The sequence below is a fragment of the Zhongshania borealis genome (genome assembly GCF_039539625.1).
Taxonomy (GTDB): domain Bacteria; phylum Pseudomonadota; class Gammaproteobacteria; order Pseudomonadales; family Spongiibacteraceae; genus Spongiibacter; species Spongiibacter borealis.
On sequence record NZ_BAABDM010000010.1, the window covers coordinates 57,672 to 115,342 of the forward strand.

Annotated in this window: 45 protein-coding genes (1 of these 45 only partly in view); 37 read left to right on the plus strand and 8 right to left on the minus strand. The window is 50.6% G+C overall.

Features of this window, described 5'->3' with window-relative positions; all coding sequences use genetic code 11:
• The first annotated feature begins 84 nt into the window (after positions 1–84).
• The 6 genes from ABD836_RS17190 to ABD836_RS17215 all read left to right on the plus strand — a co-directional run bounded on the left by ABD836_RS17190 (position 85) and on the right by ABD836_RS17215 (position 8,878).
• Positions 85–1,185 carry a DUF2066 domain-containing protein gene (locus tag ABD836_RS17190; RefSeq protein WP_344938362.1) on the plus strand — a complete coding sequence of 367 codons (1,101 nt, stop codon included), beginning with the start codon at positions 85–87 and terminating at the stop codon, positions 1,183–1,185.
• Positions 1,182–2,273, plus strand: a complete 1,092-nt coding sequence (locus ABD836_RS17195; protein WP_344938364.1) for an AI-2E family transporter — start codon at positions 1,182–1,184, stop codon at positions 2,271–2,273. The genes ABD836_RS17190 and ABD836_RS17195 overlap by 4 nt, the downstream gene beginning before the upstream one ends.
• Positions 2,273–2,968 carry a DnaA regulatory inactivator Hda gene (hda, locus tag ABD836_RS17200; protein ID WP_344938366.1) on the plus strand — a complete coding sequence of 232 codons (696 nt, stop codon included), beginning with the start codon at positions 2,273–2,275 and terminating at the stop codon, positions 2,966–2,968. The genes ABD836_RS17195 and hda overlap by 1 nt, the downstream gene beginning before the upstream one ends.
• Before the next feature lie 241 nt (positions 2,969–3,209).
• Entirely contained in the window at positions 3,210–4,325 is a 1,116-nt protein-coding gene (locus ABD836_RS17205; protein ID WP_344938368.1) for an OmpA family protein, read from the plus strand.
• A 414-nt stretch (positions 4,326–4,739) separates the two neighbouring features.
• Positions 4,740–6,923: a molybdopterin oxidoreductase family protein gene (locus ABD836_RS17210; protein WP_344938370.1), complete on the plus strand. Its 2,184-nt coding sequence runs from the start codon at positions 4,740–4,742 to the stop codon at positions 6,921–6,923.
• Positions 6,924–7,027: 104 nt separating this feature from the next.
• Positions 7,028–8,878, plus strand: coding sequence for a DmsC/YnfH family molybdoenzyme membrane anchor subunit (locus ABD836_RS17215; RefSeq protein ID WP_344938372.1), 1,851 nt, complete (start codon positions 7,028–7,030; stop codon positions 8,876–8,878).
• Positions 8,879–8,933: 55 nt separating this feature from the next.
• On the opposite strand, the gene ABD836_RS17220 is transcribed toward ABD836_RS17215, so the two are convergent.
• Positions 8,934–9,614 (minus strand): DNA-3-methyladenine glycosylase I, encoded by a 681-nt coding sequence (locus ABD836_RS17220; protein ID WP_344938374.1) that lies wholly within the window; start codon positions 9,612–9,614, stop codon positions 8,934–8,936.
• A 251-nt stretch (positions 9,615–9,865) separates the two neighbouring features.
• Here ABD836_RS17220 and ABD836_RS17225 point away from each other — a divergent pair, with 251 nt between their 5' ends.
• Both ABD836_RS17225 and ABD836_RS17230 read left to right on the plus strand, forming a co-directional pair.
• On the plus strand, positions 9,866–11,578 hold the full coding sequence (locus tag ABD836_RS17225) for an FAD-binding protein (RefSeq protein ID WP_344938376.1): 1,713 nt from the start codon (positions 9,866–9,868) through the stop codon (positions 11,576–11,578).
• A 165-nt stretch (positions 11,579–11,743) separates the two neighbouring features.
• Positions 11,744–14,221: an esterase-like activity of phytase family protein gene (locus ABD836_RS17230; protein ID WP_344938378.1), complete on the plus strand. Its 2,478-nt coding sequence runs from the start codon at positions 11,744–11,746 to the stop codon at positions 14,219–14,221.
• Between the two features lie 133 nt (positions 14,222–14,354).
• On the opposite strand, the gene ABD836_RS17235 is transcribed toward ABD836_RS17230, so the two are convergent.
• From ABD836_RS17235 to ABD836_RS17250, 4 genes are all read right to left on the minus strand, one after another.
• Positions 14,355–14,762: a response regulator gene (locus tag ABD836_RS17235; RefSeq protein WP_344938380.1), complete on the minus strand. Its 408-nt coding sequence runs from the start codon at positions 14,760–14,762 to the stop codon at positions 14,355–14,357.
• On the minus strand, positions 14,759–16,564 hold the full coding sequence (locus ABD836_RS17240; RefSeq protein ID WP_344938382.1) for a CHASE domain-containing protein: 1,806 nt from the start codon (positions 16,562–16,564) through the stop codon (positions 14,759–14,761). Before ABD836_RS17240 ends, ABD836_RS17235 begins: the two co-directional genes overlap by 4 nt.
• Before the next feature lie 257 nt (positions 16,565–16,821).
• Entirely contained in the window at positions 16,822–18,309 is a 1,488-nt protein-coding gene (locus ABD836_RS17245) for an FAD-dependent oxidoreductase (RefSeq protein WP_344938384.1), read from the minus strand.
• Between the two features lie 159 nt (positions 18,310–18,468).
• Positions 18,469–20,985, minus strand: coding sequence for a TonB-dependent receptor (locus ABD836_RS17250; protein ID WP_344938386.1), 2,517 nt, complete (start codon positions 20,983–20,985; stop codon positions 18,469–18,471).
• Between the two features lie 345 nt (positions 20,986–21,330).
• Between ABD836_RS17250 and fabV the strand changes: the two genes are divergently transcribed.
• A complete protein-coding gene (fabV, locus tag ABD836_RS17255; RefSeq protein WP_344938388.1) occupies positions 21,331–22,521 on the plus strand; it encodes an enoyl-ACP reductase FabV in 1,191 nt (396 codons plus the stop codon).
• A 115-nt stretch (positions 22,522–22,636) separates the two neighbouring features.
• Positions 22,637–23,998, plus strand: coding sequence for an MATE family efflux transporter (locus tag ABD836_RS17260; RefSeq protein ID WP_344938390.1), 1,362 nt, complete (start codon positions 22,637–22,639; stop codon positions 23,996–23,998).
• Here ABD836_RS17260 and ABD836_RS17265 read toward each other — a convergent pair.
• Positions 23,934–25,289 carry a sterol desaturase family protein gene (locus ABD836_RS17265; protein ID WP_344938392.1) on the minus strand — a complete coding sequence of 452 codons (1,356 nt, stop codon included), beginning with the start codon at positions 25,287–25,289 and terminating at the stop codon, positions 23,934–23,936. The genes ABD836_RS17260 and ABD836_RS17265 overlap by 65 nt on opposite strands.
• 239 nt (positions 25,290–25,528) lie before the next feature.
• Between ABD836_RS17265 and ABD836_RS17270 the strand changes: the two genes are divergently transcribed.
• Both ABD836_RS17270 and ald read left to right on the plus strand, forming a co-directional pair.
• Positions 25,529–26,365, plus strand: coding sequence for an MBL fold metallo-hydrolase (locus ABD836_RS17270; protein WP_344938394.1), 837 nt, complete (start codon positions 25,529–25,531; stop codon positions 26,363–26,365).
• 42 nt (positions 26,366–26,407) lie between these two features.
• Positions 26,408–27,523, plus strand: coding sequence for an alanine dehydrogenase (gene ald, locus ABD836_RS17275; RefSeq protein ID WP_344938396.1), 1,116 nt, complete (start codon positions 26,408–26,410; stop codon positions 27,521–27,523).
• Between the two features lie 14 nt (positions 27,524–27,537).
• Here ald and ABD836_RS17280 read toward each other — a convergent pair whose 3' ends face one another.
• Positions 27,538–29,937 (minus strand): AsmA family protein, encoded by a 2,400-nt coding sequence (locus ABD836_RS17280; RefSeq protein ID WP_344938399.1) that lies wholly within the window; start codon positions 29,935–29,937, stop codon positions 27,538–27,540.
• Positions 29,938–30,167: 230 nt separating this feature from the next.
• On the opposite strand from ABD836_RS17280, the gene ABD836_RS17285 reads away from it, so the two are divergent.
• The 8 genes from ABD836_RS17285 to ABD836_RS17320 all read left to right on the plus strand — a co-directional run bounded on the left by ABD836_RS17285 (position 30,168) and on the right by ABD836_RS17320 (position 38,504).
• Entirely contained in the window at positions 30,168–31,025 is an 858-nt protein-coding gene (locus ABD836_RS17285) for a bifunctional transcriptional activator/DNA repair enzyme AdaA (protein ID WP_344938401.1), read from the plus strand.
• Positions 31,026–31,188: 163 nt separating this feature from the next.
• Entirely contained in the window at positions 31,189–31,953 is a 765-nt protein-coding gene (locus tag ABD836_RS17290) for a dienelactone hydrolase family protein (RefSeq protein WP_344938403.1), read from the plus strand.
• 185 nt (positions 31,954–32,138) lie between these two features.
• Positions 32,139–32,585, plus strand: a complete 447-nt coding sequence (locus ABD836_RS17295) for a hypothetical protein (RefSeq protein WP_344938405.1) — start codon at positions 32,139–32,141, stop codon at positions 32,583–32,585.
• Positions 32,586–32,742: 157 nt separating this feature from the next.
• Positions 32,743–34,362: a FadD3 family acyl-CoA ligase gene (locus ABD836_RS17300; RefSeq protein ID WP_344938407.1), complete on the plus strand. Its 1,620-nt coding sequence runs from the start codon at positions 32,743–32,745 to the stop codon at positions 34,360–34,362.
• Between the two features lie 11 nt (positions 34,363–34,373).
• Positions 34,374–34,877, plus strand: a complete 504-nt coding sequence (locus tag ABD836_RS17305) for an Lrp/AsnC family transcriptional regulator (protein ID WP_344938409.1) — start codon at positions 34,374–34,376, stop codon at positions 34,875–34,877.
• Between the two features lie 10 nt (positions 34,878–34,887).
• A complete protein-coding gene (locus ABD836_RS17310) occupies positions 34,888–35,358 on the plus strand; it encodes an Lrp/AsnC family transcriptional regulator (RefSeq protein WP_344938411.1) in 471 nt (156 codons plus the stop codon).
• Positions 35,359–35,406: 48 nt separating this feature from the next.
• The gene (locus ABD836_RS17315; protein ID WP_344938413.1) at positions 35,407–36,975 is read left to right on the plus strand and encodes an LVIVD repeat-containing protein; all 1,569 of its coding nucleotides are present in this window, start codon (positions 35,407–35,409) and stop codon (positions 36,973–36,975) included.
• Between the two features lie 20 nt (positions 36,976–36,995).
• Positions 36,996–38,504, plus strand: coding sequence for a hypothetical protein (locus tag ABD836_RS17320; RefSeq protein ID WP_344938415.1), 1,509 nt, complete (start codon positions 36,996–36,998; stop codon positions 38,502–38,504).
• Between the two features lie 32 nt (positions 38,505–38,536).
• Here the strand turns inward: ABD836_RS17320 and ABD836_RS17325 are convergent, their stop codons facing one another.
• Positions 38,537–39,727, minus strand: coding sequence for a hypothetical protein (locus ABD836_RS17325; RefSeq protein ID WP_344938417.1), 1,191 nt, complete (start codon positions 39,725–39,727; stop codon positions 38,537–38,539).
• A gap of 241 nt (positions 39,728–39,968) precedes the next feature.
• On the opposite strand from ABD836_RS17325, the gene ABD836_RS17330 reads away from it, so the two are divergent.
• The 17 genes from ABD836_RS17330 to ABD836_RS17410 form a co-directional block, all read left to right on the plus strand.
• Positions 39,969–40,484, plus strand: a complete 516-nt coding sequence (locus tag ABD836_RS17330) for an RDD family protein (protein WP_344938419.1) — start codon at positions 39,969–39,971, stop codon at positions 40,482–40,484.
• Complete coding sequence (locus ABD836_RS17335; protein ID WP_344938421.1) at positions 40,484–41,248, plus strand: hypothetical protein; 765 nt, start codon at positions 40,484–40,486, stop codon at positions 41,246–41,248. The genes ABD836_RS17330 and ABD836_RS17335 overlap by 1 nt, the downstream gene beginning before the upstream one ends.
• Before the next feature lie 140 nt (positions 41,249–41,388).
• Positions 41,389–43,473, plus strand: coding sequence for an LruC domain-containing protein (locus tag ABD836_RS17340; protein ID WP_344938423.1), 2,085 nt, complete (start codon positions 41,389–41,391; stop codon positions 43,471–43,473).
• Between the two features lie 46 nt (positions 43,474–43,519).
• Entirely contained in the window at positions 43,520–44,023 is a 504-nt protein-coding gene (locus ABD836_RS17345; protein WP_344938425.1) for a hypothetical protein, read from the plus strand.
• 389 nt (positions 44,024–44,412) lie between these two features.
• Positions 44,413–45,288: a CoA transferase subunit A gene (locus ABD836_RS17350; RefSeq protein ID WP_344938427.1), complete on the plus strand. Its 876-nt coding sequence runs from the start codon at positions 44,413–44,415 to the stop codon at positions 45,286–45,288.
• A gap of 23 nt (positions 45,289–45,311) precedes the next feature.
• A complete protein-coding gene (locus ABD836_RS17355; RefSeq protein WP_344938429.1) occupies positions 45,312–46,115 on the plus strand; it encodes a CoA-transferase subunit beta in 804 nt (267 codons plus the stop codon).
• A gap of 92 nt (positions 46,116–46,207) precedes the next feature.
• A complete protein-coding gene (locus ABD836_RS17360; RefSeq protein ID WP_344938431.1) occupies positions 46,208–47,284 on the plus strand; it encodes an NAD(P)H-dependent flavin oxidoreductase in 1,077 nt (358 codons plus the stop codon).
• A complete protein-coding gene (locus ABD836_RS17365) occupies positions 47,284–48,036 on the plus strand; it encodes an enoyl-CoA hydratase family protein (protein ID WP_344938434.1) in 753 nt (250 codons plus the stop codon). Before ABD836_RS17360 ends, ABD836_RS17365 begins: the two co-directional genes overlap by 1 nt.
• 64 nt (positions 48,037–48,100) lie before the next feature.
• Positions 48,101–49,273: an acyl-CoA dehydrogenase gene (locus ABD836_RS17370; RefSeq protein WP_344938435.1), complete on the plus strand. Its 1,173-nt coding sequence runs from the start codon at positions 48,101–48,103 to the stop codon at positions 49,271–49,273.
• 200 nt (positions 49,274–49,473) lie between these two features.
• A complete protein-coding gene (locus ABD836_RS17375; RefSeq protein ID WP_344938437.1) occupies positions 49,474–50,529 on the plus strand; it encodes an acyl-CoA dehydrogenase family protein in 1,056 nt (351 codons plus the stop codon).
• Positions 50,530–50,638: 109 nt separating this feature from the next.
• Positions 50,639–51,787: an acetyl-CoA C-acetyltransferase gene (locus tag ABD836_RS17380; protein WP_344938439.1), complete on the plus strand. Its 1,149-nt coding sequence runs from the start codon at positions 50,639–50,641 to the stop codon at positions 51,785–51,787.
• Between the two features lie 55 nt (positions 51,788–51,842).
• Entirely contained in the window at positions 51,843–52,727 is an 885-nt protein-coding gene (locus ABD836_RS17385) for an SDR family oxidoreductase (RefSeq protein ID WP_344938441.1), read from the plus strand.
• Between the two features lie 38 nt (positions 52,728–52,765).
• Positions 52,766–53,305 (plus strand): YfaZ family outer membrane protein, encoded by a 540-nt coding sequence (locus ABD836_RS17390; protein ID WP_344938443.1) that lies wholly within the window; start codon positions 52,766–52,768, stop codon positions 53,303–53,305.
• Positions 53,306–53,385: 80 nt separating this feature from the next.
• Positions 53,386–54,552, plus strand: a complete 1,167-nt coding sequence (locus tag ABD836_RS17395; RefSeq protein ID WP_344938445.1) for an acyl-CoA dehydrogenase family protein — start codon at positions 53,386–53,388, stop codon at positions 54,550–54,552.
• 104 nt (positions 54,553–54,656) lie between these two features.
• Positions 54,657–55,847 (plus strand): acyl-CoA dehydrogenase family protein, encoded by a 1,191-nt coding sequence (locus ABD836_RS17400; RefSeq protein ID WP_344938447.1) that lies wholly within the window; start codon positions 54,657–54,659, stop codon positions 55,845–55,847.
• A 91-nt stretch (positions 55,848–55,938) separates the two neighbouring features.
• Positions 55,939–56,727 (plus strand): SDR family oxidoreductase, encoded by a 789-nt coding sequence (locus tag ABD836_RS17405; RefSeq protein WP_344938449.1) that lies wholly within the window; start codon positions 55,939–55,941, stop codon positions 56,725–56,727.
• Positions 56,728–56,868: 141 nt separating this feature from the next.
• Positions 56,869–57,671, plus strand: partial view of an acetyl-CoA C-acyltransferase gene (locus ABD836_RS17410; RefSeq protein ID WP_344938451.1) — the 5' portion only. 400 nt of this gene lie beyond the right edge of the window; only the first 803 of its 1,203 coding nucleotides appear in the window; it begins with the start codon at positions 56,869–56,871; the stop codon falls past the right edge of the window.

Consider the following 57,671-nt stretch of genomic DNA (forward strand, 5'->3'; position numbering starts at 1 on the left):
TAGCAAAAACGCGACTTTTTGCCACTACTCACGACGATCTCGCGGCGGCTTGCTACAATAGCAGCTCGAGACAGGGAAAAGGGCATGAAACAAGTGAAGCAAATAATCAGGGTGTCGGTCGTATTTTTGCTATTGGCGACAGCTGGGGCCAGTGTGGCGGTGGCTGATACAGTGGCAAATTTATATGATGAACAGCTGGTGGTAGAGTCTCAATCGCCGCAAACCCTCAAAAAAGCCGCAGCTGAAGCGCTCGCCCGCGTGTTCGTGAGGGTCTCAGGCCGCGGTGATATTACGGGTAACCCTTCATTGAATGAGGTTCTGACTCGGCCTGAACCCCTAATTACGCAGTATCGCTACCAGCGCAGTAAGGATGAGAACGGCGAAGATATACTGCAGCTAAATCTTAGTTTCTCTCCTATGCAGGTGAACTCCGAACTGCAGTCTGCAGGTTTGCCAGTCTGGTCAGCTAACCGGCCAACGGTATTGGTGTGGTTGGTGGCAGATACCACCGATGGGCGCCAATTTGTTGGTACGGATAGCCAGGCTGAGCTGTATCGTGATTTAAAAGCGGCGGCTCAACGCCGTGGCTTGGCATTGCAGATGCCGCTATTTGATTTAGCGGATTCAACGAATTTGACGGTGGATCAGCTTTGGACGATGTCGGTGGCGGATGTGCGCCTAGCATCGCAGCGTTATTCGGCGCCATTTGTATTGATGGGCCGGGCTTCGCAGTTTTCGACTGGGCAGTGGGTGGCGAGCTGGCAGGTGTTGCAAGGCGAAGACAGGGTAGCGTTAGAAAGTGATGGTTTGGATGGTAAAGAGTTGCTGGCGGCCCCGATTAATGCGCTCGCAGACCTTCAAGCAGCAAAATATTCAGTGGTTGCGAGTGGAGCAAGTAGTAGTGCGAATAGTTTAATCCACGTTAGCGGGATTGCTAACTTTGCTGCCTACGCGGATATGGTTACTTATTTAGAGGGCTTGGCGGTGGTGCAGCACGCCAATACCATTTGGCTGTCAGATAATGAGTTGATTTTGGAGTTGGTTTTAAATGACGACATGGAAAAAGTTAAGCGTTTCCTTAGTCTTGATGGTCGTCTATTAGAGGAGGCGTATGCCGGAATGTCGGCTAGCGCTGCAACGCAGTCTGTACGCGGTTACTATCGCTGGTCAGGTAGAGCTTTGTGAATACCCTGCCTAAGCCTGTGTGGGTGATGATATCACTTGCGCTAATTGTGCTGGTGATCCACATGCTGGCGCCCATACTAATGCCATTTCTACTTGCTGCAGTACTTGCTTATATGGGCGATCCCCTTGCTGATCGGCTAGAAGCGCGGGGTATGGCGCGAACTTGGGCTGTGGTAACGGTATTCGCATGCCTAAGTCTCTGCGGCTTCCTTTTACTTGTTATTACTTTGCCGTTGTTGATTGAGCAGTTGCAGCTGTTGATGGAGCGTTTATACGACGGTCTGCGCTGGCTGCAATCCACAGCTTTGCCGAAACTGCGGGGTTATTTGGATTTGCCGGAACAAACGGAGCCTATGGATGCTGCTCGGAGCGCGATAAGTCAGCACTGGCAGAGTGCGGGGGGTATCCTTTTCTACCTTTGGGATAAAGTCAGTGGCTCTAGTCTCGTCCTCGTCGCGTGGCTGGCCAATATTACCTTGGTGCCGGTCGTGACGTTTTATTTGCTGCGCGATTGGGATGTTTTGATGGCAGCTATCCGTAATTTGTTGCCGCGTTCAATAGAGGCGCGCACGGTACTTATTGCTCAGCAGTGTGATGAAATTCTCGGTGCCTTTGCGCGGGGGCAACTATTGGTCATGTTAGCGTTGGCCGCCGTGTATACCGTGGGGCTTTGGGTCGTGGGTTTAGATCTGGCGTTGGTGCTGGGTATAGCGGCGGGTTTAGCGAGTATTGTGCCGTACCTCGGTGTTATTGTCGGTATTGCTGCGGCGGGTACGGCTGCGTTTTTTCAGTTTGATGGCTTGTGGCCACTTGCGGGCGTGGCGGCGGTATTTGGCGTAGGACAATTATTAGAGTCAATGCTATTAACGCCGATGTTGGTTGGTGAAAAGATAGGCTTGCATCCGGTGGTGGTTATTTTCGCCATCTTGGCGGGTGGTCAATTGTTTGGTTTTGTCGGCATATTGCTGGCACTGCCGTTTGCTGCGGTAATTAAAGTGATGATTAATCACTTGCACGACGAGTATAAATTAAGTGGTTTTTATGGTGCAGTGCCCGCCGCGCCGGAAGTGTCGGAGAGCGATGATTGATGGCTAGCCCGCAATTGCCGCTAGCGCTGAAGCTGGACAGCGACGCGACCTTCGATAATTTTTACATCACTGGCGACCACCAGCTGTTGGTTAATCAATTGCGCGAGCAGGCAATGGCGCAGGGTGAACAATGGATTTACCTTAGCGGCGGCGTCGGTCGCAGTCATCTTCTGCAAGCATGCTGTCATTTGGCTAGCGCGAGCGGCTTGTATGCTCGTTATATTCCGCTGGCCGATGTGGTGGATTACGAGCCAGAGGCATTGCTTGAAGGGTCTGAATTTTTGGATTTGCTGTGTTTAGATGATCTTGATGCCGTGGCTGGACAGGCAAGCTGGGAGCGCGCGCTGTTCAATTGCTACAATCAAATGCTCGCAACCGGCGCCAGAATGCTTGTGGCATCGGCTAAACCGCTAACTCAGCAGGGTATTGTGCTTGCCGACTTGCATTCACGCTTGCAAAGCTTCAGTGTGTATCTGCTTCGAGATTCGGATGAAACTGCCAGACTTGCGGCATTTCAGCTGCGCGCTAGGCTGCGAGGTATGACAATACCGGATGCGGTTGTTGAATATATTTATATGCGCTGTCAGCGAGACCTTGCGAGTTTGTTCGGTATATTGAATACTCTGGATCAGGTTAGCTTAGTCGAGCAGAGGAGGTTGACTATCCCGTTTGTAAAGAAAGTGATGGGATGGTAGATCTTTTTTTTTAAAACATTTGGTATTAGCGCCAAATGAGACTATTTTTACCGTGTGCATGGGAACTTGCTCGCGCGTAAGCGTTCGGAGTGCTGATTTTCAAAGTGCATTGCTCGTCGTGCTACGTGGTAAAATTACACAAAATCACACGTGCACCGGGCAATGCTCGTGTTATTCTGAGCAAATGGCGTGCTTTCACGGCATAGCAAAGGAATTTTCTAAAAAAATGAAGGGGAGTGTTATGCGTAAATTTCTATTGGGTGCAGCCATTGCAAGTTGCATGGTGCCATCAATGGCGTCTGCGGCTGAAGAAGGTACTTGGTATTTAAACCCTGCTATTGGTTATCAGGTATTTGACGGCTCGCGTGACTTGACTAGCACCGAAGTCGCATTATTTGGCGCAGAATACGTGCTAAGTAAAGACTGGGGTGTTGAATTGCGCGGCTTGTACAGTGTTGCGGCAAGTGACCGTAATATTCGCGCTCAAGATCAAAAAATTCTTGGTAGCAGCATTGATATGCTTCGCTACTTTAGCCTTGGTGGTCAGAATGCAAAATTCACTCCTTACCTCGCAGCAGGTATGGGCGTGATCGAAGCTGATTATGAAAGCGGCCGCTACGACAGCCAGACTCAGTTGAATGCTGGTGGTGGTGTACGTTATACCATTGACGAAAAATGGTCTGTTCGTGCTGATACGCGCTTAGTGTACGGTACTGACCACGAAACTCAGGACGGCAATGCGTCAATTGGTTTGAGCTATGCCTTTGGCGGTTCACCTGCTCCTGCCCCAGCACCCATGCCAGTATCTAACGACTCTGATGCAGATGGCGTAGTAGATGGCGTTGATCAGTGCTCTGGCACACCTGCTGGAGTTGCCGTAGATGCAAAAGGTTGTGCATTGGATAAAGACGGTGACGGTGTACCAAATTACCGTGACAAGTGTCCAAACACACCTGCAGGTCGTCAGGTTGATAAATTCGGTTGTAAGTTTGTTATTAAACACTCCGAAAGCATTAAACTGGAAATTAACTTCCCGAACAACTCAGACGCGATTCCTGTTGCCTATGCGGCAGAGCTGAAAAAGGTTGCTGCGTTTATGACTAAGTTTAGTGGTGTTAAAGCAGTTGTTGAAGGTCACGCCGATAGCAATGGTGCCGCCGCTTATAACAAGCAGTTGTCACAGCGTCGTGCAGACTCTGTTCGCAAAGCGCTGATTCGCGATTACAACATCGCAGAGAATCGCTTGAGTGCAGTTGGTTACGGTGAAGAGCGTCCGATTGCCGATAACAAAACGTCAGAAGGCCGTCGTGCTAACCGTCGTGTTGTAGCGGTAATCCAGGCTGAAGTTACTGAATAATCTTCGGTAAGTTCACTGTGAAAAGGGGCCTTCGGGCCCCTTTTTTTGTGAGGAATAATTGGTGTATCACTTATCTGGGTGAATCAGTAGCTCGTTGCCTCCCTTCACTACCCCTCCTTATAGGCAATATTTTTCGCGCCTGGGCTAGATCGTAAATCCCTATTTTTGGTTAATTTTGTATACTTTAGTTAGCATTTTTCAGTGCTATAGCTGCTGTACCTCTGGCGGCGTTAGTGGTTGAATCTGCCGCAAATCCCCTTCCTTGGTAAGTCTGAATTTAACTGGCATGGTTCTTGTAGAACCTAGTTAGATAAGGCCGAAAACAGCTTATAAATCACCATAATGGTGCACATGGCGGCGGCTTGTAATTGACCGTGCGCTCCACTTTGGTGCTGCGGTGAGAGGGAGGTGTAAATGATCTTTGGCCGTAAAAACCGGAAACCAATTACAATTGTTGACAAGAAAGTTGTCGATTGGAAGTACGCGGTATGTGGTTATTGCTCTACAGGGTGCTCAATTGAAGTCGGTTTAAATGCCCAAGGTAAACCTGTAACTAGTCGCGGTAAGGGCAATGCACCCGTAAACCAGGGAAAATTATGTATAAAAGGGATTTTTGAACATGAGTTGAGCGATAGCGCCGGACGCGGTGTGGAGCCACTCATTCGCAATAAGATATATGACACGTTTCAGCCCACTAGCTGGGATGCTGCGCTGGACAAAACTGCCGCCGAGTTCGTACGAATTCAGGAAAAATATGGTCGCGATAGTGTCGCGGTTGTATCTACTGGCCAATTATTGACCGAGGAGTTCTATACCCTAGGCAAATTGGTGCGGGGTGTAATTGGTACGAATAACTACGACGGCAATACGACACTGTGTATGGCCTCAGCCGTTTCTGGTTACAAGCGATCATTTGGTGCCGACGGCCCGCCAGGCTGCTATGACGATTTTGAAGATACCCACTGTTTAATGGCCTTTGGCTCAAATTTGCCTGAACAGCACCCTATTATTTATTGGCGTCTGAAAGAAGCGCTAGAAAAGCGTAAATTTCCGCTAATCGTGATTGATCCTCGCGTCACGATGTTTGCACAATTTGCAGATATCCACTTACCCATTACGCCGGGAACCGATTTAGTCTTATTGAATGCCTTTGCCCACGTGATTTTGGCGGAAGGGCTGCAAGATCAGGCTTATATTGAGGCGCACTGCAATGGTTTTGAGGAGCTGAAAGCAACCGTTGCTAAATACGATCCCGTTACCGCCTCGCGGATTTGTGGCATTGATGCCGACATGATTAAGAACGTGGCCAGAATTTACGCGAAGGCGCCGTCAGCGATGAGTATCTGGACCATGGGGATCAATCAAAGCACCCATGGTACTGACGGTGTCTGTGGCATCAATAATCTGAATTTAATTACCGGCAATATTGGTATTCCCGGTGGCACAAGTTTGTCGATTACTGGCCAGTGTAATGCCATGGGTACCCGGGAGTGGTCATCATGTTCTGGTTTGCCGGGCTATCGGGCATTGGAAAAACAGGAACATCGAGATGAAGTCGCTAAGTTCTGGGGCGTGGATGAGAGCTTTTTTCCCGCCAAGCGCGGACTTCAGCAAACGGACATCTTTCCCGCGATTGAGTCTGGCGAGATCAAAGCCTTGTGGATCGTCGCGACCAATCCACTAACATCAATGCCCAACCAGCCGCGTATTAAGAAAGCCTTGGAAAAACTTGAATTTATGGTGGTGCAAGACGGCTACAAAGATTGCGAAACCGTTAATTTTGCGCATGTGTATTTACCTGCGGCAGTTTGGGGCGAGAAAGAGGGTGTGCTTACCAATACTGAGCGTAGAGTTAATCTAGTGCGCAAATTCGTTGAGCCACCGGGTAATGCCAAGGCGGACTACTGGATATTTAATGAGCTGGCAAAGCGCTTTGAGCGTGGTCGGGCAATGACATTTCCGGAAAGTAGTTCTGATATCTTTGACGAAATGAAGCAGCTGTCTAAGGGGGCGACGCGCAATCTTGATATTTCCGGCATGAGTCACGACCTGATAGAGGCGCAGCGCGGTATACAGTGGCCGATGCGTGAAGGCGACGACACGGGTAATGCACGCTTGTATAGCGACGGCGTATTCCCGTCGCCAAATGGCAAGGCGAATTTGTTAGCCATGGATTATATCGAAGACAATGAAGTGCCCGATGACAGCTATCCATTCTGGCTGAACAGTGGGCGCGTTATTGAGCATTTTCACACTCGCACCAAGACCGGAAAAATCGGCAATTTGAATAAATTTAGTCCTACGCCATATATGGAAATGAACCCCGACTCAGCGCGGGAGCAGGGCGTTAAACATCAGAGCTACGTGCGTTTGGTGTCTAAGCGTGGCGACGCGGTGGTGATGGTGCAGCTCACTCAGCGTGTACCTCACAATATGGTTTTTATCCCGATGCACTACCACGACTGCGTGAATCGCCTGTCGCTTGGTCTCCTCGATCCTTATTCGCGTCAGCCAGCGTTTAAACAGTGCGCGGTGCGAATTGAGCAAATCGATCAGAAAGAAGCTGGGCGACTTAACGTTGAGCGCCGAGCGTATTAATTGGCGCGAAATCGATTCGCGCAGAACACCTTGAAGTTTAGTTGATGAGTTTTCAGAGCGGCCTAGCAATGCAGTTGTAGGGCGTTCTCCAAAGGGTCTTATATATGTGGAAAGTTAGAGACGATGAACCCAGTTATGCTTTTCTTAAGGAGCCGACAGCGCCAGAGGTAAATTACTACGAGGCGCCCATCGATCTTATTGCGCGCACTGGCGGTGCGTTGCCCGCGGGCCGGGAAATGTTTATTAACGAAGAGCCGGGGGTGGGGAATAACCCCAACCGAAATAAGCAACACGCTTTTCATTTTACTGCAGACAATTGTATCGGCTGTCATGCTTGTGAAGCCGCGTGCAGTGAGAAAAACGACAACCCTGCACATATTAGCTTTCGTTCAGTTGGCTATGTTGAGGGTGGCACCTATCCTGACTTTAAGCGCATGAACATCTCCATGGCCTGTAATCACTGTGACGACCCGGTGTGTTTGAAAGGCTGCCCGACCCGTGCTTACACCAAACATGTGGAATACGGAGCGGTACTGCAGGACCCTGAAACCTGTTTTGGTTGCGGTTATTGCACCTGGGTTTGTCCCTACAATGCACCTCAGCTCGACCCGATTAAAGGACAAGTATCCAAGTGCAATATGTGTGTTGACCGCTTGGAAGTGAATTTAAAGCCAGCTTGCGTTTCTGCTTGTTTGGGTAACGCGCTCAATTTTGGCGTAGTGGATGATCTACCCGATAATCGCGAACAGGGTAAGCTGAGTATTCCAGGGTTCCCTGATCCTGAAATAACTCACCCTAATATTCGTTTTCAACAGATTAAAAATATGCCTGACGAGGTTACCCGCCCTGATGGCATGGAGGTTAAATACCATAAGGGGGATGACGGTCAATATCGTCCCGTTGTTGACCAGAAGAAAGGCGTGGATAAAAAATGGAGCCTCGGCAAACTCAGTTCGCGTGAGAATCCTTTGGTTATCTTTACCCTTGTCAGTCAGACGTCGCTGGGTGCATTTCTATTGAGTTTCCTCGGCGCCCAATTTGGTATTGAGAGTGTTGTCGCTCTGCGGGAATCGGTGATGTACGTCCCCTTGATGGCCGTCACCGTCGCGTTGGCGGGGCTCGGTATGCTGATGTCGGCGACGCATCTTGGTAAGCCGTGGCGCTTTTACCGGGGCTTTAATAATTTGCGCCATTCGCCAGTGTGTCGCGAAGGTTTGGGCATGCTTTTGTATATGGTTTTTGCGGGCGTGCACCTGTTAGCGATGTTACCTGAAAATGCCGTGTTTATTTCAATGCTTGGCGAGTGGGGTAGCTTTAGGACAGTAGCCAGCGTAACTGGCTATTTGGCGCTAATTGCTGGTGCAGTTGGGCTTTATTATATGTATCGCTGCTACCGTATTCCGGCGCGGCCATTTTGGAATCACTGGCAGACGGGAAGCGCATTTTTAGGTACCGCACTGAGCATGGGCAGCGTGGTATTAGCACTTATTGGCGTGCCAACGTTGATGCTAATTGACGCGGGCGGCCTTGCGCTACTGAAGCTAAGCATGTGCGGCATTATCTTTGGTAGCGCTTTAGAAGCGGTTGGTTTGTGGTGGCATGCCGCGGCTATGAATAAGGGCAATAACGAAGGTAGTGTATCGCATTACATTCAAAGCACTTTATTTGGCAAGAGCTATGCCTTACGGAATGTACTGTTATTGGCGAATTTAATTCTGGCGTCTGCGCTTTTGAGTAGTGCTAATCTCGGCGCTCTGACGTTACTGGGTGGCGTAGTATTGTGTGGCTCGATATTGGCAACAGCAATTATCGGCCGCTGCCTGTTTTACGTTTTGGTTATACCCACTACCATGCCTGGCGCTTTCTTCTGGAAGAATAAGGATTTTGAGGAGCATGCCCGGGATATCGGTTTAGCCAATATGCCGCAAGTTGGGGTAGTTGCACACGCGCACTAAAACGTACGAGGTAGCGAAGCAGTGCTTCGCTACCTTCTGCTAGTTATAGGGTGTGTTAGCGAGGCCCAATGGAGAGGGCTAAAATCATGCTCAATTCGGCCATAGAGCGACCACTCTCCTGCTGCATTTCATTAAAAGCCGACTGAACTTTCTTTAAATCACGCTGAGCGGTAACTTGCGCTTTGTCGATTATGCCCGTGCTGAGCAGGGCGGTGCATACATCTCTGCTTAAAATAAAGGTGTCTTTACCACTAAACCGCAGAAAATACTGACCGGAATTACCACCAAGACGGCTACCGTGCTTCTTTAAATACGCCCATAAGCCGGTAATGTCGTCACTTGGCCAGCTGGCCAAAAAATTGCCAAAGCTTCCGTGCTCGCGCTGGATATCGAGTACAAATAGGGCATTGTCTTGAACTGATTTCACCTTGGTTAAATTGCGAACAATTCGTTTGTCGCTGGCCATGGCTTCGATTTCTTCGGGCGACCGCGATGCGACCCAAATCGGTAAGAAACCATTGAATACCGCTTCGAAGCCCGGCCATTTCAAACTGATAACTCGCCAGACAAAACCGGCTCGAAACACGCAGGCCGCCATTTCTGCCAAATACTGACGATCTGGGATGGTGGCTAATTCTTCTGCGGCGAGGCTGCTGGGAAGCCGATCTTCGACAGCGGCAAGCGAGCCGTGCTGTGCAATCGCGCGCTCCAGGTATGTGGTATACAACGTGGTCATTGTTTGAATTCCCTAATTCGCAGTCAATGGATGCCTAGTGTGCACTTCATTTAGCTAGCCTATGGGTGCAGAGTTATGATGAATGAGCGTACTGCAGACGGATGATAGAGATCACTGCGCATAGCCGTTTATGATAGCGTAATGATGGGCATTGTATCGACTTAGCGGCAATGGAATACCTCAATCAAGATGACAGGCGTTCAATCGATTATTGTTGCCATTTTGATTAAAAGCGACTTAGGACAAAAATAATGACAGAGAAAAGCTGGGATCACAGCGTTGACGTGTTAATTGTAGGCAGCGGCAATGGTGCGCTAGCAGCGGCCTTGAGTAGCTACGAGATGGGTGTCAAAGACCTGCTGATTGTTGAAAAATCGGCCGAGATCGGTGGCACCAGTGCAACCTCGGGTGGTGGGGTCTGGATTCCTGGTAATCGCTACGCAAAAGCGGCGGGCGCGCAGGATAGCTTTGAGGACGCAAAGGCTTATCTCTTAAATACCACACCCGAAGGTGCGGTTCCCGAAGAAATGGTCGACAGCTATCTGCGCAACGGCCCAAAAATGATCGATTTTTTGCATGAGTGCAGCGATGTTCGCTATGAAACCTTAGAGCATTACCCAGATTACTATACCAATGTTGCTGGCTCGCGTACTGGGCACCGGTCAATGGAGCCGGCGCGGTTTGACTCCTCACTGCTTGGCGACGACGTCAAACGGCTGCGGCCCTCGCATCATATGATGCGACTCTTTAATCGAATTTATTTCACCCAAGTTGAAGCAGCCCTACTGACCTTGCAGGGGCCGGGCTGGATCAAACTAACCCTGAAACTAATTGCTAGCTGGGCCTTTGATTTTGCGTGGCTGATCAAGGGCAACGGCTTGGGTCGCGATGTGTGCACGGGGGCGGCCGGTGTTGCGCGGCTGTGGTATTCAGTTAAAAAGCGCAATATTCCCTTGTGGGCCAGCTCGCCAATGGAGGAGCTGATCGAAGAAGATGGGCGAGTGGTTGGCGCTATTATTCAGCGCGATGGCAAAAAGCTGAGGGTGCAGGCTCGTAAAGGCGTGATTCTGGCTGCGGGTGGTTTTGAGCGCAATCAGCAGATGCGCGAAGAGTATTTGCCTGCCCCAACGAGTAGTGACTGGAGCGGCGGCGTAGAAGGTAATACCGGCGATGCCATTCAAGCAGGTTTAAAACTCGGTGCGGCGACACGACTAATGGACGGGGCATGGTGGTGTACAACGGTATCTGTACCTGGCGAGCCAGCTCCGCGCTTAAGTGTTATGGAAAAATCCTACCCTGGCTCCTGTATCGTCAATCTGCGTGGTGAACGTTTTGCCAACGAGTCGCAGAACTACATGGCGTTTCAGAAAGACCTTTACAAGCAACACAGTGAGGCTGCGCCTTGTTCGCCAATGTATCAGATATTCGACGCCCGTTTTCGCCGGGACTATATTGTCGGTCCTTTGATGACAGCCTCTTTGAAACCCGATTGGACCATACCCAAAGAATGGTTTGAGACAAAATTGGTGGGTAAGGCCAATACTGTTCGTGAGCTAGCCGAGCAGTTGGGCATTGATGCAGAGAACTTGGAGAAAACCGTCGGCAAGATGAACGCCTACGCGAAAACAGGTAAAGACCTCGATTTTCAACGCGGTGATTCGGCGTATGATCGTTACTATGGCGATCCGCGCTTTGAACCTAACCCCTGCTTAGGCGTAATCGATGAAGCACCGTTTTACGCTATGCGTCTAGAGGCTGGTGATTTCGGTACGCAGGGTGGATTGGCAACCAATCCCGATGCGCAAGTGCTTAAGAGCGATGGCAGTGCAATTGACGGTCTGTATGCGGTGGGAAATTGCAGCGCCGCGGTACTGCCAACCTATCCGGGCCCTGGGTCTACTTTGGGGCCGGCAATGACATTTGCGTATCAAGCCGCCAAACACATTAGCGGCTTCCAAGACTAATACCTGATCGCAGGGCCGACACTGATTTTTATCCTCGGTGCCGGCCCTGTAATACAATGTGGTGTCACATAATCCTCATATTACTGACATAAAACTGTCAGTGTTTTGTCGCAATTCCTCCGTAATCTTTAGCGATTATTATTTTCGCGGACTAACGGAGCAGATATGCAATTTTATAAGAGTAAACTTGCGCTAGGGATTGCCCTTGCAACGCCATTATTTTTAGTAGCCTGTGGCGGTGATGATGGCCGCAACGGCAGCGACGGACTGAATGGCGAAGCTGGCCAGGCCGGAAGTAATGGCAGCGATGGTTTGAATAGCCTGATTCGCCAAAGTAATTTATCGGTTGGAGATGCACAGTGTTTTAACGGCGGCGTTAAAGTAGAGTCAGGTCGTGATACCAATGGCGATGACATTCTCAATGACAACGAGGTTGTCGACAGCTCTGCTATTTGTACTCCCACGATTGTTAATGAAGCCAAAAACTTTAACCGCATTGCGGCATTTCCTGTCTGCTTGCAGGCAGATCCTAGCTGTGACGACGATCCCGATGAAGCCACCGCAGCCGAAATCGTTGCCGCCAGTCAGGACGGCATGACATTAATTTATACCGACAGCCCGCAAAATCAGCTCGGCTTTGTCGACATTACCGATCCCTCAAAACCAACTGCTTTGGGTCTGCTAGCCCTCAATGGCGAGCCGACCTCGGTGTCGATAAAAGGCGATTATGCGCTGGTGGGTGTTAACAGCAGTGCAGACTATATCAATGTGGCTGGTTCATTGGTCGTTGTTGATATCGCGAGCCGTTCAATCCTCCGCACTATCGATGTCGGCGGCCAGCCTGATTCAGTTGCGGTTAGCCCTGACGGTGCCTATGCCGCTGTGGTTATTGAAAATGAACGTGATGAAGACCTTGGCGAAGGTGTGCCGCCACAATTGCCTGCGGGTTCATTGGTCATCGTTAATTTGACGGGTGACCACAGTACTTGGACAACCAGTACCGTTACCATGACGGGCTTGGCCGATTTATACAGCAATGACCCAGAACCCGAGTTTGTTGATATCAATACTGACAATATTGCGGTGGTGTCGTTACAAGAAAATAATCACATTGTGCTCGTTAATCTTACTGATGGCAGCATCGTGAATCACTTCAGCGCTGGCAGTGTCGACTTGGTCGGTGTGGATGCCACTGAAGATGATGGGATAACTCAGGATGAATCACTGGCCGGTGTACTTCGTGAACCAGACGGCGTGAGTTGGTTATCTACTGAGTATTTCGTTACGGCTAACGAAGGTGATCTCGACGGCGGTAGCCGCGGTTTCAGTGTATTTAATACGGCTGGCGACGTTGTTTATGAAGCCGGTAGTAGCTTAGACCAGCTCACTGCGCGCTATGGCCACTACCCAGAATCTCGCTCAGAGAATAAAGGCAATGAGCCTGAGAATGCTGAGTTTGGTGTGTTTGGCAGCGAACGTTACCTGTTTGTGAACTCTGAGCGCTCCAGTGTGGTATTTGTTTACGATGTAGCTGATTTCACCAAACCGGTATTTAAGCAATTGCTGCCAGCGGCGGTTGGCCCTGAAGGCGCACTGGCGATACCATCGCGTAATTTACTTATAGTGGCGAGCGAAGAAGATGCTCGCGACGACGTAATGCGCTCAGCATTAAATATCTACCAGTACGGTTATGCTTCGGCAAATTATCCAACTATTGTTTCAAACGATCGTCTCGACGGCTCGCCGATTTCATGGAGCGCATTGTCTGGCCTGTCGGCAGATCCGTCTGACAGTAAGTTGATCTACGCGGTTGATGATAGTTACTACACGCAAAACCGTATTTTCACTATGGACGTGACCCAGCACCCCGCTGTTATCACCAAGGAAACTCGTATCACCGACAGCAATGACGTGCTCGCCGCACTACCAGCTGGCGCATTGCCTGCAACGGCGATAAACGCGGATAAAACTGTAAATATTGATCCTGAAGGTGTTGTTAAATTGGCCGATGGCAGCTTTTGGGTCGCCTCTGAAGGCTCCGGAAACGCAGTTGACGGTCCGGTCGCCAGTATGAACCTGCTGATCAAAGCCGCTAGCAACGGTGTCATTGAAGACGCGGTGACCTTGCCTGCAGCCGTGAATGATTTACAACGCAATAACGGCTTTGAGGGTGTTACTGAGTACGACGGGAAACTGTATGTTGCTTTCCAGCGTGCTTGGCAGGGTGAAGCTAATGTCCGTATTGGTATCTACGATTTGGCTGCTGAAACCTGGAGTTTCTTGTTCTACCCGCTTGATGCGCCGGAGTCACAAAATGGTGGCTGGGTTGGTTTGTCTGAAATTAGCTCTATCGGCGATGGCGAATTCCTGGTGATTGAGCGTGATAATCAAGGTGGCCCAGACGCAGTCATCAAACGTTTGTATAAATTTGATGCCATTGGTTTGGCCGACGGCGCCTTGGTCAGCAAAAAACTGGTGCGTGATGTAATGCCTGATATGTTGGCAACAGGTGGTTTGATTACCGAGAAAATAGAAGGCATCGCCATCATGAAAAACGGTGATGTGCTTATGGTGAATGACAACGACGGTGTTGACGACAGCAATGGTGAAACTCAGTTGTTGAACCTAGGTAAACTATTCTAAGCTCGAGTAAAATTATAGTGCTTAAAGCCCGCCTCAGTGCGGGCTTTTTTGTGTTCAAAATTTGCTAGTGATTGTGGTGTTAGCCATTGTGGCAATGGTAAACGCGATCGGTTTAGCCAAATATTCGCGATTGCTAAGAAAAATGCTTCGCCACAATATCCTGTAGTTTGGTCGCGGATAGCGGTTTGCTGCAATACGCCGCGACCGAGGGATGAGCCGCTGCGCGATCATGATCGCTTGGATTTACCGACGTAGACAAAATAATAATAACGGTTTGGCGCAGATCTTGGGGGACGATTTCTTCATAGCGCTTGAGAAAATCCCAGCCATCGATAATCGGCATATTGATATCTAAAAATATTAGCTCAGGGAGTTTTTGCTTTTTTTTGATTGTGTCTTCAATGTTGTTTAATGCTTTGCTAGCAAGGTTGTAGGCGGTTACTGTTCTACAGGTGTTGGCTTTCTCTATGATCATTTGGTGGTAATAATTGTCTGCGCCACTGTCGTCGATCAATACGATATTCTCAAGCTTAGTGCTCATAGTGCTATTACCTTGGGAATAGTAAAGCAGAAGGTACTGCCTTTGTTTAAACGTGAATCTACCCAAATTTTTCCGCCATGTAAATTGATCACCTTTTTACAATTAGCAAGCCCGATTCCGCTGCCGGGATACACGTCTTGACTGTGCAGACGTTTAAAAATCATAAAGATTTGATCAAGATATTCTGCTTCGATCCCAATCCCGTTATCGCTAACGGTAAAGCACCAGTCCTCGCCCTTATCAATGCAGGCGATATCAATTTGCAGCTCGCCATCAGCTTTCCTGAATTTAATAGCATTGCTGACTAAGTTCTGAAAGAGCATTCGGAGCTCTGTTTCAAAACCGTTGATAGTTGGCAGGGTGCCTATGCTAACCGTGGCGTTGGCATTATTGATGGCAGCATCTAAGTCGGCAATCACGTCGGCAAGTAGCTTGCCGCAATCGATTTGCGAGAGAGTCGGCGCACGGCCTATGCTGCTGTAAGACATTAGTCCAAAAACTAAGTCGCGCATACGTTCGGCTGCCTCACTAATAAATTTCACAGACAATGAAACGCGCTCATTTTGTTCACTTCCGGCTAATTCCTCGCTTAGGAGCTCGCTGAAATTGCTTAAGCTGCGCAGTGGCTCCTGCAGATCGTGGGACGCAGCAAACGCGAACTGAGCGAGTTCTTCGTTAGAGGCTTCGAGCCGAACTACGGACTTTTGTAGCTCGTGAGCTTTTTGCTGACAACTTTCCGACATGCGCTCGGCAAAGGACAGGGCTCGTCGGTTCGCTCTTGAAAGGAAGATGAACAGGCTGAGCAGCAAGGTGTCTATGATTATGCCTCCAATGAGGATGAGCATTGGCTGCGAATTTTGAGCTACTTTGTGAAATGCGGCTGTCGACCAGATCTTAATTTGCCATTGCCGACCGTAAACTTGCATATTGTGGTTAGTGGCGAAGAGAGGGCTGGTTGCGGTGCTTGCTGTATCAGAATCGTCTTCGTTGTAGAGATAGCCGCCACCGTCGCTAATACTTATACCAACATGCCGGCGGCTTTTCTCTAAAGTCCCGCGCATTAGCTTGTGAACAACAAACGGTGCGTAGACCATACCGGCAAAATTACTGCGTCGGTCTTCTAAGCTGTCGCTTTGGAGCGTTCGATAAAACGGCGCATAAAATAAAAATCCTGGGGTTTGTTCGGCATCCTGGACTAATACAATGGGGCCGGTAATTTGCGCCTGGCCGGTATCTCTTGCTTTCAAGGCGGCCGTTAAGCGATTTGTCTCGTGGGCAACATCGAGTCCTACCGCGGCTAAATTGTCTCTTGCGGGTTCAATATAGCTTATGGGCATTAAGTAGCCGTTGTTGTGCTGGGGATGCAAACCGTAGTTGGGACGTATTTGCCTTTGCTGTAGGAGGTAGGTGTCCAGATTATCAGCTTCGACATTGTGTATAACGCCAATGCCGTTAATGCCTTTGTATTTAGCGGGCAAATGTAGCGTCGTTGCAAACGCCTCCCACTGTTTGCTATTCATATCACCATTGTGGGAATTAATTGTCGCGACCCCAGACCAGAGTGCATCCTCGTATTTTTGCAGGCGTTCTGATAGGAGGGTTATGACTTGTTCTGCTTCGCGGTCAAAGCGATTTTCAATTTTCTCTTGTACTTGTAAGCGAGAGTACTGCCAAACACCTAAGGTTAGCACTAGTGATAAGCTAACGACGAGCCAGTGGAACCAATGCAATCCACCCGCCTTTTTGAGGGCGTGCTGCTCGGTCAGAATGGCGACTTGGTCAGTTGCTTGATCGTTGCTCATAAAATCAGCTAATTGGTATTGTTAGATAAAGAGGCTAACACTATCACTTGCGCTATGAGGTATACAATTCGCTGAACACACCGTAGCAGACGGTCTAGGTACGGCAAGTGTTTGGTCTATAAGCGGCAGTGATGCTTAGCGTGGACTGTACACAGTATAGGGAGCTTGTCGGGAGGCTGCTACTTAGTTTGTGGTAACGGAGTGGGAAGGTTTTGCGGCGGCACATATGGCTGCCGCCGCAATTTAGGGCGGGATTGTTAATTTTGTGCTGCACAAGCGCCCGCGCGCCGCCCGAAATAAGTGACGTCACCCACGGACATCCCACTAGCGTAGCCGGCCGCTGTTCGCGGTATGCCCGCAGTGGTTCGGCCTGCGGCGTAGAGGCCGCTAATTACCTCACCGTCAGGATTAAGGACTTCGCCGCTAGGCAGTGTGTCTAGGCCGCCTAGAGTGAAAAACGGGTAGAAGGGACCGCGGCCTAAGGTGCAATCCAGCGCTACGTAGGGTGGCGTTAGAGGCCGTAGCCACGCGGCTGCTTTGTGGAATAGTGGATCCTTGCCTTCGCTCGCGCCGCTATTATATTGATCGACGGTGTGTTGCAGGCTGCCAGCGGGCAGCTCTAACTCCAGCTCCAGCTCGGCCACGCTGTCGCCGGTCCCTGCGACTTGCGCGCCAAGATAGCTCATTTTCTCGTATTCGCCATAGCCCTCTACGTCGGTAATAAAGTAAATGCGCTTGGCGTTGCGCTGAGCCATTAAAGCGTTATAACCGACGCGACCATGGTAGCAATCTTCGTTGATAAAACGCTGGGCTTTGTCGTTGACTAATATGCCGTAGGTAAGCGAGGCCGGTGGATAATAGGGCAGGCTAACAAAGCATTCGTGCATATTGGTGGTGCCGGCGCCAACGCCTAGGCCCATTAGTATACCGCTGCCCGTGTCGCCGGGATTGCCGATGGGAACTAAGCCGCAGTCGAAGGAGGGCGCGTATTTACGCACCATCTCTTCATTCATACAGAAGCCACCTGCGCAAAGAATAACGCCTTTGCGGGCGCGAACAGTCTTCTCTTGCTGGTCGATACGCACTACTACGCCCTCGACTTCGCCGGCGTCGTTGCAGATTAACGTCAATGCGCGGCTATCGTAGTGCACTTCAATATTTCGCTCCTGAACGGCTTCGGTGAGAATTTTCATCAGCAAAGGGCCACCGTTGTCACCCTCAATTTCCAGGTTGTGGCCGCGGGGAACGGGGGTGGCGTGCTCGGTAAACGGGTAGGCTTTTTCATTGCCGGTGAACAGCAAGCAGTCGTCAGTTAAAGCCATTATGGCCCGCTCTTTTAATTCGCTTAATTTAAACGGTACGCCAAGGCCGGTGAGCCATTCATAGTGCATAAGGCTATTTTCGCAATAGTCGCGAATTTTAGTGTCGTCGGCTTGATTACCAAAGCAGGCCTTCAGGTAGTTCACCATGTTTTCGGTGTCGTCGTGATACCCGCAGGCTTGCTGGACTGGGGTGCCGCCATTGCCGCCCATATAAATCTCGGCGCTAGAAAGTGCGGTCGAGCCGCCGCTGGCGCTGGCTAGTTCAAAGATAGTGACCTTTGCACCGGCGTCGGCGGCTTCGATGGCGGCGCTTGCCCCAGCGCCGCCAAAGCCAATAATGGCAACGTCGGTGTCAATATCCCAGTGCTGAATGTCGCGGCTATTTCGAGGCTTGGTGGCTGTGGTTTTTGTCACTGTGGTCATGGGCTACCTATTCATTTTATTGTCTGTGGGAGCGGTGCAGATAGTGGCGAATTTGGCGGTGATAAGCGTAATTGTGATTCGCCGGACTTGAAGGGTAAATGATCTGTTTGCAGTACATAAAAAAGGCTGCCGAAGCAGCCTCTGTTTATTTCTCAGCAATTAATATTCATAGAAGACATCAATGCCAAAGGTGCGCGGATCACCCCAAATTACTGAGCGATCAGCTTGTGGGAGATTGTCGACTGCCGTTAACTCGTACTCGGTATCCAGTAGGTTTTTAGCCCACACCCCCGCGCCCAATCTACCGTCCGCAAAGGCGATGTCAGTTAGGCTGAAGCGTGCATTAACGAGTTCGTATTGGCGCAGGTGAGTGTTTTTCACATTTTCGGCGCGGGAGCCACCGTTGCGGTCGTCCATATAGTTCACACTGATATTTGCGCTACCGGTGCCCCAGTCGGCTTGGAACAAAGTGTAGTCAGCAGACAGAGTGAAGGAGTTCTCCGGTGCGGAGAAAAACACAAACTTATCCGCTACGTCTGCGCCAGTGATGTCGGTAGCCTTGGTTACTTCGGTGTGAAGGTAGGCATAGTTCGCCATCAAAAGTAATTCGCGGGTGGCCATAAACGTAATGTCGGTTTCAAAACCGTACATTTCGGCTTCACCAGCGTTGGTCACTTTTGTGTCTGCGACGGTCCCGGTCAGGATGAAGTTCAACTGCATGTCTTCGTACTGGCTGTAGAATACATCGGCGTTGACGCGCAGGCGGCGATCCATAAGTTCGCTTTTCAGGCCTAGTTCATAAGAGGTGACGTACTCAGCATCAAAGCCATCAGCGTAGCCAAAGCCGTAATCATTGCCGTCGGTCGCGGGGCCTTGATTGCCGTCTTTCTGAGGGTCTCGGGTGTTAAAACCGCCTGATTTATAGGCTTCAACGCGCTTAGCGTAGATATTGATGTCGTCGGTGATATCGTATTCCGCAACAATGCTGAAAGAGTCATTGCTGAAGTCTTGTGAGGCCGGGATACTGTCAAAATTGCGACAGTCGGAATTGAGTGGGTTGCCGCCACACTGGACGAAGGACACGTCAATTGCAGTTAAGGCAGTTTCGGCGATTGTCATGTCTTGCTGGAATTTGACAGTCTTCCGCTCGTCTTCAGAGTGGCGTGCACCAAAGGTGAGGTGAAGACGCTCATCCAGTATTTTGGGTGTCCATGTGAATTGGCCGAAGATTGCCGCCGCACTGTTGTCGATATCGTATTTTTGGCTGAGCAGGTTTACCGCGCGGAAAGTGGTTAGCGGGTCGGTAATACCGCCGAGCAGTGGGCCTAGGCCTGGAATTGCAGATAGTGATGGCAATCCAAGGTTGACTGGGCCGCTCAACTGATGATGCAGTGGTGTATTGTCTTCTTGCGCGGTTTCTTCAAAATAATAAGCGCCAAAAATATAGTTAACACTGCCGTCAAAGGCATCACCGCTTAATTGCAGTTCATGGGAGAACTGCTCTTGGGAAACCTTAGGGTAAACCAGTGGCGTGCATTCGCCGGCGCCTAAGACAAACTCCGCCGCTTGCCCGCAGTACTCATTTGAATCTAAGCGAAAGACTTTTTTGCTGTCGCCGCTGATGCCATGCGTGTCTTGGCCAGGCTCTAAACCTTTACCGCCGCCGAGGTCTGCATAGGACTGGTCGTAAAGTTCGCGGAAAGCGCCAATGTATTTCAATTGGAAATTATCGAACTCTTTGGTCAGAGTAAAAGCATGGCCTTCGATATCCGTCGATGATTGCTCGAAGTCGGCGATTGTAGAAACGCTTTTTTGCCGTGTTGAAGAGTAGCTGGTGTAATTGCTACCGTCGACCAAATCGGCTTGGCTTCCGGCTATGGGTGTGCGCTCCCGTACATGCTGGTATTGGGTGTTGTAATAGTCGAAATCGGATTTATCGTAGGCGTAATCAAGTGCGAGGGTGTCGCTTATGTCCCAGCGTAAATCAAAGCGAAAACCACTGACGTCGCGGTCACCAAAATCACCGCCGGGGCCGTCGTTTTCAACGTGGCCATCTTGCATGGTTTGCAGTGCGGCAATTTTAACGGCCAGTGTATCGGTTAATGGTAAATTGACCATTGTTTTAGAGGTGAAGAGGTCGCGGTTGCCTAGCGTCAACTTTTGTTTAAATTCAAATGTATCTGTTGTTGGCTTTTTGGTGATCAGGTTGATCGCGCCGCCGGTGGTGTTGCGACCATAGAGAGTACCTTGGGGGCCGCGCAAGATTTCGATACGCTCCAAATCGGCGACGTCTAATGCGGTGCCCGTAGAACGAGCGATGTAAACACCGTCTACATAAATGCCAACCGGTGGGTCTTGAGTAATCTGTGCGTCAGAAATACCAATACCGCGAATAAAGATCCGTAATGTGGCATTGTTAATTGGAAAGGGCTCAATAGTTAGGCTGGGCACTTTGGAGCCAATGTCGCCCAAATTACTAATGCCTTCAATTTCAAGGCGTTCACTGCCGAATGCGGTCAGTGAAATTGGCGTGTCCTGTAGCGATTCGGCTTTTTTCTGTGCCGTAACAATCACTTCCTCTAGGGCGAATTTCTCTTGGGCTAGAGCAGGTGAGCCGATGGCTGACAAACTGATGCCGCTGATTGCTGCTAAGGATTTTAGCCGATTTTTATTCATGACTGCCTCTTGGTATATGCACGCGTTATAGTTATATAGTGACACTTATATTTATTATTTCGTAATAATCTATTCGCATTACTACGCATAAATTATTATTAGTGAATTTGGTTACAGTATTGTTACTTTGCGATCTTAGCATAGCTATTCGACGCTGAGTGTGAAAAACGCAAGATTTTTTGAAGATTCTATGTGCATGGCTTGCGGCTGCAATGTCGAATTGCCTTATTTGTCGAGTGTAGCCGCTTTTTGAAGTTGACGGTGAGTATTAGTGCGGGCCGACAAGGCTGGTTATAATGCCGTTCGCTGAAGTATTTTTTCATTAATTTGGAGCAGGGACCTTCTATGATCATTAAGCCTCGTGTGCGCGGTTTTATGTGTGTAACCACTCACCCTAAGGGATGTGAGGCCAATGTTAGTCAGCAAATTGACTATGTTAAGGCACAGGGGCCTATTAGTGATGGCCCTAAGCGCGTTTTGGTTATTGGTGCATCGACAGGCTATGGCCTGGCGTCGCGCATTACTGCCGCGTTTGGTGCTGGTGCCGCTACTCTCGGGATTTTCTTTGAAAAAGAGGGTGTTGAGAAAAAGCCCGGCACAGCAGGTTGGTATAACTCGGCTGCCTTCCATAAATTTGCCGAGGTAGACGGCTTGTACGCCAAAAGCATTAATGGCGACGCCTTTTCTGACGAAATTAAGGAAAAAACGATTGCCGAGATTAAAGCTGATCTCGGTCAGATTGATCTTGTGGTTTACAGTCTGGCGTCACCACGTCGACAGCATCCTAAAACTGGTGTGGTGTACAACTCCACACTTAAGCCCATTGGTAAGGATGTCACGCAGCGTGGTGTGAATACTGATAAAGAGATTATTGATAACTTCACCCTGACTGCGGCCAGCGACGAAGATATTAGTAATACTGTTGCGGTTATGGGGGGCGAAGATTGGCAAATGTGGATCGATGCCCTTGATGATGCTGGTGTATTGGCTGACGGCGCTAAAACCACAGCGTATACCTATTTAGGCGATCGTCTAACCTGGGATATCTATTGGCACGGCACTATTGGCGCCGCCAAAAAAGACCTCGATAAGCGCGTTATCAATATTCGTGAGCGTCTTGCTGCTAAAGGCGGTGATGCACGAGTTTCGGTATTGAAGGCTGTGGTTACTCAGGCTAGCTCAGCGATTCCGGTAATGCCCTTGTACTTGGCACTGCTGTTTAAAGTGATGAAGGCCGATGGCAGTCATGAAGGTTGCATTGAGCAGGTTTACGGCCTGTTTAAAAACAGCTTATATGGTTCGGCGCCGACTTGTGATGACGAAGGGCGCCTGCGTGCCGACGGATTGGAAATGCGCCCAGAGGTTCAAGAGGCCGTGGGAAAAATGTGGGATGTCGTGAGTACCGAAAATCTACATGATGTCACCGATTTTGCCGGATACAAACGTGAGTTTCTGCGTTTATTTGGTTTTGAAATCGATGGTGTAGATTACGAAGCTGATGTCGATCCCGTAGTCGTTATTAAAAATATGGCCTGATAGCCGCGTTAGCATAACAAAAGGGAAGCCTCGGCTTCCTTTTTTTACGCTGTATACATTTGCGGAAGCTGTCGCGCTGAGCTAGAGTGTGGCGGTTTTTTGCCCCGGAATTTCAATGTCTTTAGTGTCTCGTCAATTATCCCGTCAAGAGTTGCGCGCGCAGTTAACTCTGGCATTGCCAATCTTTGGTGGCCAGCTCGCGCAGTCGGCTAACGGCTTTGTTGATACAGTGATGGCAGGTCGTGTTTCCGCGCTGGATTTGGCCGCGGTTGCGGTTGGTGCAAGTATCTGGGTGCCGGTCTATTTGTTCATGACGGGTATGTTGATGAGCGCTACCTCCGTCTTGGCGCGGCACGTTGGTGCCAAGCAATTGCAGCGCATTAATCCTCTGATGCATCAGGTGGTCACTATCGCTGTGGTTGCTGGTGTCTTGGCGATGCTAATACTGTGTAATACAGGGCCGCTATTGGCGTTCATGGATGTTGATCAGGCCATGCAGCCGCTCGTATTGGAATATCTTATTGGCTTGAGCTGGGGTATGCCAGCGGTGGCGCTGGTGCTAGCACTGCGCAGTTACACCGAGGCGCTGAGCCATACTCGGCCGGTATTGATCATTAGTGTTGTCGGTCTATTGGCCAATATCCCCATTAATTACGTGCTGATCTACGGCAAATTAGGTATTCCAGCGATGGGTGGCGTCGGCTGTGGCTGGGCTACCGCGATTGTGATGTGGTTAATGGCCGGGCTGATGCTGGCCTATGTGCATCGCCATCGGGCCTATAAAGCGGTTCGCTTATCAATTAGTCCCTGGCACTGGGAACCAAAAACCATTGGCTACCTACTTAAGCTCGGTTTACCCGTTGGTATGACGATCTTTTTTGAGGTAAGCGTATTTTGCATCATCGCCTTGTTCATCAGTCAAGCGGGTGCCGAAATTGTGGCCGGCCATCAGCTGACCCTCAATTTTACGTCACTACTGTTTATGTTGCCTCTGAGCTTTGCGCTGGCTGCGACCACGCGAGTTGGCTTGGCGAGGGGGGCTCATGACGCAGAAGCCTTGCGTCGTGCAGTGCAAGTTTCCTTCAAAATCACCCTGTGTATTGGCTGCACCGCGGCACTAATGTTGGTATTGGCCAGAAATTGGATACCCTTAATTTACACTGACAATACCGGTGTTATTGCGCTGGCCAGCTATCTACTGCTGTTTGCCGCCTTGTATCAAATATCGGATGCGATACAGGTCACCGCGAATGGCTGTCTACGGGGCTTCGAAGACACCTCTATCCCGATGTTTTTAACGCTATTGGCATACTGGGGCGTGGGTTTGCCGCTAGGCTATGCGTTGGCAATGACCGACGCATTGGTACCGGCAATGGGGCCGAGCGGCTTTTGGTTGGGCTTGTTTGCGGGGCTTAGTTCTGCTGCGCTATTACTTGGTTTGCGCCTGCGTTGGCGTTTAAGTCAGCCCTTGTATTAGAAATCTTATAAAAGCCCCTGCCAGCGAATAGTGGGCTAGGTGTGTTTGGCTCTGGTAAAATCTTGCTGTCGCGAATTGCGTAGTCTCGGCTTACTGGTGGCTGGTAGGCGGAGCTCGCGGTGATTGCCCGCCATTTGTCTTTCCAATTTGGGTTAAGTGTTAGCTCCTGCACTATCTGTATGACGCCAGCGAGGCTTAGGCGTAGCGGATTCATGTGCAATGTGGGTTGGCCGCTGAGCCCGGCGCGCGGCGTAGTTGCACTTAGCCGGCAATAAGTGCCAAAAATAATGTCCCAAAGAAACATTGGTCCACCGCCGAGATTAACCAAGTTGACCACGCCGCTACGCCCGCAATGCTCGGGCTCAGACGAGTGGTGCATATAGTGATAAACACCACCGCCCGACATAAAACTAGCGAAACGAATCAGGCGGTTGCGTGACGCCCAGCGGTACAGTGCTGTTTGGTGGCCAAAAATTTCTGGAATCAATATAAAGCAATTGTAAATAATAATTTCGGTGTACAGCGGTTCATTACTGAATAGCTTGGTACATGCGCCAAGCACTAAATTATAGGGCAGTACTAAAAATACAAATAATGGCAGGGCAGTAAATACCGCGAGGATGGTTGATTGTACCAGCCCCGGTGTCATGTGATGGGGGCGGTGGAAAAGTAGCCACAGTAGACGACTGCTATGACCTAAGCGATGGAACCAGTAGTGGAAGAAGCCCGCGAATACCATAATGGCAAATACCGCCACCGGCGCGGGGGCGTTAATCAATGTTGGTATGTGGTTTGTGACCAGTTGCTGGGCCAGGCCGACATTGAGCTCTACCCAATGCCAGCCCACACTAAAATCCAGTCCAGCTAGGCTGCCGAGTATTGCGAGCGCGAACAGCATCACAGGAATCGCGATGGTTGAAAGAATATTACACAGCAGGAATACGACTAACCATTGAATTGGGTAGTGTTGCCCCTGATCGCGCTCGTAGAGGAAATAACCTGCGAGCATCGCGAAGAGACGGAAAAGCGTCGTGAATACCAATAGACCGATGACCGCATACCAGAGGGAGGGCTGTTCGCGGTGTAAATGATTCAAGCTGTCTATTAATGGCTGAAAACTGACCGTGTCGCCCAAACCGGGACCGAGATAGGCGCCGAGATGTAAGAGCTGTAAAAAGCCAATGCTATAGGCAAGCGCAAAGACAACGACAAGGGCATTGGCGGCGCGGCGGTAGCGTTCGCTGATTGTAGGGACTTCGCTGTTAAATAAAGTAGCGAATAGCCGTTTCACTTGTTCACCTGCTGTTGCTTTTGACGCTTTGCGAGTTAGTGGCAAAGCTTAGCGATGTTGCTCATGGTTAAAGCGGTTTTGCACAATATACCATAAATGAGTAATAGCTGTATTGTTTTTGCTCAATCGGCGGGCTTTCCGTTCGGTTTTTGGCTTCGGGCTTGCTATCCCCCTTTGCCCCTCTTACTCTGAGTTCGCTGTCAAAATGAGGGTTTAATTATGGATTTGAGTTGGGCGATATGATGCAAGCAGGCGTATTGGAAACGATTCTTCCCGGTGTTCACCGCTTGGTGGCGCCCAATCCCAGTGTTATGACTGGACCGGGCACGAACACCTATTTGCTGGGTAATAAGTCGATTACGGTCTTAGATCCTGGTCCCGATATTCCTGAGCACATCGACGCGATTGTGGCGGCAATTCAGCGCTTGGGTGCTGAGCTTGAGCGTGTAGTGACTACGCACACTCATCCTGATCATTCGCCCGGCGCGGCGGAGCTGCAATTGCGCTTTTCGGGGGTGCCGGTGATCGGCGCAAGTATTGCAAATGACGGCTATCAAGATCCGCGATTTGCGCCGACCGCTGGGCTTGACCATGATGATTGCTTTGATGTCGATGGCAGTGTGCTTCGCGCAATTTATACCCCTGGCCACGTGGGCAATCATTATTGCTTTATCCACGAAGCCAGTGGCGCAGTTTTCACCGGTGATCACATCATGCAGGGTTCTACCGTCGTTATCATTCCCCCTGCTGGTGATATGGCCGACTACGTTGCCTCACTGAAGCTACTGCTCGATTACCCTATGCGCTACCTCGCGCCGGGGCATGGCAGCTTAATTACTACACCTCATGCTGAGATTGAAGGGCTGGTCGCACATCGCCTAGGCCGTGAGGCCAAGGTGCTTGCCGCGTTTAACGAAGTCGCTAGCGGCGATTTAGACGACTTGGTGCTGGTTGCGTATCGGGACGTGGATCCCAGCATTCACCCCATTGCAAAATTGTCTTTGTGGGCGCATCTGCTTAAATTAGAGAAAGAGTCGCGAGCCGTGCAGAATGAAGGCCGGTGGGAGTTAATTTAGGGCTCGATGTAAATACATTGAATTGATTGGAACGGGGGTTGTATGCGTATCGCTGTACCCAAGGAAATCAAAGCTCAGGAATACCGCGTTGGCTTAACGCCAGCTGTGGTCGCTCAGCTTATTCAAGCCGGTCATCAGGTTTTACTGGAGGCGGATGCCGGTTTAGGCTCTGGCTATAGCAACGCCGAATACCAACAGCGCGGTGCGCAAATCATCACCTCGCTTGCTGACTTGTATCAGCAAGCTGAGTTGATCGTAAAAGTAAAAGAGCCTCAGCCAGAAGAAGTAGCACGGCTTAACGCGGGGCACATCGTGTTCTGCTATTTACACCTCGCGCCAAATCGCGCGCTGACAGATGCGCTTATTGCCAGTGGCGCTAGCTGTATTGCCTACGAAACTATCACTGATGATCAGGGCCGCTTGCCTTTGCTCAAGCCAATGAGCGAAATTGCTGGCCGTCTGGCTACGCAGGCGGGTGCGCACTGTTTGGAAAAAGCGCAGGGTGGTTCTGGCGTGTTGCTGGGTTCAGTGGCGGGACTAGAGCCCGGTCATGTATTGATTTTTGGCGGCGGAGTGGTGGGCAGCAATGCTGCCGATGTCGCCTTGGGTATGGGCGCTAACGTCACTTTAATTGAACCCTTCGAGGCGCGCAGGCAGAGTTTGCGCCGCCAATATAACAGCGATCGATTTACTGCCCTAAGTAATGAAGACCTCGATTTACAGGTGCTATTGGCTGAGGTCGATATGGTCATTGGCGCCGCGCTCATACCCGGCGGCGCCGCGCCCAAATTATTAAGCCTTGAGGATCTTCACTATTTGGCGCCGGGATCAGTGCTAGTTGATGTGGCCGTCGATCAGGGCGGTTGCTTTGCAAGTACTCATCCTACTACCCATTTAACGCCGACCTATGTCCAAACGGGAGTTGTGCATTACTGTGTCGCAAATATACCCAGCGCGGTGGCACGTACGGCAACGCAGGCATTGAGTTTAGCAAGCGCACCTTTTGTCGCAGCGCTGGCCGATCAGCCATTAAATCAGGCGCTACGCGCACAGCCGAACTTGGCTGCGGGGCTCAGCATTGCGCGTGGGCAGTTAATATGTGCCGCGGTGGCTGGCGCCCAGCAGCGCGATTTCCGCCGCTGGGACTTAATTTTATAAAGCCCTTGTTTAGTCTATTTCTTGAAAAATTGATTAAACAATTGTTTGGCGGCCTCGCCGTTCTCACCACCCATTTTACGATCAATCAACTCCTGTGCTTTTTCTTCCACTTTGTTTTTGGCCTTTTCTTTCGCAATGTCTTCGATAACACGGAAGTCGGGGAGACAGCTGGTGGCGCCAACACTGTCAAAGCTCGCTTTGCAGCGAATGGGAATGTCGCGATTTAACAGTTTTTCATTGTTAATTTTACAGGCCATGGTGTCTTGGTCTACTTGAGCAAGGCGGCTGTTTAAGACCACGTCAAAACTGTCGCTGGTCAAATCGACTTTACCGCTGCCGCTCAATGCAAGCTTGGTAACGCCGGCATTGAGTTGTTCGATTCTGGCAACCCCCTTGGTGATGACGATTTTTGTCGTCGTGTCCTGCAAATCTGTGTATTGCGCCCAATTATTAGGGTCGAAGGTTTCCTGCTGTAGGCGGGTTACCAATTGGCAGAACGCCCGCTCAATATTCATATTCACTAAACGAAGCTGTTGGGCGCTTAACGCGATCGTGCCGTCCAAGTTCTTTTTGAGGCCGCTGACAGTGGCACCACTGGTGCTTAACGCAATATCAACATCACTTAGGCCAGAAAGCTCTTGGCTAATATCTAGCGCGGTGAGTACTTTGCCTATCGGTAATTGTTTGCTGTCGGCTTTGAATTGGAATTTGGCGGCGGTGGCGCGGCTATCCATCTCCGCAGTGATTTTAAACGGGCTGTCGTAGAGTAAGCCGCTGGCTGGGCTGATCTGACTAATACCATGCTTGGCCGCTAGTTTTAAGTTTAGGTTTTTGAAGGGCAGTTGGCTAACAGTGAGTTCGCCGGCCTTTATGCTGGCGTCGATATTTAAGGCATTCAGCATTTCGCTGGGCAGGGCTAAATTGTCGCTACTTGGCGCGGGTGTGCTCTTGGCCTGTGTTGCTTCTTTAGGGCTTGGTGGTGGCAGGTAGTGATCAATATTAACTTTGTCGATGTTCAGACTTACTTTTGTGAGTTTGTTTTTTGGCTCAACGAGGGGCAGGCTTAGCTCACCGGTGATAGTGCTGGCGTCCAGAGTAATATTGAGGTCTGCAATAGACAGCTGTTTGTCATCCCCTTTTAATGCGGCGCTTACACCAACGCTGCTTAGGCTATTGGCGTTAGCCATTTCAGGTAGGGAAATTGCCAGGGTTTTTGCAATTTTACGCAGGTTGGCTGGGCTAGCTTGCATGTTGGCTTGATAAGTCAGTGGCGAAATAGTGGCTTTGGCACTGGTTTTTACACTAATTGTCTCATCGCCGATAGTTGTCGTCATTAGGGTGTTTTCGCTGCTGAAGCTATTCAGCTCGGCATCGACGCTCACCAAAGACTCAAGTGTAATTTGGGTGCTGATAGTGGCTTGGTTTGGCGGGCTATAGCTGAGATCGGTTTTTACTCTGAGCTTGTTTGGTGCGCCACCCGGCTGCACTGAACCGTTCAAAGAGAAGGCATTTAGTTTTAGTTCAGTGCCGTCTGTGGCATTGAATTGCAGGCTGGTATCTTGCACATCTACGTTGCTTAGGGACCAAATCAGCGCGTCTTTTAGGTTAGCGGTCGCGCTGAGCTTTACTCGAGTTTTGGCCGAGACCTTGGCTTGTTCATTACGATGGTCTGCGCTTAAGTGAATGTCGCCATCACTCACAATAAAATTATCGAGGGTGTTATTAATTTGTAATTTGGCGCTGAGTTCGATGTCGGCGGCAAGGTCTTGCTTGGCATCCTTGAAGGTGATGCTCGTGCTGAGTTGCAAGGGGAACTCAGTGTTATTCAACTGAATGCTGTCGCCGCTTACGTTGAGGTTTTCAAGGCTAATGTTCTGTCCCGTTTGGGCGTTTGAATAGTGTAGGGTGCTATTTTCTAAGCGAAGTTTCTGAATGCCCAGTTCTTGTGTGGCGTTGCTATCGGTGCTCACCGGTTTTTCGCTAGGCGCCGTCTGATTACCTATTTTGCTCCAATTGCCCACACCATTTTTGTCGACGACTAAGTTCGCATGTAAACCGGTGAGTGCCACGCCCTTAATAACAAGCTCTTTTTGCAATAGGGGTTTTAGTGCAACGGCGAGCTGGGCCTGTTCAAAGCGGACGATTTCGGTGCTGCCAGCCTTGATGTCTGTTGTTGGAGTGGTATCGGCTGTCGCTAGACTGGCCTTGCCGACGGCGATCTGAATGTCTGGGAAAATTTGCCAAGACAGATCGCCTTCTAATTTCAGGATAAGCCCCTGATCAGCGGCTAATTTCTCGATTTCGCCTTTGAACATATTCGGGTCTATCCAAAATACCAGCGCTGCGAGGGTGCTGCCCGCCAACACCGCCACGCTAAGCAATCCGATAAGGGCGTATTTTAATGCGCTGGGCATACATATCTCCGTGTCGTATAGATCAACGTGCGAGTAAGGGTGTTGAGCTGCACAAGAGTATTGGACAGGTCAGCAGTGAATAGTTCTGTCAGTATAGCTAAAGTAGAGCAAGCCCTGTGCCATTCATTCTCGTGGAGTGGGGTGGTATCGGTGTTGAGCAAGAATCGGGTGGCAGGATGGCACTGCAATAGGCAAACTGAGGGGCATTAAAAGGCAAGGTGCTGGCGGCGATGAGTGAACCACATAGTAATTATCAACGGGTTGCCAAGGCAATCCACTTTATTGCCGAACGCCAATTAGAGCAGCCAAGTTTGCGTGATCTCGCTGATCATGTGGGTTTGAGTGAGTTTCACCTGCAGCGGGTGTTTGCTGAGTGGGCCGGCATATCCCCAAAGCAGTTTCTGCAGTTTTTGACTAAAGAGCGTGCCAAGCAGCAGTTGCGCAGTAGCAGTGTGCTACACGCGGCATTAGATTGCGGCCTAAGCGGCAGCAGTCGTTTGCATGATTTAATGATTAAAACTGAGTGCATGACACCGGGGGAGTATCGCAAGCTGGGCGCTGGCATGGACGTTTGCTACGGCGTACAAGCTTCGCCGTTTGGTTATTGCCTCATTGCGCAGACTCAGCGTGGGGTTTGCAAAATTGCTTTTTTTGATTCGCCCGACGACGAGGCTGCAGTCGTAGCTGAACTACAAAATGAGTGGCCTGCCGCTACCTTGCGTTGCGATCAAGGGGCTGTTGATCCGGTCTTTGCGCAAATTTTTTCCGGAATTAAGGCTGGAACGGCGCCGCTGCGCGTTTTATTAAAAGGCAGTGAATTTCAACTAAAAGTCTGGGAAGCGCTACTGGCGATACCCGACGGTGAGGTTTGTTCCTATCAACAACTGGCTGGGGCGATGGGAATTGCCTCATCCGTTCGCTCAGTGGCGAGCGCCATTGCGCGTAATCATATTGCCTATCTAATACCCTGTCATAGGGTAATACGCAGTACCGGCGAATTCAGCCAGTACCGCTGGGGGACAGAGCGTAAACAGGCGATATTGCTGCATGAAACAGCGCGTGTTGCAGCTAAGGTCATTGGCGAGTAATTTTTGGCGCCAGTGTTTTGCTATTCGTGATTACGGGGCTAATACCACCAAAGCCGCTCGACTTACTTTGTTGCATGCTACAGTTAAGAAAAATTTTTCGAAGCAGTATAAGCTGTTGAAGAAGGATTTATGATTTTCTTGGCTCGCACAGGACATAGCAGGCATGACAGCGACACAGATCGATGCATATCAACAGTACAGCTTTAGCGCTATTGCGGGCGGTCATCCTATCCGGCACGACGTCTACCATCGTGGAAAAGGCGCGCCGATCGTCTTGATACAGGAACTGCCCGGCATCGGGCAGGAGACTCTCAGGCTGGCAGACAAGTTTCTTGCTGCCGGCTTTTCCGTATACATGCCTCATTTGTTCGGCCCAATTGGCAAGACGTCCATGGTTGGAAACATGACGCGGGTTTTGTGTCTGCGCCGGGAGTTTAGTGTATTCAGTTCGGGCAAAAGTAGTCCTATTGTCGACTGGCTGCGCGCTTTGTGCCGAAAAGTTCGCGACGATACCCAGGCCGCTGGCGTTGGCGTTATTGGTATGTGTTTGACTGGCAATTTCGCTATTTCATTAATGGGTGACGAAAGCGTGTTGGCGGCTGTCGCCTCGCAACCTTCCATGCCGTTTCATAGTCAGGAAGCACTGCATATGAGCGCCGATGAAATTGCCTCTACACGGCAAAGAATTGATACAACGTCGGCAATGTTGGCTTTTCGATTTGCGGGCGATCCGCTGTGTACAGCGAAGAAATTTAACAGCATCGACAGGCAGTTTAATGATGGGCAGCAGCGTATTGATCTGAGAACGCTGCCGGGCAAAGGGCATTCGGTACTTACTCTGGATTTTGTGGATGAAACGGGTCATCCAACTCGGCAGGCGCTAGACGCCGTGCTGGCCTATTTTGGGCGGCAATTGCAAAGTGGATGAGCACGTGAATATGCGAAATAGGCCTGTCAGCATTCGTGACAATAGGTAAAGACAATACTATAAAGAGTCAGAGTGCAGGGTTAGAACGACGCGCATTGGTATGCTTGGCTGAATAGGACAGCTTTGTTATTCGTGCATGCGCAGTGAACCGCTGCGCCATTCTGCTTAATTTACTAAGGATTTCTATGTCTGAATTTGTTTTTTCGTCAACAGTGGCCCTCGAGCGGGAATTGGATGGCAGCGACGAGGGTTTTCATCGTTATTTTTATGCCTTGTATAACTGCAGCCCGGATCAAGACAATGCGATCAACCAAAATCGGCAACGTTTGCAAGAGGAGTATCCCGATAAAGCCGTCGCCGTTGGTAAGTACTTTGTATTATGGGGCGAGGCGGCAGCTAAGGCGCTGCGCAGTTATTACAGCGAGCTAGCCGCTAATGAATCATTGGATGATGACTTTCGCGGCTATGCCAATGGCCGCTTGCAAGCTATTGAGCGGCGTCATTTAACCAGTCAAGGTCTGTCAGTCCCTATCGATTTGTCTGAGGGGCAGCTTAGTAAGGATGATTATCTGGATTTCTATACCTGCATAGCCCTTTCTAACGGTCAGGTTGTTGTTAAAGCAACGAAGTAGTATGGGTAAGGCTTTACTCCTTGTATAAGCAGGGTTTCTTGGTTGTCTTTTATAATGCGTAATTTATATTGTCATAAATTACGCATTTCTCTTGTCGTGTGCCACGCATGTCCCTAGACTTGGCCCAGTTACGATAATAAACAGGACTGCTCACCTCATGTTGCTGGAAAGCTCACCGCAAAACATCAATATGCCGCTGACCCTGCCGCGCCTCTTTGGCTGGGCTGCGCAACAATTCGATACCAAGGCTGCGATTCGCGAGGCGGGCAGCGACATCTCTTATCGGGAATTAAACGACTTGCGCTGTCGAGCGGGGCGGGCGTTTCTTGCGATGGGCGTTGGTCGTGGTGATCGCGTGGCAATTTGGGCGCTGAACAGCGCGCAGTGGATAGTGGCCGCGGCGGGGGCTCAATCGGTAGGCGCAATTTTAGTCCCCTTGAATACGCGTTTGCAGGGCAGTGAGGCGGCAGATATTCTGCGCCGTGCGGGGGTAAAGCTACTGCTTACGGTGACTGAACTGGAAAAAGGCGAGCCACTTGCGATGTTGGCCGAACATGCCTTGCCGGATTTGCAGCACCAAATTTTATTGCCCTCAGCTGTAACTGGCAGTGTTGAGGCCATGAGTTGGGACGCTTTTTTAGCGAGCGCTGCGCAGGCTGATGACGCAAAATTTATTGCTGCCGAGCGGGCGGTAAACCCTTTTGACAGTGCTGATATGTTGTTTACCTCTGGCACCACAGGCAAGGCCAAGGGCGTACTGTGCAGTCATGAGCAGAATATTCGCGTATTCCAAAGTTGGAGCGCCACGGTTGGCCTGCGCAGCGATGACAATTACCTCATCGTAAATCCCTTCTTTCACTCATTTGGTTATAAAGCGGGTTGGTTGGCGGCGATCATTAGCGGCGCAACTATTCTGCCTATGGCGAAATTTGATAAGCGCAGCGTGTTGGAAACGATTCAGCGCGACAAAGTCACTATGTTGCCGGGCGCGCCGTCGCTCTATGAAATGCTATTAAATGCCCCCGAGCGTAGCGATTACGACTTGTCGAGTTTGCGGCTTGGCGTTACCGGGGCGGCCTCTGTGCCGGTGCAGCTGGTGCGGGATATGCGCGATATTCTCGGTTTTGAAACTGTCGTCACCGCCTATGGTTTGACTGAGTCGACGGGGGTGGTCAGTATCTGCCGGCCAGAAGATGAGCCTGAAACTATCGCGACCACCTCGGGGCGAGCAATTGAAGGCGTCGAGTTAATCTGTGCCGCCCCCAATACCGGCGAAGAAGTGCCGCGGGGCTGTGAAGGCGAGGTTTGGTTGCGCGGTTACAATGTGATGCAAGGCTATTTTGATATGCCCGAAGCCACGGCTGATGCGATCACTGCCGAGGGTTGGTTAAAGACCGGCGATATTGGCGTAATGGATGAGCGCGGTTATCTGCGTATCACTGATCGCTTAAAAGACATGTACATTATGAATGGCGAGAATGTTTATCCAGCCGAAGTCGAAAAAGTTCTCTACGGCGTGGCCGGAATCGCGCAGGTGGCGGTTATTGGTGTACCCAAGGCCCCACAGGGTGAAGTCGGTATGGCCTTTGTGGTCAAAAAAGCCGGTAGCGACATAAGTGCGCAAGCGGTAAGCGAGCATTGCAGTCAACATCTGGCGCGCTATAAGTGCCCATTTTATGTCGAGTTTGTTGATATCTTGCCGATGAATGCCTCAGGCAAAGTCTTAAAAACTGAATTAAAAATTTTGGCAGCGACGCTGCTAAGCAGTAAAAAGTAAGAGGAACAGCCATGACCGAACTCGAAGGCGATGATCATTTGCGGCCCGCGCCATCGCAACATATGGACGAAGTCGATCATCGTATTGTTGCCCATTTACGCCGCGATGGCCGCATGGCGTTCAAGGCGCTCGCCGCAGAATTGAGTCTGACTGAGGCGACGGTTCGGGCGCGGGTGCGCCGCTTAGAAGAGGGCGATAGTCTACGGGTGGTGGCGGTAACCGACTACGAAGCCGTGGGTTACTCCATGATGTTGGCGGTGGGGATTCAAGTTGAGGGTCGCCCGGCCGATGCCGTGGCTGAAGATCTGGCCGCGTTCCCAGAAGTGTTCTCCGTGTGTCAGGTGGTTGGCACTCTGGACATCGAAACCCTCGCGGTTGCCAAAGATCAAGAGAGCCTCACTGAATTACTATTGCGCCTAGGGGCGGTTCCCGGTGTGCGTAAATTGCAGCCTTCGATCGCGTTGGATGTGTTAAAAAATCAATCAAACTGGGTGCCTTTCGGGCACGGTGTATAGGGCAGTGACCGTGGCTAAAAAACAGTTAGACGATCTCGATCGGAAAATCCTTGACGGTTTGGCCCAGGACGCGCGAATCAGCAATCGCAAAATTGCTGCTGATTTGGGTATCACCGAAGGCACCGTACGCAGCCGTATTAAACGCATGGAAACCGAAGGCCAGGTGCGTATTACGGCGATGACGAATATTGCTCGCCTGCGCAATCCTACGCTGGCCTATATTTGGGTTGAGGTCGAACGCAGTGCCCAGTGTGATGATGTGGCTGAACAACTCGCTGCAGTGCCGGAGATCGGCTTTGTAGGAAAAATGCTAGGTCGTTCTGATATTTTGGCAATTACCTTGGTGCGCGACAATGCTGAGCTGGCACATTTTTTACACAGTAGAATTACTGGTTTGCCCGGTGTCCGTCGTACTGAATGCTCGCTGGGTGTGAATTTTGTGAAGCATGACTACCGCATGAGTCGTATTGTTGATGTTTAGCTGTTACCGTTTCAAAAACATAATAATGAGCGTTAATTGAGGCTAACCATGAACCCGAGAAAACTGCGTAATACCGCTAAGCTTATTGTTTTAGCGGTCAGTGTTCTGTGTGTATCCAGTTGTGGTGGCAGCAGTAGTTCGCGACCTGCGACGAATACGGGTGTTGAGCTAGGAAGCGAAGACCTGCTAGAGACAGGCTTACAGGGCCAAGTGCCAATGGCGGATCAGCTAAGTGGCCGCGCGGCGCAGGGTTACCACAAAGGTCTGCGTTTGGTGGGTCAAAACACCATCTTAGATCGTGGTGCAAACTTCTCGATGGCGTGGCTGGACGATTGTGCCTATGTAACCACGACCTCGCCGGGGCAAATATTTGGGCCGACATCCTCGCCCTATATCGACCCTCAATACAGCGCACTCAACGGCATGGCGGTTATTGACGCTTCTGATCCTGAGAATCCTGAGTTAATCGATATACTGCAAAGCCCAGCCATGATCGCGCCGCATGAATCCATTCAGGCGAATCAGGCGCGGCATATTATTGTCGCGACGCGGGGCGGCGGCACGGCATTTGATGTTTATGATGCGACGGATTGCCGTAAACCCGTGCTAACGGCGTCGATCAATATTGGTGTGGGCATCACCTTGCCAGCGCTTCCTGATTTACCTGGTGGCATTGGGACCATTGATCAGGGTTTGCCCTTCATGGGCCACGCGATGTGTATAACTGACGACGGTTTGACTGCTTACGCCACTAGCTCTGCGCAGAGCAATGCAGTGATTGACTTGACCGACATAGAAAACCCAAGCTTGATTCAGTTGTACTCACCGGCCTCCCATGATTGTGGCTTAAACCCCGAAGGCACCCGGCTATACCAAGCGAATTTTGGTTTTGTGTCGCTGGGGCTGGGGCTGCCCAATGGCCCGGCAGTGGGGCAAAATGGCATGATGATTTTAGACGTCAGCGGATTCCAAGATCGCAGCACGCCGCCGTCACCCTTCATGTTTGGCACGCAACCGCCGCTGGTTGGCTTTTTGGGGTGGAGTAATTTATTGGACGGCGAGGCGCCAAGCGCCGGCTCCCATACCGCGCGCTGGTTTAAAAATGGCGGTCGCACCTATGTTTATTCCAGTGATGAGTGGCCGACGGCGGGTGTCTGTCCTTGGTCGCACAGTCGGATAATTGATGTTACTGATGAGGCGAATCCCGTAAAAGTGTCGGACATCATTCTCGACGTCAATAAATTGGAAAACTGCGCCCAGACTGAAATCGATATCGCAAACTACTCCGCGCATTACGTGGGCTTTGATGATGTCAATAATGCGACCACGTTGTTTATGAGCTATTACACCGGTGGTTTGCGTGTTTGGGATATTCGCGACCCAGCGAATCCATTCGAAATCGCCTATTGGCATCCCGCACCTAATCCCAATACGCCGGCGGTTTTTCTGTCAGAGGGGTTTGGTAGTTCTGGTGATCGCTGGGATTCCGTTGCGACCTATATTCGCTATCGGCCTGAAACCGGTCATATTTGGCTGGCCGCCTATAGCGCGGGCTTTCAGATTCTGGAGTTCACTGCCAGTGCCGGGCCAACTGCACCTAAACCTACCGGGCCTTAAGTGCCGGGACGGTAATAACCATGCTGTTTAAGCGCGGTATAAGTAGGGCTGAAAACAAAACATGGCAGGCCTGGGGGCTCGGGCTGGGTTTGGCAGCTTATACGCTGCCGGGCTGGGGGCATTCCTTCGGAACGCTCTACACCTTGCCGGTGCCGTTCTGGTTATACGCTTGGGGTTGTTCTGCCGCACTATTGCTTTCATTTTTTCTTGTTGCGTATTTTGCTCGGCAACCAAGCCCTGCGCCGCCACCGCCTACGCTCATTCCAAGCGAACAAGACAAAAATCACTTTGTACTCCCTGGTAGCGTAATTTTTATTCTGCGGGTGCTTAGCGTCGGTGCCTTATTACTGTGTGTCGCCAGCGGATTGTGGGGCACGAGCAATGCCTATTTGAATTTTAATATGACCTTTTTTTGGATCATATTTGTTTTAGGTTTTACGTATTTTAGCGCCTTGGTTGGCGATGTATATCCGCTGCTAAACCCATGGCAAACACTGGTTGGGGGCTTGGCTCGGTGTTTGAGGATTGATTTTTCGGGTCGAGTTTCCTGGCCGCAACGCCTAGCATATTGGCCGGCATTACTGCTGTATATCGGGTTTATCTGGCTTGAGCTATTTGGTGAAACCGGGCCACGAGGTTTGGCTTACTGCTTGATCGGCTACGGTCTGTTGAATGTCATCGCTGCGTGGTTATTTGGCCGTGAGGCATGGTTCAAGCGCGGTGAGTTTTTTGGCGTGCTATTTTTCCTCGTGTCGAAAATGGCGCCGATTACCATTTGCTCTGGCGAGGCGCGGCTGCCGCGCGGCGCGGTGCTATTCAGGCGACCGTTTTCGGGTCTTCAAGGTGGCAATGCGGCGTCCATGAGCGAGCTGTTGTTTGTGCTGTTTTTATTGTCTTCAACGGCATTTGACGGTTTGCATCAGACCAATATTTGGGCGAGTGTTTACTGGCAGGATTTCGCGGGTATCTATCGCGACTGGCGTGGCCAAAATATTGTGCAGGCCTATCCCGTACTAAAGACAATGCACGGGGTGTTTGAGTCTGGCGTTTTGTTTTTGTCACCCTTGTTCTATCTGGCGGTGTTTTATTTTTTCCTGGCGATTGTGCGTCGTCTGACTAAATTTCGGGTGCCTTTGCAAACACTGGCTTTGCAATTCACCTACTCGTTGCTGCCGATTGCTTTGGTTTACCACATTACGCATTACTACACCTTGATTGGTAGCCAGGGAGTGATGGTCGTACGGCTTGTTTCGGACCCCTTTGGTAGGGCTTGGAATCTGTTTAATACTGCGCATTGGCGCCCGAGCTCTGTGGCGCCCAATATGGATTGGGTCTGGCATACCCAAGTGGGGTTAATCCTGTTTGGTCATGTGCTGAGTGTCTATCTTGCGCATCAAGAAGCGCAGTCGGTCTTTCCACTGCGTCGTCAGGCAACCCTGAGTCAATTGCCGATGCTGGTTTTGATGATCCTCTTTACTTGCTTTGGCTTGTGGATTTTGGCGCAACCCGTCACCGCCACGCGTTTGTAGTTATTCCGTATTCTGAGCTAGTAAATAGCGGCTTAAAATACCATCCATTGCGGATTGTTCTCATTGCCTAGTTCACCCAAATATTGGCGTTCTAGGAATTTTCCCTGCTCGTTTTTCAGAGGGTCAGTCTCGACCTCTAAATAGAGCGTGAAGGGCACACCGCGATGTAGGCCAGCTTCGCCAAGATGAATAGCGGCTTCATATTGGCGGTGGCCACTCGACATTGATGAGGTGCCCTGGGCATGGCGATAAATTCCCCAGTCGCTAATAGCGTATTTTTTCCAGCGCTCATTGTCATTGTTTGGCGGTTTTCCCTGCCAGCGAAAGTGGGTTTGCCGAATGCTGGTGATGCCTGCGCGCCTGCCGATATGTATGCGCTCATTCACAAGGTTGTCGTTAAGCCCGGCGTGCAAATAAATTCGTAGTTGGTCGTAGCCGCCTTGGCTTGTTTCCCTTGGGGTATCGCAGGCAATAAAAAGCCACTGGCCATCCGTTTTTAGATAGAGGGTGGTGTTGAATTCTTCATCGACAACAATTGGGGTGGCATCGCCCCACTCGCGATCGTCAATGATGCCGTCGAGTGTTGCGTGCTGCACACTGCTGGCGATGCGCAATACCGGTGTATTCGCCGGGGCTATGCGCTGCTGGGCGAGCAAGCTGCGGGCTGTTTTAATTTGTTTCTCTATTTGGCTGTCGTCATAGCTGCTGCTTTTGGCTGAATTTTTTCTGGCGATATACGCACCGCTGTCTAACTTGTCGTGGTACAAAGAATCAAAGGTATCCCTTGCGCCGATCTGCGTGCTGTAATCCTTCGCCTCTACTGAGCGGGGTAGGGAGGCTGCTTTGGAGCGCCCTATAATAGGCGACTCTGTGGCCTTCGCTTGCGCTGGGTGGCTATTGAAAAGCGGAGTGGCGGGGCTGTCTCGAAGCAGAAAATAGTAAGCTAGCGCGCCAAAAATAAGCGTGTCGACCAGAAAAAATAGAACTATGTGAGATTTTTTAATGCTGATTTTTCTAGGTTTTTTGAGACCGGCTTCCTGATGTGATTCTTTAAAATACCAGGGTTTGTCTAACTTTAGTTGCGCTAAGTTCCGGTCGATTGCTGTTTTTGCGTCGACGAGGCTGCAATTTGTCGCTTCCCGGTATAGTTTTATCGCTTCAATGGTTTTTCCGCGAATAAGGGCTTTTTCAATATTGTAGGATTGCAGGGCAGTTAATGGCATTTGGCTATTATCTCCGTAGCACTGTATTCAAATGTCACCGCACATGGCGCGCGTCACTAGGCTAAATCCTGCAGTTTTTGTAGGGATTCAACGTGTACACTGTTGGTTTGCTGGCGGAACAATACACCGGCTTGTGTGTTCTTAGATTCATTGCACTGTATCGTGTTGTCTTTACCTTGAAAACCTTCTCGCCATCTACTTAAGTTTTCCGGCAGAGAACGTCACCGTCTATGGAGTTGTTATGGAAAGTCCCCAACAGAACAGCGGACAATCACTTGAGTATGCCGGGTTTTGGGTGCGCGTCTGGGCGTCTATTATTGATACCGTACTTTTTGGTTTACTGCTTGTTCCCATTTTCGCGCTGACAATGGGCGACGCTCAATGGTCGAGTATTGAACGCGACGGCATGCATGCCTCGACGATGAGCTTTCAAGGCATGGGCATGAGCGGTGGCTTAAGTATGCTGCTCAACTATATTTTGCCTGCGGTAGTTGTTGTTATTTTTTGGGTCTACAAATCGGCAACGCCGGGTAAATTGCTCCTTAAAATTAGTATCGTCGATGCTAAAACCGGTGGTAAACCTTCAACTGCACAGTGGTTGATCCGGTATCTCAGCTATTATATTTCTGCCTTCGTCTTTATGTTGGGCTTTATTTGGGTTGGCCTAGATCGGCGCAAGCAGGGTTGGCACGACAAGCTCGCTAGTACCGTTGTCATTAGCAATAAGGCCAAAGAGCCTGTTCAGTTTCAAGATTGATGAAATTACCTCAAGCAACCAGTTGTAAGCCAGGCGATACACTGGTTTTTAGTGTTGCGGTGAATGGCTATCATTGGCGCTATCGCCGCCTGCTCCGTACGCAAAAGCAGTATGCTGACCGTCATGGTTATACCCATGTTGTTATTGATCGCCCCTTGTTCAGTATGCTCGGCAATGAAACCGCATGGCTTAAACTGTCTGTTGCGCTGCGGGCGCTGGAGTCCGGATACCAGCGTGTATTTTATATCGATGCAGATGCTGAGGTCCGGGAAACAACGCCGGCGCTAGAAGCAATTGTTGAAGCAGATAAAAGCATCTATGCTGCGCGGGGTTACAGTGATCGTATCAATTCCGGGGTGTTGTTGTTTGTTAATACGCCGGCTTCACGCGCTTTTCTTGACAAAGTAATCGACAATATCGATACCCCGCTACCGCTTGAAGATGACGTTGGTTGGGGAGAAAACGGCCATATTATTCATTTTCTCCGCAATGAAGCCGCGTTTTGTGAGTTGCCGGCGAGCTGGAACAATAACCACTCACCAGATTTAAACGACTATATTCGTCACTATAGTGCAGGTCCACTTCGTGAATATTATTCTCCTGCTTGGCAAGACCGGGTGGCCTTTATTGGTTTGAGCTGGCCTGCTCGCCTGCTTCGGGCGATTCATCGTCTTGCCTCGCCTGCGCCCCAAGTGTCTTCAGTGTTACCCATTTTAACTGCTCGCACAGTGAAGCGATTTCGCAATTTGCAATATAGGGTGTGACGCGAGGCAATTCGATTTTCAAAATGCGAATAAGCCGCGATTGAATTGCATATCTAATTGATTATAAAGGATATTATTTTTGGCATGGTGTCTGCAATGTTGGTGGTAATTATTTAATTCCACCCGTACAGGCACATAACATGAAATTTAAACTCACTGCTCTAGCCGCTCTTAGCCTCGCCAGCACTCAAGTATTCTCTGCGCCATTTACTCAATGCCCAAGCGAAGGATTTTTGGTCCAAGATAAAGTAGCTCGCCTCTATTCTGTAAACCTTGCAGGTAGTTTTCAGCGCGAGATTGCGCCGAGTGGATGGACCTCGGCAAAGCTGAATGCCCTCGCATTTAATACTTTTGATAATTACCTTTACGCCTATGACTATGCCCTTGGCGACATTGTCAAAATCGGTGAAGACTTCAATGTTCAAGGTATTGGTGCAGAACTTGGCGGTATGTCGTTTTATGTCGGTGATATTTCGACTGACCAAAACCTTATGTATCTCTATCGCAAGGGCAGCGGTATTTACCGTGTTTCTCTTGATGACTCTGACCCGGACTTTGCTAAAGCAGAGTTAGTTGAAAACTCACAAAGTTTCGCTCCTGCCATTTTCGACATGGCATTTCACCCCTACGATGGCAAAGCCTACGCTGTTGATCGCAATGGTGTACTGCTGCAGATCGATGTTGAAACGCCTGAAAATAGTATTGAACTGGGCAACGTAGGGCAGTCTGGTACTTTTGGTGCTGCCTATTTTGACGCATCGGGCTACCTCTATATTTCAAGTAACAGTGATGGCTATGTCTATCAGATCGATGTTGCGGCTTCAGTGCCAACGGCAACGCTTTTCTTTAAAGGGCCTGCTAGCAGCAATAATGACGGCGCGCGTTGTGCCTTTGCACCATTAAGTTCTACGGAAACGGCGGCGACTGACTTCGGTCGCGCACCTGACAGCTATGGCACTACCCTAGCTGAAAATGGTGCGCGTCACGGTGCGGCAAATCCTGAATTGTATTTGGGTGACATCGTTAGTTATGAAGCCGATGCGCATTTAGTGGTAGTCGATTCGTCTAATGATAATGATGGTGTGCAGCTGCTAACCGACCTCCAGCTGGGTCAGAAAGCACTGTTGCAACTTACCGCGAGTAATACTGGATTTGTGTCTGCCTGGATCGATTTGGACGGTAATGGCGAATTTGACACCGATGAAGTACTCATCAGTGATTTGGCGGTGGCTTCGGGGGTTAATCGTACCGCCATCGCAATCCCTAATAGTGCGGTAGCGGGTGAAACATGGATGCGCGTGCGCTTCAGCTCAGGCGAAAGTCTGGCCCCCACCGGTGGTGCAGCCGATGGCGAAGTCGAAGACTACCCAGTAACTATCGCGGTGGGCGGCACGACTGAGCTGTACTATCCCCGCAAAGACACCTACGCGACCATCGCCTTTGAAGACAACTGGCCGCTAACCGGCGACTACGATATGAATGATGTTGTTATTCGCTATAGGTTAAGCCAAACCACCACTGATGATCAGTTGAACGCGATAAAACTAGAGGGTGAAGTCGTTGCGATGGGTGGCAGCTACCATAATGGCTTTGCTTTGCGGCTGTCGGGGCTTGATCGCAATATGATTGACGAAGCGAATATCGCCTACACGATTAATGGCGCTGATCCCGGCTTTTCACCGCTTGAGGCGGACCGTCAGGAAGCGATTATCATTGTTGCTGAAGACTTGTACGACTACGTAACTCCTGGTGAAGAGTGCAAGTATTACCGCACCGAGGCCGGCTGCGGTTCGTCAATACAAATGACTTTTTCCATTACCGTTCCTGTCGTTGCCGGGGTGAGCGCCACAGAGCTGGGCGAGTTTCCTCTCGATCCCTTTATTTTTGCAACGCCTGGTTTTGAGCGCAGCTATATCTTTGGTGAGGCTCCAGGTCGTCGCTTTGAAATACACCTAAAAAACCAAGCGCCGACAGAGGCGTTTCAGATGAGCTTCTTCGGACGTGGTGAAGACAGCTCCGTGCCGGCCAATGGTGAGTACTTTGCCAATACTAACGGGATGCCTTGGGCTCTAAACATTCCCTACGAGTGGCAGCACCCGCTCGAATATATGGACATCACCTATGCCTATCCCAAATTTCACGAGCACGTTCGTTCGAAAGGCACCACTAATCTGGACTGGTATTTAGAGACTGAAGGTCTGGCTCGCAATATTTTTTCTAACTAAACTAAATAGACACCGCGTTATAAAACACGTGAAAGGGAATCTTAAAATGAAATTAGTGCATATTACATCGATTTTAATGACTACTAGCGTTCTTGTGGCCTGTGGTGGCGGGGGCGGCGGAGGTAGTGAATCAGCCGACACTGCAAATGCTGCGGGGGGGAATTCGGCGCAGCAAACAGTTACCGAAACGCCAGTAGTCGCTGAGCCAGTAATACAGCAGGGTGACGTCACTACCGCAGAATTACTTGTTGATCGGGCCTATACGCTCAAACAGGAGTTCCCTTTGGCGATCGACGTGACACCGATAGATCAAGCTGTAAGTTATCTCTCAATCTGTAGCGAATTTGATCTTGATCAGCCTGAATACGCTATTAATTACGACAGTTGCCTTATCCGCACCGCAGTAGATGGCCCTGCTAGCTATACCTTGCAGGTGCCGAATGCGGTTGAGGCTCTTGTGGCCGTGCGCTGGCAGTACGAGGCTGGCACTGAGCCTGTCTATAGCTTTTGGGTTCGCGAACAGGACGGCGATGCGTTTTCAGTTCGCTAGACGCGATTAGCTTCTTGAATATTTCTAAAAACGACCCGTCTAATTCAGGTGATTTCTACACTTTGATTAGACGGGGTTTTCGCTCTAGTTAAGTCTGCTAAGCCCTAGGCACTGCCATATGTGGTTTTGCTCCGGACTCTTTGAAATTTCCTTTCTTCTGGCACAGCTCTACTCCTTGGCTCCGTTCTGTTTGTTTGTTCGAAAAAGCAGCAAATATGACCAGTGTATGCATTCATTCGAAATCAACAATAAGAATAATTAATGTTTTGCGGAATTAATTGGTGTTATATTTACGTATATCGTAGTTCTATTGGGCTGCGTATTGAGGTTTTGGGGTGGCCCGACACTGTTACAGGTCTTTTCCGTTTAGGTGAGCAAAAGGAGTACTCGTGAATAAGCAAATGAGTCTGCAAGAGATGGTTGGTCAGTTGTGTGACGGCATGACCATCGGTATTGGTGGCTGGGGGCCGCGCCGTAAGCCAATGGCGCTGATTCGCGAGATTCTTAAATCTGATCTAAAAGATCTAACGATAGTGGCCTACGGTGGTGCCGATGTCGGCATGCTGTGCGCAGCAGGCAAGGTTCGCAAACTGGTGTTCGCCTTTGTCTCTTTGGACTTTATTCCCCTGGAGCCTTATTTTCGTGCCGCGCGGCAGGCTGGCGGCTTGGAAGTGATGGAGATCGATGAGGGAATGATGCTCTTGGGGCTGCGTGCTGCTGCTTGGGGTTGCCCATTTATTCCGACTAAAGTGGGTTTGGGTACCGATGTCATTAAGTTTAACCCCGACATTAAAGTCATCGACAGCCCGTATGACGAGAAAGAGTGGGTTGCGATGCCTGCGCTCAAACTCGATGTTGCGCTCGTGCATGTCGACCGCGCTGATGTGCGCGGTGTATGCCAAATTAAAGCGCCAGATCATCACATGGACGATTGGTTTGTTCGCGCTGCGGATAAAACCTATGTGACCTGCGAAGAAATTGTTGAGGCCGAGGCCTTTGCTGATCCGCTTGAGGCGCGTTCAGTGTTTTGGGAACGTAATTTCACCACGGGTGTGGCGCTGGTTCCCGGCGGTGCGCATCCCTCGTCGTGCAGCCCTAACTACGGTTTTGATATCCCGCATTTCCAAGAGTACAACGCCACCGCCAAAGAAGGGGGCTTTGCCGCCTACTTTGATAAATATATTAAAGGCAGTAGCGAAGCAGAATATCAGGCCAAAGTTGGCGGCTTAGATGCCATTCTCGCGCTACCCCAGCCCGTCTATTAATCGGTTATCAGGAGATAAATGAAATGAGCACACCTGCAAGCGATTACAGTTTGGCGGAGTTGATGATTTGTGCAAACGCCTCGGCTTATGCAAACGACGGTGAGGTATTGGTTACCGGCATTGGTGTTTTACAGCGCATTGCCGCCAGTCTGGCCATGCTAACCACTAACCCCGGCATTATGATGACTGACTCAGAGGCGTGGATTTTGTCTGAGCCGAATCCAGTGGGTAAGCGGCCCGCTGACTTTGTGCAAAAAAATGAAAACTGGATGGGCTTCAGCCGCATTTTTGACAACGTTTGGAGCGGCCGTCGTCACCTTACCGGTGGGCCGACGCAAATAGACCGTTTTGGTCAGTCTAATATTTCTGCCATGGGCGGCGATTACCAGAAACCTAAAGTACAAATGTTGGGTGTACGGGGTTTCCCCGGTAATTCAATTTGTCACGCTAATAGCTATATGGTGCCGGCCCACGGTAAGCGCGTATTTATCGAGGGTGAGTGCGATGTGGTTTGCACTATTGGTTATAACCCTGAGCGTCTGCCTAAAGGCTATAGCTTCGATGAGATCGATTTGCGCTGCGTCTACACCAATCTGGGTGTGTTTGATTTTAACGGGCCAAATCGCCAAATGCAGATAGTGAGCTTGCACCCTGGGGTTAGCGTAGAAGAAGTGATCGAAAACACCGGCTTTGACGTGCATATACCGGAAACCGTCGCCGTTACCGCGGCCCCGACCGAAGATCAGCTGGCCATTATTCGGCAAATGGATCCTCACAATCTGCGCAGTAAGCAGCTGAAGGATAATCCACCGGGAGTGCGCTTGTGAGTCGGGCGTCGGACGTCAGAAGTCTAACGATGGTTTTACGTCCGACATCCGACCTCAGTCGTTAGACCTTATCACCCTAGGCTGAATACACCATGTCAAACCAACTAAACACCCGCATCACCGAGCTCCTCGGCTGCCGTTATCCGGTTATTCAAACGGCGATGGGCTGGGTGGCAGACCCCAATTTAGTCGCAGCTACCGGCAATGCTGGTGGCTTTGGTTTTCTGGCAGGCGCGACGATTCCACCCGCGCAGATGGAAGCAGATATTCTCAAGGTTAAGTCGCTCACCGATGCTAACTTTGGGGTAAATTTTCATATGTATCAGCCCAATGCGGCTGAGATTATCGATCTGGTCATTAAACACAAGATTAAAGCCGTGAGTTATTCCCGTTCGCCGGGCAAAGACATGGTTGCCAAACTAAAAGGTGCCGGTGTGGTGTGTATGCCTACTATCGGTTTGCCGAAGCACGCTATAAAAGCCGTTGAGATGGGCGCAGATGCGGTCACGGTGCAGGGCGGCGAGGGCGGCGGTCACACTGGCTCGGTGCCAACAACCTTGTTATTGCCGCAGGTGGTCGACGCCGTCGGTGCGCAAGTGCCGGTGCTTGGCGCGGGTGGTTTTAAAGACGGAAGGGGCTTGGTTGCGGCTATGGCCTTTGGCGCCGACGGTATTGCCATGGGCACCCGGTTCTTACTGACCAAGGAAAGCCCGGTTCCTGACGCCACCAAGCAGCGATATTTAGAGTGCAAAAATCCTGCAGATATCATTGTTTCGCAAGCGCTCGACGGTATTCAGCAGCGCATGATTCTCAACCGCTTTTTAAGTGAGTTAGAGCGCGCAAGTGCACTTAAAAAATTGTTGATTGCGCTGCGCAATGGTTTGGCGTTTCGCAAATTCACCGGTGCGAGTGTTTTTGGTTTACTCAAGTCGGCGCTAGCAATGAGTAAAGACGGCGAGCTAACGCCAGCGCAGGCGATTATGTCAGCCAATGCGCCAATGATTATTCAAAAAGCCATGGTCGATGGCCGGCCCGACGACGGCGTGCTGCCCTCTGGGCAAGTTGCCGGCGTCATTGATCAGCTTCTGAGTTGCGAAGAATTAATTAGTGGTCTAGTGGCAGAAGCCGAGGCCCAACTACAGCGTCTATGTGCGCAGGGGACAAAATAATGAGTCTGCCATTTTCTACCCGCATTGAAAGCGGTATTGCCGAAATGATTTTTAATCACCCGCCCGTTAATGCGTTTAACAGTACTGGCTGGTTGGCGATTGCCGCTGAGCTAAATGCCTTGGGCGAAAACCCTGAGGTTCGCGCCATCATTATTGCCGCGGAAGGCCGTGGTTTTTGCGCCGGTGTTGATATCAAAGAACTGGCTGCTAATAGCGCGATGATCACCAAAGTGAATAAAGGTAATTACGATACCTTTAAAGCAATACATCGTAATCCTAAGCCTGTTGTAGTTGCTGTGCACGGTTTTGTGTTGGGCGGCGGAATCGGCATTAGCGGCGCAGCAGATGTGTTAGTTGCTTCCGAGTGCGCGACCTTTGCCGTGCCAGAAGTTGATCGCGGTGCTATGGGCGGCGGTGCGCATTTGCAGCGCATGTTCCCAGTACAAAAAGTTCGTTATATGTATTTTACTGGTGAGCCGATTGATGCTCAGGAAGCATACCGCCTAGGGGCCGTAGAAAAAGTTGTGCCACGGGATCAACTCCTCGATACCGCCAGAGATATCGCTCGCAAGATAGCGGCTAAATCACCGCGTATGGTGCAGTTGGCTAAAGAAGCATTGAACGGTATTGAAGATGGCAACCTAGAAGATAAATACCGCTGGGAGCAGGGCTTTACTCAAGAAGCCTATGCGGATCCAGATTCCCAGGAAGCCAAAGACGCGTTTGTAGAGAAGCGCGACGCGAAGTTTTGACGGGCGAGTCAGACGTCAGGCGTCTGACTAAACCGCGAGATACTCAGAAATTTTGGAAATCAACATGCAACTTGAATACACCGAACAACAGAACGCCTTCCGCCAAGAGGTCCGCGCTTGGCTTGCTGCCAATGTACCTGCAGAACCGCTGCAGAGCTTCGATACTGAATTAGGGTTTCAGCAACACCGCGAGTGGGAAGCAAAGCTCTACGAAGGCCGTTGGGGCATGATTACGTGGCCCGAAGAGATGGGTGGCCGCGGCGCTGATTTGTTGCAGTGGTTGATTTTCGAAGAAGAATATTATGCGGCGCGGGCACCGCTTAGGGTTAACCAAAACGGTATTTTTTTACTCGGTCCCACTTTGATGGAATACGGCACCGACGATCAGAAAAAACGCTTTTTGAATGGCATGGCAACCGGTAAAGATATTTGGTGCCAAGGTTGGTCTGAGCCCAATGCCGGTTCTGATATGGCAGCAATTCGCTCCACGGCAACATTGAGCGAAGACGGTAGCCATTACATTATTAATGGCCAAAAGACGTGGTCTACCCGTGCAGTGTGGGCGGATTGGTGCTTTGGTATGTTTCGCACCGATCCCGAGTCGGCACGGCATAAGGGCCTGACGTTTATTCTGGTGCCACTGGAAACCGAAGGCATCACCGTGCGACCCATACCGCAGCTAGATGGTTTGCCCGGCTTTGCTGAAATCTTTTTTGATAATGTGAAAGTACCTGTCGATTGCCGCCTGGGCGGCGAGGGTGAAGGCTGGAGTGTGGCGATGGCCACAGCCGGTTTCGAGCGAGGCTTAATGCTGCGTTCGCCCGCGCGCTTTCAAGAAACAGCCAAGCGTCTTGTTAATTTGTACAAAGCCAATCAGGAATCGGCTGATCAAGATCCTGCTGTTCGCGATGCAGTGCTACGCGCCTATATGGACGCTGAAGCCTACGCCCTAACAACGTATCAAACGGCCTGCCGATTAATGCAAGGCGGAAAAATTGGTGCTGAGGCGTCTACCAATAAAATATTTTGGTCTGAGTTAGATCAGCAGATGCACGGCTTAGGTTTGAAAATTTTGGGGGCGCGGGCAGAGCTGCTGCCACATGCGCCAGATGCTGGCGACGTTGGTAGTTGGTTAGACGGTTGGTTGTTTGCCCAATCGGGGCCGATCTATGCGGGAACCAATGAGATACAGCGCAATATAATCGCAGAGCGCTTACTAGGCATGCCGAGGAAATAACGCAGCGATCTTGTTGCTCCCTGGCTGCGTTAAAAATGTGCTCGATTGCTCACGTATTGAATATACGCTCCCGCTCTGCGCGCATTTTTGCCTTGTCAGTGCACAAAAATCTTCGCTGCTTTTGGATTTCGATATTTGCGTGCGATCGGTAGGTAGTAAGAATTTAATGGCCAATAAACACGGGCCCAAAAGGTGACAGAATGGATTTTACATTTAGCGAAGATCAGTTGTTATTTCAGGAATCGGTGAAAGATTTTCTGATTAATGAAGTGACGCCAGAAACTATTCGCACCGCTTGGCAGACGGAAACTGGTCGCAGCTACGGTCTGTGGCAGCAGTTTGTTGAGCTTGGTTTAACCGGGATGACCGTGCCTGAAGAGTTTGGCGGCTTGGGCATGAACGAGTTGGATTTTGTGCTACTAGCACAGGAGGCGGGTTATGTCGCCTTGTCTGAACCCTTAGTACACAGCGCACTGGTCGCGGTGCCCACGATCTTACAATTAAACAGCAGCGAATTTTCTGCGCAGTGGCTACCTAAAATTGCCGCCGGTGAAGCGAAAGTGGTGGTGGGTTTGGCGGTCAATGGCCTTGTTGAAGACGCGCATATAGCAGACCTTATGATCCTGGAAAAAGACGACGCCTTATACGCAGTGACGCCCACACAGGCGAGCTTGCGCTATAACGAATCGATTGACCTCGGTCGCAAATTATTTGCGGTGGAATTTGATGCGGCCGCTGCCACCAAACTTGCCGACGGTGAAGTGGCACAGGGGATAATTAATAGCGCGCTGAATCGCGGCGCGCTCGCGGCGGCTGCCCAAGCGCTCGGCGCGACCCAACGTATGATTGATATCTCGGTGCAGTACACCTCAGAGCGCAAGCAGTTTGGTGTGGCCATCGGTACCTTCCAAGCCGTAAAACATCATATGGCCAATATCGCCTACAAACTCGAATACGCCAAAACCCCGGTTTACCGCGCGGCTTATGCCCTAGCCAATGGCTTGGCGAGTGCCGAGCGCAACGTCAGTCACGCCAAAATTGTTGCCTGTGAGGTTGCGGATTTAGCGTCTAAAAACAGTATTCAAGTTCACGGCGCCATGGGTTACACCTGGGAAGTGGACTTGCATATTTTTATGAAACGCGCCTGGGCATTGAATAGCAGCTACGGCACCGCTGGATTTCATAAACAACGTTTAGCTGCTTATGTATTTGGTGATGAGGCGCTATTGGGGGCGGGAAATACATTTGCAGCGTGAGTTGCTTGGGCGAATGTCGGGCGTCGGACGCGCGTCGAGCCCTATATAAACTGGTAATTACACGTCAGACATCAGATCTCCGACGTCAGACTAACAAAGAGGAATAATCATGGCCGAAGCCTATATCGTTGATGCAGTACGCAGTCCCACTGGACGTCGCAAGGGCGGTCTCGCCCATGTCCACGGTGCAGATTTGGGTGCTCATGTTTTAAAAGCCATTGTTGAGCGTAACGGCATTCCCGACAATGAATACGACGATGTGATTTTTGGTTGTGTGGATGCCATCGGTCCATTGGCCGGTGATATAGCGCGCAGTGCTTGGTTGGCGGCAGGTTTGTCCGATGAAGTGCCAGGCACGACGATTGATCGTCAGTGTGGTTCGTCGCAGCAGTCAGTACATTTTGCCGCGCAGGCGATTATGTCTGGCACCATGGATGTGGTCGTGGCGGGTGGCGTGCAGACCATGACCCAGATTCCAATCTCGTCGGCGATGACCGCGGCAATTCCAATGGGGTTCAGCGACCCGTTCTCGGGGTCAACGGGTTGGGTCGCGCGTTATGGTGCTGAGCCGCCAACGCAGTTTAAGTCGGCGCAGATGATTGCTGAAAAATGGGGCTTCTCACGTCGGGATCTTGAAGAGTATTCCTTTGAATCTCACCAGCGCGCTTTACGGGCGATAGCGGACGGACGTTTTGATCGCGAGATCATTCCCTTTGGCGACGTCAAAATGGATGAGACGCCGCGCAATTCCAGTATAGAAAAAATGGCAGAGCTGGACTTCTTGTTTGGCTGCGACAGAGTAACCGCGGCAGTTTCAAGCCAGACTTGTGACGCCTCCAGTGCCATGTTGCTGGTTAGCGAAGACGCCTTAAAACGCTATAACCTCAAACCTCGCGCTCGTATTCATCACATGAGTGTGCGTGCCGACGACCCTATTTGGATGTTAACCGCGCCTATTGCCGCGACTGCTTACGCGCTGAAGAAAGCGGGTATGTCGATGCAAGATATTGATCGCGTAGAAATCAATGAAGCCTTCGCATCGGTCTCCATGGCTTGGTTAAAAGAAACCGGCTACGACCACGCTAAAACCAATGTTAACGGTGGTGCTATCGCGCTTGGTCACCCACTTGGCGCCACTGGCACCAAGCTTATGACAACGCTATTGCATGAGCTTGAGCGCAGCGGCGGCCGCTATGGTTTGCAAACCATGTGCGAAGGTGGCGGTCAGGCGAATGTAACGATTATTGAAAGACTTTAGTCAGACGTTAGGCGTCCGACACCTGATCCCAAAATAATATAGAGGAATAAATATAATGGGAATTTGTGACAACAGAGTGGTGATTATCACCGGTGCTGGTGGCGGCCTTGGTGCGGCACATGCCAAAGTTTTTGCCGCCGAGGGCGCCTCGGTTATTGTTAACGATATTAATAAAGAAGCCGCACAAAAAGTGGTCGACGATATTACGGCGGCGGGCGGCAAAGCGGCGGTAAATACCTCTGATATCACTAATTACGATGACAGCCTCAACGCGGTTAAGCAGGCGATAGATACCTTTGGTGATTTACACATTGTCTTGAATAACGCCGGTGTGAATCGTGACCGGATGTTCGCGTCGATGACGGAAGCCGAATGGGACACCATTATGGCGGTTCACTTAAAGGGTCATTTCTGTATAAGTTCACATGCAGTGCATTACTGGCGTGGCAAGTCCAAAGAAGGTGTGGCGGTTGATGCGCGCATAATTAATACCACCTCCGGTGCCGGTTTGCAGGGTTCAGTTGGTCAGTCTAATTATGCGGCAGCTAAGGCCGGTATTGCTGCTTTAACCTTGAATCAGGGCGTTGAGCTTGCGCGCTACGGTATCACGGCGAATGCGGTTGCGCCGGCGGCGAGAACAAATATGACCACAGCGGTAGAGGCGATGGCCACGCGCATGGCTAAGCCTGAAGACGGCAGTTTTGATTTCTTTGCCCCAGAAAATGTGTCGTCGCTATTGGTTTGGTTGGGCAGCAGTGAGTCAGCACACGTCACTGGTTGTGTTTTTGAGGCCGAGGGCGGCAAGATCTCACTTGCTGACGGATGGCGCAAAGGACCTGAAGTTGATAAGGGCGCGCGTTGGGCACCAAATGAAGTCGGCGCTGCAGTAAAAACCTTGATTGAACAGGCAGTTCCGGCTCAGAAAGTGTATGGTAGCTGATTTATTCTTAGATCATTTCTAACTGGAGAATCAGCACCATGAAAGCCCCTTATATTGCAGCTTTAGTTTTGGCTACTGCGAGTAGTTCCGTGTTTGCCGGCGGCGTTGCCTTTCGCTTTGGTACCGACACTTTTGGTGTGTCGCTCGCGGGCGATATGAGTCCAGAAAGCAGTGCGCAATTTGATTGGCTACACCATGAAGACGACGCCGACATGGTCGCTTTGGGCTTGTATGCCAACGGCCAGCGGGGCGCACTGAGTGGTCGCGTCGGTGCTAAAGCAATTGGTTTGGAAGGTGATGATTTCGACTTAGATGGTGGCGCGGTCGCTTTTGGTGGTGATTTGAGCCTGCCATTAAATGAAATTGTGCGTCTCCGCGCGGGCTTGTATTACGCGCCGAGCGCAACAGGCTTTGGTGACGTAGACGGCTACGACGAGTGGTCGTTGAGTGCCGAGTTCAGCTTATTCCAAAACTCGGCTATTCAGGTCGGCTACGGCAGTATGGATTTTGATGCCGATAACGGCAAAAAAATTGAATTTGAAGACGGCGCCTTTGTGCGTTTGCAGCTGCGCTTGTAATGTCTTCGCGCTTATTGCTTAAGCAATAAGCGCGACTTACAGCGCTGCTGCGAGAGCCGCCGTCGTGTTTCGGAGACAGTATGGATTTCGCATTTACTGAAGAACAGCAAATGATACGCGACACGGCGGAGGCTTTTTTAAAAGCATCCTCTACCAGTCCGGCTGTGCGCAGTGCTATGGCCAGTGAGCAGGGCTTTGCGCCAGAACTCTGGCAAACTATTTGCACTGATATGTACTGGCAGGCGCTACACATACCGGAAAACTACGGTGGTATGGGCCTTGGCTACGTTGAACTGGTCGCAGTGCTTGAGCAAATGGGACGCTATCTGCTTTGTGCCCCCTATATGTCAACGGTTGCGATGGCGACTAACGCCCTGTTGGTGGCGGGAACCGAAGCCCAAAAATCACATTACTTAAGCCAAGTTGTTGAAGGCAAAATTGCCAGTCTCGCCTTCAATTCGGGAAGTCGTGATTGGGATGCTACTGCCGTGACCGCGACGTATCGCCGCGAGGGTAGTGAGTATATTCTCAGCGGTAATTACCGCTATGTACTCGATGGTCAAAACGCGGATTTCCTCGTACTAGCCGCGCGCGAAGAGGGAAGTACTGCCGAGCAAGGCATTAGTCTCTTTGTGTGTCCTGCAAGTTTAAACGGCATTCACTGCGTTACTCTGCCCACAATGGATCAAACCCGTCGTCAGGCTTCAGTGAGCCTAGATAGTTTGCGCCTGGACGACAGCGCGGTGATGGGCGCTGCCGGACAAGCTGGACCGCAACTCAATAAAATCCTCAATTTAGCCTCCATTGCATTGGCCGCAGAACAGGCGGGTGGAATGCAGGAAGTGCTAGACGTTAGTGTGGAATACAGTAAAACACGCAGTCAATTTGGGCGGCCGATCGCCGGATTTCAGGCCATAAAGCACAAGGCAGCTGACATGATGCTACGCAGTGAAGTGGCTCGCTCAGCAGTTTACTACGCCGCCTGTGTTGCCGACGAAGCGCTGAGCGATGGCCTCCTCGCTGAAGAATTGAGCGAAGCGGCGAGTATCGCCAAATCCCACTGCTCCGAAGCCTATTTTAAAAATGCCGGTGAAGCCCTGCAGATTCACGGCGGCGTTGGCTTTACTTGGGAATACGACGTGCATCTGTATTTCAAGCGTGCCAAAGCGAGTGAACATTTCCTAGGTGATAGTGGCTATCACCGGGAACGCGTGGCGAAGCTACTACTCGATACGCTAGACGCATGATGGGAGACGGGAGACGCAGGGGCTTGCCTGTGTTTAGCGTCATCCGTCTCCCGTCCAGCATCAAGCGCGTCGCAGATTAATAAATTGAGACCGAGCATGACATTATGAAACTACAATTCAGCCCCGAAGATGAACAATTCCGCGCTGAGATCGCAGCTTGGTTAGCCGATAATTTAGTGGGCGAATTTGCTCAGCTTAAATTTCGTGGCGGCCCCGGCGACGAGCATATGTTTCCTGAGGAGCGAAAAGCCTGGGAACGCAAACTGGCTGAAGGCGGTTGGACGTGTGTGGGCTGGCCAAAGGAATGTGGCGGTCGAGGCTTGTCCATCGAACAGCAAGTGATCTTTTTTGAAGAGTATGCCCGCGCTGGAGCGCCGGGCAGAATGGGTCATATTGGCGAGGGATTAGCGGGGCCTACGCTAATTGCGTTTGGTAGCGAAGAGCAAAAACAAAAGTATTTGCCGGGAATTTTGTCGGGAACTGAATTTTGGTGTCAGGGCTACTCTGAGCCAAGCGCCGGTTCGGATTTAGCTAATGTTAAAACTAAAGCGCGCTTTGACGACGCCAGTGGTAAGTGGCTGATCAATGGTCAAAAGGTCTGGACATCACTGGCACACGAATCGGAATACTGTTTTGTGATTGCCCGCACTGATCCTGAATCCAAGGCGCACAAGGGCTTAGGTTTTTTTCTGATAAAAATGGACCAGCCCGGTGTGACGGTGCGGCCTATTGAACAAATCACCGGGACATCAGAATTCAACGAAGTGTTTTTTGATGATGCGGCGTGCGCTGCCGACGATATAGTTGGGCTGCCCGGCGAAGGCTGGAAAGTGGCGATGGGCCTGCTGGGTTTTGAGCGCGGTGTGTCTACCTTGGGCCAGCAAATGGCTTTTCAGAATGAATTGAACGAAGTCATCAAACTCGCCAAAAGCAACGGCGCGGCAATTGACCCGGTTATTCGTCAGCGCATTGCCGATGCTCATATCGGCTTAAAAATAATGCGCTATAACAGCTTGCGTATGCTGTCTGGTGGCAGCGACGGTAGCCTGCAAAAAGAAGCCTTGATCTATAAATTGTATTGGGCCACGTGGCACCGTGATCTCGGTGAACTCGCTGTGGATATACTTGGCCCCGAGGCCGACATTCTTGCCGGTGCACCCTACGAATTAAATCGTTTGCAGTCGCTTTTCCTTTTTACCCGGTCTGACACGATCTACGGCGGAACCAACCAGATCCAGCGCAATATTATTGCCGAACGCGGTTTGGGAATGCCGAAGGAGTTGAGGCCTGCGTAAGTCGGAGGTCTGAAGTTAAGTGAGGGCCGCGAATTTTTATTTTAGCGTTTGATGTCAGACATCTGACTTCCGACGAGCAATGGAGCAATCAATGAACATAAAAATACCAGAATACGTAAAAGGCCACGGTTTATTAAAAGGCAAGTCTGTACTTATTACTGCGGCGGCTGGCGCGGGTATAGGTTTTTCTGCAGCGCAGCGCGCGATTGAAGAAGGCTGTCGCGGTATTGTGATTTCGGATATTCACGAGGGACGTTTAACGGCCTCGGTGGAAAAATTAAAAACCGAAACTGGTTGCCAAGAAGTCTACGGAAAAGTGTGTAACGTTGCGGTAGAGGACGATGTGCAAGCGCTGATAAATACCGCCGAAGAGTTGTTAGGTGGGGTTGATGTTCTCATTAATAACGCGGGTTTGGGTACCACCAAACTGCTTATTGAAATGGAAGATCCCGAGTGGAATAAGGTCATCGACGTCACACTTAACGGCACCATGCGCATGACGCGCTATATGATGAAGGTCATGAAAGCACGAGGCGAAGGCGTTATCGTCAACAACGCCTCGGTACTCGGGTGGCGTGCACAGAAAGAGCAGGCGCATTACGCCGCTGCGAAAGCTGGGGTAATGGCACTGACTCGCTGCGCCGCCTTAGAAGCCGCTGACTTTGGTGTGCGTATCAACGCGGTAGCACCGTCGTTGGCTGTACATGCCATGCTTAAAAAGTCGGCTCCAGAGGAATTGCTAGCAGAGTTGGAAGCACGTGAGGCTTATGGGCGCGGGGCTGAGGTATGGGAAGTCGCTAATATTATGATGTTCCTCGCTTCCGATTATTCCAGTTATATGACCGGTGAAATTGTAAGTTGCTCATCACAGCGAGCCTAACGAACGGGAGATGCTAGACGGGAGACGTAAGACGCAGATCGAAAGCGAGTTTAGCGTCTCCCATCTCCCGTCCAGCATCTTTGAATCGCATTAAAAATCGAGCGCTAAGACGCGAAATCAAAAAAGAAAAGGACAAACACTATGAGAGAAGCCGTCATCGTATCCACTGCCCGTACTGGTATGGGCAAATCTTTTCGCGGAGCACTAAATAATACCGAAGCGCCCGCAATGGGTGGTCATGTGGTTCGCGCTGCCGTTGAGCGCGCGGGCATTGACCCCGCGTCGGTCGACGATGTGATTTTTGGCGCAGCGGCCCAGCAGGGCACGCAGGCTTATAATCTTGGTCGTTTGTGCGCGGTTGCTGGCGGCCTGCCCGACACAGTGCCGGGAATGGCAATTGAGCGCCAGTGTTCTTCAGGGCTGATGTCGATCGCCTGGGCAGCGAAATCGATTATGTGTAATGAAATGGATATCGCTGTTGCCGGCGGTTTAGAGTCTATTTCTCTGGTGCAGACCAAGCACAAGAATGCGCATCGCAATGTCTCACAGACGGTATTGGATATTGATCCCACCGCTTACATCCCAATGATTGAGACTGCTGAGATCGTTGCCGATCGTTATGGCGTCAGCCGTGAAGCTCAGGATTTGTATTCCCTGCAAAGCCAGCAGCGGGTTGCGGCAGCGCAGCAAGCAGGCCTGTTTGCCGACGAAATTGTGCCCTTTAAGACCAGTATGTCGGTGTTTAATAAAGAGACCAAAGAAACCACATTTAAAGATGTGCTGTTGGAGACGGACGAATGTAATCGTCCGACGACCACGCTTGAAAGTTTGTCGGCACTGGAGCCAGTTTGGAAAGACGGCCAGTGGGTAAAGCAGGGGCGCTTTGTTACTGCGGGCAATGCCTCTCAGCTCTCTGATGGCGCTTCCGCGTGCGTAGTCATGGA

Coding starts and splice junctions, on each gene's coding strand:
- ABD836_RS17190 (WP_344938362.1), top strand. CDS start 85: ATGAAACAAGTGAAGCAAATAATCAGGGTGTCGGTCGTATTTTTGCTA.
- hda (WP_344938366.1), top strand. CDS start 2,273: ATGGCTAGCCCGCAATTGCCGCTAGCGCTGAAGCTGGACAGCGACGCG.
- ABD836_RS17205 (WP_344938368.1), top strand. CDS start 3,210: ATGCGTAAATTTCTATTGGGTGCAGCCATTGCAAGTTGCATGGTGCCA.
- ABD836_RS17210 (WP_344938370.1), top strand. CDS start 4,740: ATGATCTTTGGCCGTAAAAACCGGAAACCAATTACAATTGTTGACAAG.
- ABD836_RS17215 (WP_344938372.1), top strand. CDS start 7,028: ATGTGGAAAGTTAGAGACGATGAACCCAGTTATGCTTTTCTTAAGGAG.
- ABD836_RS17220 (WP_344938374.1), bottom strand. CDS start 9,614: ATGACCACGTTGTATACCACATACCTGGAGCGCGCGATTGCACAGCAC.
- ABD836_RS17225 (WP_344938376.1), top strand. CDS start 9,866: ATGACAGAGAAAAGCTGGGATCACAGCGTTGACGTGTTAATTGTAGGC.
- ABD836_RS17230 (WP_344938378.1), top strand. CDS start 11,744: ATGCAATTTTATAAGAGTAAACTTGCGCTAGGGATTGCCCTTGCAACG.
- ABD836_RS17235 (WP_344938380.1), bottom strand. CDS start 14,762: ATGAGCACTAAGCTTGAGAATATCGTATTGATCGACGACAGTGGCGCA.
- ABD836_RS17240 (WP_344938382.1), bottom strand. CDS start 16,564: ATGAGCAACGATCAAGCAACTGACCAAGTCGCCATTCTGACCGAGCAG.
- ABD836_RS17245 (WP_344938384.1), bottom strand. CDS start 18,309: ATGACCACAGTGACAAAAACCACAGCCACCAAGCCTCGAAATAGCCGC.
- ABD836_RS17250 (WP_344938386.1), bottom strand. CDS start 20,985: ATGAATAAAAATCGGCTAAAATCCTTAGCAGCAATCAGCGGCATCAGT.
- fabV (WP_344938388.1), top strand. CDS start 21,331: ATGATCATTAAGCCTCGTGTGCGCGGTTTTATGTGTGTAACCACTCAC.
- ABD836_RS17260 (WP_344938390.1), top strand. CDS start 22,637: ATGTCTTTAGTGTCTCGTCAATTATCCCGTCAAGAGTTGCGCGCGCAG.
- ABD836_RS17270 (WP_344938394.1), top strand. CDS start 25,529: ATGATGCAAGCAGGCGTATTGGAAACGATTCTTCCCGGTGTTCACCGC.
- ald (WP_344938396.1), top strand. CDS start 26,408: ATGCGTATCGCTGTACCCAAGGAAATCAAAGCTCAGGAATACCGCGTT.
- ABD836_RS17280 (WP_344938399.1), bottom strand. CDS start 29,937: ATGCCCAGCGCATTAAAATACGCCCTTATCGGATTGCTTAGCGTGGCG.
- ABD836_RS17285 (WP_344938401.1), top strand. CDS start 30,168: ATGAGTGAACCACATAGTAATTATCAACGGGTTGCCAAGGCAATCCAC.
- ABD836_RS17290 (WP_344938403.1), top strand. CDS start 31,189: ATGACAGCGACACAGATCGATGCATATCAACAGTACAGCTTTAGCGCT.
- ABD836_RS17295 (WP_344938405.1), top strand. CDS start 32,139: ATGTCTGAATTTGTTTTTTCGTCAACAGTGGCCCTCGAGCGGGAATTG.
- ABD836_RS17300 (WP_344938407.1), top strand. CDS start 32,743: ATGTTGCTGGAAAGCTCACCGCAAAACATCAATATGCCGCTGACCCTG.
- ABD836_RS17305 (WP_344938409.1), top strand. CDS start 34,374: ATGACCGAACTCGAAGGCGATGATCATTTGCGGCCCGCGCCATCGCAA.
- ABD836_RS17315 (WP_344938413.1), top strand. CDS start 35,407: ATGAACCCGAGAAAACTGCGTAATACCGCTAAGCTTATTGTTTTAGCG.
- ABD836_RS17320 (WP_344938415.1), top strand. CDS start 36,996: ATGCTGTTTAAGCGCGGTATAAGTAGGGCTGAAAACAAAACATGGCAG.
- ABD836_RS17325 (WP_344938417.1), bottom strand. CDS start 39,727: ATGCCATTAACTGCCCTGCAATCCTACAATATTGAAAAAGCCCTTATT.
- ABD836_RS17330 (WP_344938419.1), top strand. CDS start 39,969: ATGGAAAGTCCCCAACAGAACAGCGGACAATCACTTGAGTATGCCGGG.
- ABD836_RS17335 (WP_344938421.1), top strand. CDS start 40,484: ATGAAATTACCTCAAGCAACCAGTTGTAAGCCAGGCGATACACTGGTT.
- ABD836_RS17340 (WP_344938423.1), top strand. CDS start 41,389: ATGAAATTTAAACTCACTGCTCTAGCCGCTCTTAGCCTCGCCAGCACT.
- ABD836_RS17345 (WP_344938425.1), top strand. CDS start 43,520: ATGAAATTAGTGCATATTACATCGATTTTAATGACTACTAGCGTTCTT.
- ABD836_RS17355 (WP_344938429.1), top strand. CDS start 45,312: ATGAGCACACCTGCAAGCGATTACAGTTTGGCGGAGTTGATGATTTGT.
- ABD836_RS17360 (WP_344938431.1), top strand. CDS start 46,208: ATGTCAAACCAACTAAACACCCGCATCACCGAGCTCCTCGGCTGCCGT.
- ABD836_RS17365 (WP_344938434.1), top strand. CDS start 47,284: ATGAGTCTGCCATTTTCTACCCGCATTGAAAGCGGTATTGCCGAAATG.
- ABD836_RS17370 (WP_344938435.1), top strand. CDS start 48,101: ATGCAACTTGAATACACCGAACAACAGAACGCCTTCCGCCAAGAGGTC.
- ABD836_RS17375 (WP_344938437.1), top strand. CDS start 49,474: ATGGATTTTACATTTAGCGAAGATCAGTTGTTATTTCAGGAATCGGTG.
- ABD836_RS17380 (WP_344938439.1), top strand. CDS start 50,639: ATGGCCGAAGCCTATATCGTTGATGCAGTACGCAGTCCCACTGGACGT.
- ABD836_RS17385 (WP_344938441.1), top strand. CDS start 51,843: ATGGGAATTTGTGACAACAGAGTGGTGATTATCACCGGTGCTGGTGGC.
- ABD836_RS17390 (WP_344938443.1), top strand. CDS start 52,766: ATGAAAGCCCCTTATATTGCAGCTTTAGTTTTGGCTACTGCGAGTAGT.
- ABD836_RS17395 (WP_344938445.1), top strand. CDS start 53,386: ATGGATTTCGCATTTACTGAAGAACAGCAAATGATACGCGACACGGCG.
- ABD836_RS17400 (WP_344938447.1), top strand. CDS start 54,657: ATGAAACTACAATTCAGCCCCGAAGATGAACAATTCCGCGCTGAGATC.
- ABD836_RS17405 (WP_344938449.1), top strand. CDS start 55,939: ATGAACATAAAAATACCAGAATACGTAAAAGGCCACGGTTTATTAAAA.